The 57,205-nt window shown below is 59.6% G+C and carries 56 protein-coding genes and 1 pseudogene (1 of these 57 running past the window's edge); 23 read left to right on the top strand and 34 right to left on the bottom strand.

The genetic code is table 11. From position 1 onward, the window contains the following. On the bottom strand, positions 1-510 hold the 5' portion of the coding sequence (locus G5S35_RS37625; RefSeq protein ID WP_183040830.1) for an IS6 family transposase. 225 nt of this gene lie to the left of the window's left edge; the window shows 510 of its 735 coding nt (coding positions 1-510); it begins with the start codon at positions 508-510; its stop codon lies off the left edge, out of view. A gap of 78 nt (positions 511-588) precedes the next feature. Continuing rightward, entirely contained in the window at positions 589-1,485 is an 897-nt protein-coding gene (locus G5S35_RS37620; RefSeq protein WP_183040829.1) for a LysR family transcriptional regulator, read from the bottom strand. Positions 1,486-1,581: 96 nt separating this feature from the next. On the opposite strand from G5S35_RS37620, the gene G5S35_RS37615 reads away from it, so the two are divergent. The 4 genes from G5S35_RS37615 to G5S35_RS39870 all read left to right on the top strand — a co-directional run bounded on the left by G5S35_RS37615 (position 1,582) and on the right by G5S35_RS39870 (position 4,013). Continuing rightward, positions 1,582-2,028, top strand: a complete 447-nt coding sequence (locus tag G5S35_RS37615; RefSeq protein ID WP_074987105.1) for a cupin domain-containing protein — start codon at positions 1,582-1,584, stop codon at positions 2,026-2,028. A gap of 348 nt (positions 2,029-2,376) precedes the next feature. Then, positions 2,377-2,790 carry a helix-turn-helix domain-containing protein gene (locus tag G5S35_RS37610; protein WP_183040828.1) on the top strand — a complete coding sequence of 138 codons (414 nt, stop codon included), beginning with the start codon at positions 2,377-2,379 and terminating at the stop codon, positions 2,788-2,790. Further along, complete coding sequence (locus G5S35_RS37605) at positions 2,787-3,641, top strand: alpha/beta fold hydrolase (RefSeq protein WP_237182041.1); 855 nt, start codon at positions 2,787-2,789, stop codon at positions 3,639-3,641. The genes G5S35_RS37610 and G5S35_RS37605 overlap by 4 nt, the downstream gene beginning before the upstream one ends. A 6-nt stretch (positions 3,642-3,647) precedes the next feature. After that, positions 3,648-4,013, top strand: coding sequence for a DUF4180 domain-containing protein (locus G5S35_RS39870; protein WP_237182040.1), 366 nt, complete (start codon positions 3,648-3,650; stop codon positions 4,011-4,013). Between the two features lie 767 nt (positions 4,014-4,780). On the opposite strand, the gene G5S35_RS37600 is transcribed toward G5S35_RS39870, so the two are convergent. Continuing rightward, on the bottom strand, positions 4,781-5,605 hold the full coding sequence (locus G5S35_RS37600) for a hypothetical protein (RefSeq protein WP_183040778.1): 825 nt from the start codon (positions 5,603-5,605) through the stop codon (positions 4,781-4,783). Between the two features lie 208 nt (positions 5,606-5,813). Here G5S35_RS37600 and G5S35_RS37595 point away from each other — a divergent pair, with 208 nt between their 5' ends. The 7 genes from G5S35_RS37595 (at position 5,814) to G5S35_RS37565 (ending at position 12,537) form a co-directional block, all read left to right on the top strand. After that, on the top strand, positions 5,814-6,197 hold the full coding sequence (locus tag G5S35_RS37595) for a BlaI/MecI/CopY family transcriptional regulator (protein WP_074987102.1): 384 nt from the start codon (positions 5,814-5,816) through the stop codon (positions 6,195-6,197). Continuing rightward, complete coding sequence (locus G5S35_RS39865; protein WP_272904534.1) at positions 6,194-7,735, top strand: M56 family metallopeptidase; 1,542 nt, start codon at positions 6,194-6,196, stop codon at positions 7,733-7,735. The genes G5S35_RS37595 and G5S35_RS39865 overlap by 4 nt, the downstream gene beginning before the upstream one ends. Beyond that, on the top strand, positions 7,693-7,860 hold the full coding sequence (locus tag G5S35_RS40140) for a hypothetical protein (RefSeq protein WP_272904533.1): 168 nt from the start codon (positions 7,693-7,695) through the stop codon (positions 7,858-7,860). Before G5S35_RS39865 ends, G5S35_RS40140 begins: the two co-directional genes overlap by 43 nt. Before the next feature lie 50 nt (positions 7,861-7,910). Next, positions 7,911-8,783, top strand: a complete 873-nt coding sequence (bla, locus tag G5S35_RS37580) for a class A beta-lactamase (protein WP_237182022.1) — start codon at positions 7,911-7,913, stop codon at positions 8,781-8,783. Further along, complete coding sequence (locus tag G5S35_RS37575; RefSeq protein ID WP_183040777.1) at positions 8,780-9,907, top strand: acyltransferase family protein; 1,128 nt, start codon at positions 8,780-8,782, stop codon at positions 9,905-9,907. The genes bla and G5S35_RS37575 overlap by 4 nt, the downstream gene beginning before the upstream one ends. Positions 9,908-10,415: 508 nt before the next feature. Next, positions 10,416-11,711 carry an MFS transporter gene (gene tcuC, locus G5S35_RS37570; RefSeq protein ID WP_074987099.1) on the top strand — a complete coding sequence of 432 codons (1,296 nt, stop codon included), beginning with the start codon at positions 10,416-10,418 and terminating at the stop codon, positions 11,709-11,711. Positions 11,712-11,754: 43 nt separating this feature from the next. Further along, positions 11,755-12,537 carry a substrate-binding domain-containing protein gene (locus G5S35_RS37565; RefSeq protein ID WP_110329218.1) on the top strand — a complete coding sequence of 261 codons (783 nt, stop codon included), beginning with the start codon at positions 11,755-11,757 and terminating at the stop codon, positions 12,535-12,537. Positions 12,538-12,571: 34 nt separating this feature from the next. Here the strand turns inward: G5S35_RS37565 and G5S35_RS37560 are convergent, their stop codons facing one another. The 6 genes from G5S35_RS37560 to G5S35_RS37535 all read right to left on the bottom strand — a co-directional run bounded on the left by G5S35_RS37560 (position 12,572) and on the right by G5S35_RS37535 (position 22,065). After that, positions 12,572-13,540 (bottom strand): LysR family transcriptional regulator, encoded by a 969-nt coding sequence (locus G5S35_RS37560; protein ID WP_074987097.1) that lies wholly within the window; start codon positions 13,538-13,540, stop codon positions 12,572-12,574. Positions 13,541-13,880: 340 nt separating this feature from the next. Then, entirely contained in the window at positions 13,881-15,404 is a 1,524-nt protein-coding gene (gene metG / locus G5S35_RS37555; RefSeq protein ID WP_420874566.1) for a methionine--tRNA ligase, read from the bottom strand. Between the two features lie 473 nt (positions 15,405-15,877). Continuing rightward, a complete protein-coding gene (locus G5S35_RS37550; RefSeq protein ID WP_183040827.1) occupies positions 15,878-17,569 on the bottom strand; it encodes a TnsD family Tn7-like transposition protein in 1,692 nt (563 codons plus the stop codon). Continuing rightward, complete coding sequence (locus G5S35_RS37545) at positions 17,566-19,056, bottom strand: ATP-binding protein (RefSeq protein WP_074987094.1); 1,491 nt, start codon at positions 19,054-19,056, stop codon at positions 17,566-17,568. The genes G5S35_RS37550 and G5S35_RS37545 overlap by 4 nt, the downstream gene beginning before the upstream one ends. Then, positions 19,053-21,260 (bottom strand): Mu transposase C-terminal domain-containing protein, encoded by a 2,208-nt coding sequence (locus G5S35_RS37540; protein ID WP_183040826.1) that lies wholly within the window; start codon positions 21,258-21,260, stop codon positions 19,053-19,055. The genes G5S35_RS37545 and G5S35_RS37540 overlap by 4 nt, the downstream gene beginning before the upstream one ends. 1 nt (position 21,261) lies before the next feature. Next, positions 21,262-22,065, bottom strand: a complete 804-nt coding sequence (locus G5S35_RS37535; protein ID WP_237182039.1) for a TnsA endonuclease N-terminal domain-containing protein — start codon at positions 22,063-22,065, stop codon at positions 21,262-21,264. Between the two features lie 247 nt (positions 22,066-22,312). On the opposite strand from G5S35_RS37535, the gene G5S35_RS37530 reads away from it, so the two are divergent. From G5S35_RS37530 to G5S35_RS37515, 4 genes are all read left to right on the top strand, one after another. Continuing rightward, a complete protein-coding gene (locus G5S35_RS37530) occupies positions 22,313-22,603 on the top strand; it encodes a hypothetical protein (RefSeq protein WP_074987091.1) in 291 nt (96 codons plus the stop codon). Between the two features lie 217 nt (positions 22,604-22,820). Then, positions 22,821-23,762, top strand: a complete 942-nt coding sequence (locus G5S35_RS37525) for a tyrosine-type recombinase/integrase (protein ID WP_183040825.1) — start codon at positions 22,821-22,823, stop codon at positions 23,760-23,762. Between the two features lie 47 nt (positions 23,763-23,809). Further along, complete coding sequence (locus G5S35_RS37520; RefSeq protein WP_183040824.1) at positions 23,810-24,277, top strand: hypothetical protein; 468 nt, start codon at positions 23,810-23,812, stop codon at positions 24,275-24,277. Positions 24,278-24,426: 149 nt separating this feature from the next. Continuing rightward, positions 24,427-24,705: an H-NS histone family protein gene (locus G5S35_RS37515; RefSeq protein ID WP_074987089.1), complete on the top strand. Its 279-nt coding sequence runs from the start codon at positions 24,427-24,429 to the stop codon at positions 24,703-24,705. 73 nt (positions 24,706-24,778) lie between these two features. Here the strand turns inward: G5S35_RS37515 and G5S35_RS37510 are convergent, their stop codons facing one another. From G5S35_RS37510 to G5S35_RS37400, 23 genes and pseudogenes are all read right to left on the bottom strand, one after another. Next, positions 24,779-24,925, bottom strand: coding sequence for a hypothetical protein (locus tag G5S35_RS37510; protein ID WP_161495522.1), 147 nt, complete (start codon positions 24,923-24,925; stop codon positions 24,779-24,781). A gap of 12 nt (positions 24,926-24,937) precedes the next feature. Continuing rightward, positions 24,938-25,237 (bottom strand): hypothetical protein, encoded by a 300-nt coding sequence (locus G5S35_RS37505; RefSeq protein ID WP_074987088.1) that lies wholly within the window; start codon positions 25,235-25,237, stop codon positions 24,938-24,940. 435 nt (positions 25,238-25,672) lie between these two features. Next, positions 25,673-25,993: a hypothetical protein gene (locus G5S35_RS37500; protein WP_183040823.1), complete on the bottom strand. Its 321-nt coding sequence runs from the start codon at positions 25,991-25,993 to the stop codon at positions 25,673-25,675. A 25-nt stretch (positions 25,994-26,018) separates the two neighbouring features. Then, complete coding sequence (locus G5S35_RS37495) at positions 26,019-26,225, bottom strand: hypothetical protein (RefSeq protein ID WP_074987085.1); 207 nt, start codon at positions 26,223-26,225, stop codon at positions 26,019-26,021. Positions 26,226-26,363: 138 nt separating this feature from the next. Beyond that, positions 26,364-26,819 carry a hypothetical protein gene (locus G5S35_RS37490; RefSeq protein WP_161495523.1) on the bottom strand — a complete coding sequence of 152 codons (456 nt, stop codon included), beginning with the start codon at positions 26,817-26,819 and terminating at the stop codon, positions 26,364-26,366. A 33-nt stretch (positions 26,820-26,852) separates the two neighbouring features. Then, complete coding sequence (locus G5S35_RS37485; protein ID WP_124263228.1) at positions 26,853-27,287, bottom strand: hypothetical protein; 435 nt, start codon at positions 27,285-27,287, stop codon at positions 26,853-26,855. Positions 27,288-27,428: 141 nt separating this feature from the next. Then, positions 27,429-28,031 carry a hypothetical protein gene (locus G5S35_RS37480; protein WP_110329939.1) on the bottom strand — a complete coding sequence of 201 codons (603 nt, stop codon included), beginning with the start codon at positions 28,029-28,031 and terminating at the stop codon, positions 27,429-27,431. Positions 28,032-28,339: 308 nt separating this feature from the next. Then, on the bottom strand, positions 28,340-28,606 hold the full coding sequence (locus G5S35_RS37475; protein WP_074987082.1) for a Txe/YoeB family addiction module toxin: 267 nt from the start codon (positions 28,604-28,606) through the stop codon (positions 28,340-28,342). After that, positions 28,603-28,863 (bottom strand): type II toxin-antitoxin system Phd/YefM family antitoxin, encoded by a 261-nt coding sequence (locus tag G5S35_RS37470; RefSeq protein ID WP_074987081.1) that lies wholly within the window; start codon positions 28,861-28,863, stop codon positions 28,603-28,605. The genes G5S35_RS37475 and G5S35_RS37470 overlap by 4 nt, the downstream gene beginning before the upstream one ends. Positions 28,864-28,975: 112 nt before the next feature. Continuing rightward, positions 28,976-29,242 (bottom strand): hypothetical protein, encoded by a 267-nt coding sequence (locus G5S35_RS37465; RefSeq protein WP_074987080.1) that lies wholly within the window; start codon positions 29,240-29,242, stop codon positions 28,976-28,978. An 18-nt stretch (positions 29,243-29,260) separates the two neighbouring features. Then, the gene (locus G5S35_RS37460; protein WP_074987079.1) at positions 29,261-29,446 is read right to left on the bottom strand and encodes a hypothetical protein; all 186 of its coding nucleotides are present in this window, start codon (positions 29,444-29,446) and stop codon (positions 29,261-29,263) included. A gap of 131 nt (positions 29,447-29,577) precedes the next feature. Further along, positions 29,578-29,940 carry a hypothetical protein gene (locus G5S35_RS37455; RefSeq protein WP_183040822.1) on the bottom strand — a complete coding sequence of 121 codons (363 nt, stop codon included), beginning with the start codon at positions 29,938-29,940 and terminating at the stop codon, positions 29,578-29,580. A gap of 140 nt (positions 29,941-30,080) precedes the next feature. Then, a complete protein-coding gene (locus G5S35_RS39855; RefSeq protein WP_237182059.1) occupies positions 30,081-30,230 on the bottom strand; it encodes a GntR family transcriptional regulator in 150 nt (49 codons plus the stop codon). 183 nt (positions 30,231-30,413) lie between these two features. Further along, complete coding sequence (locus G5S35_RS37445; protein ID WP_110329938.1) at positions 30,414-30,770, bottom strand: hypothetical protein; 357 nt, start codon at positions 30,768-30,770, stop codon at positions 30,414-30,416. 249 nt (positions 30,771-31,019) lie between these two features. Beyond that, entirely contained in the window at positions 31,020-31,220 is a 201-nt protein-coding gene (locus G5S35_RS37440; RefSeq protein WP_110329937.1) for a hypothetical protein, read from the bottom strand. Between the two features lie 54 nt (positions 31,221-31,274). Continuing rightward, positions 31,275-31,457, bottom strand: coding sequence for a hypothetical protein (locus G5S35_RS37435; protein WP_110329936.1), 183 nt, complete (start codon positions 31,455-31,457; stop codon positions 31,275-31,277). A gap of 73 nt (positions 31,458-31,530) precedes the next feature. Next, entirely contained in the window at positions 31,531-33,852 is a 2,322-nt protein-coding gene (locus G5S35_RS37430) for an SMC family protein (protein ID WP_110329935.1), read from the bottom strand. Next, on the bottom strand, positions 33,840-34,397 hold the full coding sequence (locus G5S35_RS37425) for a hypothetical protein (RefSeq protein WP_183040821.1): 558 nt from the start codon (positions 34,395-34,397) through the stop codon (positions 33,840-33,842). Before G5S35_RS37425 ends, G5S35_RS37430 begins: the two co-directional genes overlap by 13 nt. A gap of 230 nt (positions 34,398-34,627) precedes the next feature. Continuing rightward, positions 34,628-35,989 (bottom strand): metallophosphoesterase family protein, encoded by a 1,362-nt coding sequence (locus tag G5S35_RS37420; RefSeq protein WP_183040820.1) that lies wholly within the window; start codon positions 35,987-35,989, stop codon positions 34,628-34,630. Positions 35,990-36,114: 125 nt separating this feature from the next. Continuing rightward, positions 36,115-36,831, bottom strand: a pseudogene (locus G5S35_RS37415) (recombination directionality factor); the annotation flags it as partial. A 72-nt stretch (positions 36,832-36,903) separates the two neighbouring features. Beyond that, positions 36,904-37,713: an IS21-like element helper ATPase IstB gene (gene istB / locus G5S35_RS37410; RefSeq protein ID WP_183039733.1), complete on the bottom strand. Its 810-nt coding sequence runs from the start codon at positions 37,711-37,713 to the stop codon at positions 36,904-36,906. Beyond that, positions 37,703-39,220 (bottom strand): IS21 family transposase, encoded by a 1,518-nt coding sequence (istA, locus tag G5S35_RS37405; protein WP_183039732.1) that lies wholly within the window; start codon positions 39,218-39,220, stop codon positions 37,703-37,705. Before istA ends, istB begins: the two co-directional genes overlap by 11 nt. Before the next feature lie 423 nt (positions 39,221-39,643). Next, complete coding sequence (locus G5S35_RS37400) at positions 39,644-41,026, bottom strand: replication initiation protein (protein ID WP_110329762.1); 1,383 nt, start codon at positions 41,024-41,026, stop codon at positions 39,644-39,646. Positions 41,027-41,823: 797 nt separating this feature from the next. On the opposite strand from G5S35_RS37400, the gene G5S35_RS37395 reads away from it, so the two are divergent. The 6 genes from G5S35_RS37395 to G5S35_RS37370 all read left to right on the top strand — a co-directional run bounded on the left by G5S35_RS37395 (position 41,824) and on the right by G5S35_RS37370 (position 51,557). Further along, positions 41,824-43,032: a ParA family protein gene (locus G5S35_RS37395; RefSeq protein ID WP_110329761.1), complete on the top strand. Its 1,209-nt coding sequence runs from the start codon at positions 41,824-41,826 to the stop codon at positions 43,030-43,032. Further along, positions 43,029-44,000, top strand: coding sequence for a ParB/RepB/Spo0J family partition protein (locus G5S35_RS37390; RefSeq protein ID WP_074986994.1), 972 nt, complete (start codon positions 43,029-43,031; stop codon positions 43,998-44,000). Before G5S35_RS37395 ends, G5S35_RS37390 begins: the two co-directional genes overlap by 4 nt. A 3,485-nt stretch (positions 44,001-47,485) precedes the next feature. Continuing rightward, entirely contained in the window at positions 47,486-47,803 is a 318-nt protein-coding gene (locus G5S35_RS37385; RefSeq protein ID WP_110329760.1) for an H-NS histone family protein, read from the top strand. A gap of 148 nt (positions 47,804-47,951) precedes the next feature. Beyond that, entirely contained in the window at positions 47,952-48,302 is a 351-nt protein-coding gene (locus tag G5S35_RS37380) for a hypothetical protein (protein WP_110329759.1), read from the top strand. Positions 48,303-49,567: 1,265 nt separating this feature from the next. Further along, on the top strand, positions 49,568-50,323 hold the full coding sequence (locus G5S35_RS37375) for a hypothetical protein (RefSeq protein WP_181441124.1): 756 nt from the start codon (positions 49,568-49,570) through the stop codon (positions 50,321-50,323). A gap of 82 nt (positions 50,324-50,405) precedes the next feature. Further along, a complete protein-coding gene (locus G5S35_RS37370) occupies positions 50,406-51,557 on the top strand; it encodes a PDDEXK nuclease domain-containing protein (protein WP_183040818.1) in 1,152 nt (383 codons plus the stop codon). A gap of 909 nt (positions 51,558-52,466) precedes the next feature. On the opposite strand, the gene G5S35_RS37365 is transcribed toward G5S35_RS37370, so the two are convergent. Next, positions 52,467-53,360 carry an H-NS family nucleoid-associated regulatory protein gene (locus tag G5S35_RS37365; RefSeq protein WP_110329757.1) on the bottom strand — a complete coding sequence of 298 codons (894 nt, stop codon included), beginning with the start codon at positions 53,358-53,360 and terminating at the stop codon, positions 52,467-52,469. A gap of 974 nt (positions 53,361-54,334) precedes the next feature. Between G5S35_RS37365 and G5S35_RS37360 the strand changes: the two genes are divergently transcribed. Beyond that, positions 54,335-54,655, top strand: a complete 321-nt coding sequence (locus G5S35_RS37360; protein ID WP_110329756.1) for a hypothetical protein — start codon at positions 54,335-54,337, stop codon at positions 54,653-54,655. Positions 54,656-55,158: 503 nt separating this feature from the next. Further along, a complete protein-coding gene (locus tag G5S35_RS37355) occupies positions 55,159-55,509 on the top strand; it encodes a hypothetical protein (RefSeq protein ID WP_183040817.1) in 351 nt (116 codons plus the stop codon). A 323-nt stretch (positions 55,510-55,832) separates the two neighbouring features. On the opposite strand, the gene G5S35_RS37350 is transcribed toward G5S35_RS37355, so the two are convergent. Next, entirely contained in the window at positions 55,833-56,807 is a 975-nt protein-coding gene (locus G5S35_RS37350) for a hypothetical protein (RefSeq protein ID WP_146230118.1), read from the bottom strand. Positions 56,808-57,205: the final 398 nt, after the last annotated feature.

Genomic DNA, 57,205 nt, shown 5'->3' with positions numbered 1-57,205 from the left:
GGCGCGGTTATTTACCCGTGCGGCCGCTTTGACGAACACGTGCTTCACCCGAGCAAGCTCAGGGATATCAGCCTTCGCCGCCGGATAGCTGCGCAACTGGTCGGTGACGATCTTGCGCGGCACCGGGTTTGAACGCAGCATCCTCAGGAAGAAGCGCTTTGCCGCAGCCTTGTCGCGCCGCTTTTGCACCAGCACGTCCAGTTCAGCACCATGCTCGTCAACCGCTCGCCACAACAGATACGGCTCGCCGCGTAGCGTCACGAACATCTCGTCTAAATGCCAGGTGTTGGCTGGCTTGCGCCGCGCCGCCTTGGCGCACTTAGCGAATCCAGCGCCGAACTTGTCGCACCAGCAACGGATGGTTTCGTATGTGACCACGACACCACGCTCGAGCAACAACTCTTCGATGTCGCGCAGGCTCAGGCTGAACCGGAAGTACCAGCGAACGGCGCAGCTGATGACGATAGCGGGGAAGCGATGGCCGTGATAAAGCGATTTCGTCTTCTTCATCGCTTCATTCTACTGCCACACCTCCAGCAACCTGACAGTGCCCGGGGTGCAAGTTCCGCGTTGTCGTCCCAACCGCCCCTAGCGGTTGCCTCGCCCTGCCACCGCGTTTCGTTCCAGCGTATCGCCAAGGTGTTGCGCGAAAGCGCGCGCTCGGGCGCTCATGTCACCCCGCGATGGGTAAACGAGGTAGAGACCCTGTTGCGTGGCGTCCTGCAAGGGTGGGTCAATCTCGACGAGAGTGCCGGCGGCAATCGCGTCCGCGCACAGATGCGCGGGCAAGGTCGCCACACCCCTGCCGCGTATCGCCATTTGCTTCAGCAAACCAAAGCTGTTCGCCACGACCCTCGCCTGCGCGCCTGCGGTACGATCGTCGCTGGGGGAAAAAGCGAGCAAGTCGAGTTGCGCGAATGAATCGGGCACTGAAATCGCGTGGTCAGCGCGATCACCAACGCCGCGTCTTGCGAGCCATGCCGGGCTGGCAAACGCGGCCATGCGGAAACTGGCGATGCGCCGGGCGACTGCATCGCTGCTCCCCGGCTTGCCTCCGCGTATCGCGAGATCAAACTTGTCACCGACGAAATCCACTACCTCGTTGGTGGCGTGTACCTCGACGCGCACTCGCGGGTGGCTGTCGAGGAAGGCGGAGATGGCATCGGCTAGCACGGTGTCGGGGAAGTCGAGCGGCACGCTCAGGCGGATCGTGCCAGACAGCTTCTCGCCTCGGGTGAGGCCGCGTTGCTCGGCGGCGCGCAATGTCGCAATGGCACTCGCAACGCTGGCGTGCCATGCCTCGCCTTCGTCTGTAAGTGCAATCCGGCGGGTCGAGCGTCGCAGCAGACGCACTCCGAGTCGCGCTTCCAATGCGGCAACGCGGGCACTGACGGTCGAGCGCGGCACACCTAGCTCGCGCGCGGCGGCGGCGAAAGAGCCGCAATCTACTACGGCTACGAAAGCCAGCGAGCCATTGATATCCATTGTCCATCCCGTTGGCGGAAGCCGCCATTCTAGCGGTCTTATCGAAGGCTCCGCGAGGGCGCAGACTGGCGCTTCTCACCACTCGTCACGACTTCCATGAAATCCGCCATCTTCACGCCCGCCGTAGTACTGTCCTTCGCCAACATGCAGACCCGAGTTATCGCCGGGAGGGTCGACACAGAGACGGGCGATATCGGCGCTCCATACACTGTGATGGAAATGCGAATTGGAACATGCGGCGGCGCACCTGCGCATCGCTCACTCGACGAGGAGAAGACCTTTGTGGTCCTGGAGGGCTCGCTCGAGTTCCAGATCGGCGAGACCGTCCAGACAATATCCGCGGGAGCAGTCGCTACGGTCGCGCGCGGCGACGTGCACGGCTTCGCCAATCGGGCGGACACCGACGCGCGCATGCTGCTGATATCCGCGCCGGCAGGTCATGACGCATTCTTTCGCGCGATGGCTGAGCTGCCGACGCCGCACGATATCGAGGCTGTGCGGCGCATCTGCGAACAAAATCGGCAGGTAATCATTGGCATATGAGTACCGATAGCCGACTAAGGTCATGTATGTCGTCGATTAGGACCGCACCGTCGAAGGTCCGCTCCTGGCCGGCTAGCGCCCCACGGCCGAGCGCGGTGATCGCCGCGGGCACGGCCTTTCATGCAAAGGGCATAAACGACCCGAAGCCGTCGGTCAAGGTCGCTGCTCGTATGTCTCGAGGCACCTAAAGAACAGTCGCTCAAGGTTCCGATGCGCACGGCGCGCTCCGCGAACTGACTTTAGCTCACACGTGACACGGCCTTTCGTTCGGGCTTCCCGCCCACATTATTCCCTGTTGTGACGTTAATCATGGAATAATAGGGAATATGAACGCTTCTTTGGGCCGCCATGTTCCATACCGTTGAAGACGTCGCTGCGTCCCTTCGAATACACCCGAAGACCGTCCTGCGATTCATTCGCGAAGGCAAGTTGCGCGCGACCCGGGTGGGTCGCGCTTATCGCATCCTCAATGCTGATTTGCTCGAATTCGTGCGAATACGACCCGTATCGGACGCGCCGCGTATAGTGCGCGTTACGAGCATCGTCGACATCCCTGAAGGGTCTCCATCGATGCAACAATACCTGTCGAAATCACTGCACGCGATGACATTGAGTCGAGGGTCATATCATGATCCTCTACGCGTCGATGTCGCTTTTGATCCCGTATCGAGCCAGATCAAGATCATCATCGCGGCCACACTTGGCGACACGGCGTCGTTGATGTCCGCGCTCGAAACTATCGTGGCCCAAGCTGAAACATGAATGCGATCTATCGGTCTGCGCGTCAAGCGCAATTGATCCAGACCGCGTATGAAGCAGCGCTTTCGCACTGGCCGGACTCACATTCGCGTATCAACATCCCGACGCGCCATGGCGTTACGCATGTCGTCGTCTGCGGCCCCGAATCGGCTCCGCCCGTTGTCCTAATCCACGGGTCTCAGACGACTGCGGCAAGTTGGCAACACTGTGCGGTCGATTGGTCCAGACATTTGCGTCTCTACGCGATAGACGTGATCGGAGAAGCGGGGCCAAGCGCGCCTTCGCGTCTCCCGCTTGCAGGCGGTTTGCATGCGCAATGGCTGAGCGACGTGCTCGACGGTCTGGGAGTCGAACAAGCCGCATTCGTCGGTATTTCTCTTGGCGCCTGGTTTGCGCTCGATTTCGCGTCCCGCCAGCCGGCCCGCGTGTCGCGCCTCGCGCTGCTTTGTCCGCCAGGCATTGGCAGGCAAAAGCGCTTCCTGTGGTGGGCGTTGCCACTTTTGCTTCTTGGCGGCATCGGGCGCGCGTATGTCCGAGAACGTGTACTCGGCCGTCTTCCGCCTGTATCCACGCCAGCAGAACGCGACGCCGCCTCGCTCATGGAGGCAATCGACCACGGTTTCCGTCCGCGCCTCGAAGTTATCCCCGTGTTTGGCGACGATGTGCTTCAAACGCTGTGTGTCCCTATGCTCGTCATTGTCGGCGGGCGCGACGTGATGCTCGACTCGAGCGACACGGTCCGACGTCTCAGGCAAGTCGCACCGAAGGTAGAGGTTCGATATCTTGCCGATCAATACCATTTCATCCGCGGGCAGCGCGAAAGCCTGCTTAGGTTTCTTCATCCGACGGGGTAATCAAACGTGGACTATCGTCTGACGCTGATCGGCAGCCACCGCGTACTCATCCAGAGCGAATGCGCGAGTCCCGTCAAGCAGGAGCACGACGCGTTGGACCTTATCATGTTGGCGCGACGGCATCGGGCGGACTATCTCGTTGTCCGCGCGCAATCCTTGCATCACGAATTCTACCGGCTCGACAGTGGTTTTGCCGGCGCTTTCCTGCAAAAGCTGATGAACTACGGTATCAGGATCGCTGTGGTTGGCAACATTGACGAATGGCTTGCACGCAGCAATGCGTTCCGCGAGTTCGTTCTCGAATCGAACAGTGGGAAGTCAGTATGGTTCATCGCAACGGAGCAAGACCTAATGTCTAAGCTCAGCGCGTAGATGAACCAAGGAGACTCGCAAAGCCGATCGCTCTCGTGTTTGGAAAGAGAGAGTGTCGAAATCGCCCAGGGCATGGCCCACTCCATGCCCGTGCGGCTCTGGCAGTAATGCTAACCCGCTTTTTATTCGCTCGGCGCCCAGGTAACTATGCCCGCCGCCTTTCACCACCAGACGCAGATTATGTCGGCGGACGAAATCGATGCCGGAAACCACGTCCGCCGTAGAACGGGCGGCCACTGCGTAGGCGCTCGCACGGGGCGTCCATCCGTCGAGCCAACCTGAGATCTGGGTGCCGCCAGGATCGTCGCCGAGCGCGATCGGATTTCGCGCCTCTTTGAGGCGAGCAAGACAATCGGGCGCGCCCGGCGTTTCGGCACAGATCTGCCAGATGGTTGTGGGACGCAACAAACTTCCTCCAACTGCGCGACTCAGCGCCTGCCACTGTTCTGCTTCTGGCCACGCAGGATCACAGGCCGGATGCGGTGTGTTCCAGCCACGACCGGAGCCACGTCCGCAAAGATAGTGGCGGTGGGAAGCAATGGCAGAGCGGCAACACCCTTTAGCAGGCAACGTCTCTTCACGTCGTCTCATTTCCTTATCGAGCGACAATCAGCTTCGAGAACCATCTTTTCTGGAACCAGGAGCGGGCCCGACAGGCTTCAATCGAGCGGGTAACCAAGGGCCGTTACCAAAAGGTCAAAGCGCCCCTCGGTTGTCCGTGCAACATCATAGATGAGATGCCTACCTCGATGCGTGGGCCGCGATGCTCAGGCCGTCTGTGAAAATCCCAATGACTTGGTCCCAGAAGGCGGAAAGAAATTCGGGATCACCGAAGTATTCTGAAAGACACTCATCCGGCCGCCGAAAAGCGTATTGCCCGATGTCGAAACGAAGGTCGACGTACCATTTTCAGCAGCCTGCGCACTCTTCGCGAACAGCAAAAAGCCCGCTGCGGTGGTCGGATCCTGGCCGAGATCCATCTTGCTCCCGTCGGCCAGCTTGTAATCGCCGTCCTTCATCTGATATTTTTGCGCATCCTGCCCAAGCGACTGGAAAAGCGACATAAACCCTCCGAGCGCGTCCGCTTTCTCGCTAACCGCGTCGGACTGGGATGCGGTGAGCGGCGTTCCATCCGCTTCAGACCACTTTGCATAGCCGCTAACCGCGTCACTATGAAAAGCGTTAACCGAAGCGACGAGTGAAGCGTTTCCGTTAAGCATGCCTTGAAGCCACGCTATATCGTTTGCGCCAAGGTCCTTGGACGTGACCTCGATCGAGCCGTTGCTCGAATGGAAATCAAAGTGGGCATTGGCGAGGTCCGGCCTCTGCGACAGGACTGACTGCATTGTGGACGTCAGGGCGTTAGCGATGTTCCGCGCGTCGTTTCCCATTTTCAACGGGGCGCCCAAAGCATCCAGATACTTTGCAACGCGAGCCGCTGTCACAGACGGGTCAACGACAGTCACAGCAACTTGCGTCGGCGACGCTTGCGTGGCTGGCGAAGACTGCATCAACCCGGGAGAACCCAGCGGGAGTTGGCTTTGGCCCAATGCCACCGGGTTCGAATTTGCCAACGTAATTGGCGCGCTCATTCGTTCCTCTCTCTTTGTCCTGTAAGCGGGTTTACGACGACTTTGCGGAAAACGTGAGGCTTGGATTGAAATCGCCGAACGAATGGCGAGGGTACAACGAATCGCCGATTGGGCAAAGATCTCCGTGAGGACACGACCACGTCTGCGTAGACAATTTGGTCTAGACAAGTTACTCTACGTCATCCCGTCTCTGCTCGAAGGTGTCGTCATGACCAAAGCTACTGCCGCGACCAGGCCGACTGCGGCTGAACTCGAACTCCTGCGGGTTCTATGGCCAATCGGCTCCGCCACCGTCAAGCAGGTCCATCAGGCCATGCATGAGGAACGTGCGGACGTTACCTATGCCAGCGTATTGCGCCAGATGCAGGTCATGCATGCGAAGGGGCTGCTGACGCGCGACGAAAGTGAGCGTTCCCACGTCTACGCGCCCGCGCAAAGCCAGAACATGCTGCAAACCAGCCTGCTGAAGGAACTGATCCACAAGGCGTTCTCGGGTTCGGGCAAGGCACTTGTCATGGCCGCTTTGCGCAAGCACGTTAGTCAGGAGGAACGAGAGGAAATTCGCAAATTTCTCCATGGAGATAAGCGATGAGCCCATTTGCCTGGACGCTTGTTCAGGCATTGGGCTGGGCGCTCATTTGCTTCGCATGGAAGGGTGCCTTGATCGGCGTGGCAACGGCGCTCTCGTTGCGGCTAATGCGTAACGCCAGTCCGCAACGTCGCTATGCGCTCCTCTGCCTTTCGCTTCTTTTGTGTCTCGCGATACCAGTGCTCGATGCGTACCGCGGTATCGAAGCGGCGTCGCGGCCATCTGGCTGGTTTCGCGCGACCGATTCTCTCATCGTGCCAACGAAGCACACACGCGATACATTCACGATTGAGAACGTCCTGCCCTGGCTGGTTGCGGCATGGCTGGTCGGTGTCGCCGCCATGTCGTGCCGGCTGACCGCCGGCTTGCTGTGGGTACGTCGGATCGGACACGCGTTTCCCGCTTGGCCAGATCCCCGGTGGCAGGACTACATGTCGGCGCTTGCCGTGCGTTGCGGGCTGTCGCGTCCGGTGACGCTGTGCGTGGCAACGCATCTCGCAAGCCCGCTGACGATCGGCTGGTGGCGACCGCTCGTGCTTGTTCCGGCTGCGTTGCTGACGCGCATGCCACCCGATCTGCTCGAAGCGGTGCTTGCCCACGAAATCGCGCATATCAAGCGCGCCGACTATCTGGTCAATCTGCTGCAAAGCGTGATCGAGGCGCTGCTGTTTTTTCATCCGGCAGTGTGGTGGCTGTCGCACCGGATTCGTATCGAGCGGGAATGCGTCGCCGATCAAATAGCCGGCACGCTCATTCAAAACCCTCGGCGTTTGGCGCTTGCGCTCGAGGAGCTCGACGCGCTTCAATCGTCGAGTGCCGGATACGCGCGAGTCGCGCAATCGGCGCGGGGCGGCCAGTTGCTGGACCGCATCAAACGCCTCTGCCACCCCGTCCCGCCCTCGCCGCACTGGGTCGCGTGCGTCCCGGCCATCACGGTTTGCTTCGTCGCGTTGTGCGTGACGGCGCAGACACTGTGGCAGGTGCCCGTGTCGCAACCCGCGGCGGGCATCGTGCCTGCCGGGTTGCTCGCATCGAGCCACGTCGTGGTGATCGACGACAAATCCGGTCATGTCCTGTTCCAGAAGCGCCCGGACGATATCGTGCCGATCGCATCGTTGACGAAGTTGATGACCGCCATGGTCGTGCTCGATGCCCGGCCCGATATGAACCGGACCATTCGCATCGACGCCAGCGACGCCGAAGCATTGCGGCCCAGCCGCACGGGATTGCCGGTCGGCGCAAGTCTGCCCCTTCATGTAGTGCTGCAACTCGCTCTGATGTCGTCGAATAACAGCGCGGCATATGCGCTGGCGCATGACTATCCCGGCGGCTACCCGGCGTTCCAGGCCGCGATGCGAGCCAAGATTGCTGCGCTCGGCCTGAAGCACACGACGATCGAAGAGCCAACCGGCCTCTCGCCGCTCAACACGTCGACGGCAAGCTCGTCGAGTACCAGAACACGAATCCGCTCGTCGGGCAAAAGGGCTGGGACATTGCCTTGTCGAAGACCGGCTATACCGACGCGGCCGGACGTTGCCTGATCATGCGGCTGCGCTCGGTTCGGGACAGCGTCACGATGGTGTTTCTGGACGCCGGGCCGGCTGCGTTCCCTGCGCGCGACGCGATCAACATCCGTCGCCTCCTGCTCGCCCACAAGCTGGCTTGACGTTCGGCGCGCTCACCGCGTTTCCTCACTCTGTCCAAGTGGACCTGACCTTGACTCACTCGATCACGCGTCGAAAGCTGTTGATTGGTTTACCGCTGCTCGCCGGCATGGGCGTGGCTCCCGCATTGCGTGCAGCCGATTCACCATTCTCCGATATCGAGCGGCGCAATGGAGGCCGCCTCGGTGTGTTTGCGATCGATACCGGCTCGGGCCGCACACTGAGCCACCGCGCCGAAGAACGCTTCCTGATGTGCAGCACGTTCAAGGGATTGCTCGCAGCGCAGATACTGGCCCGCGTCGATGGCGGCGCAGAGCGGCTCGATCGGCTCGTTCACTACACGGAGAAGGATCTTGTTTTCACGTCGCCTGTGACCAAGGCCAACGTCGCGCGGGGTGCGTTGTCGATCGACGCGCTCTGCCGGGCAGTCCTCGTGGAGAGCGACAACACGGCCGCTATCCTGTTGATGCGCAGCGCCGGTGGTCCCGCGGCGTTGACCCGGTTCGTGCGCGGACTCGGCGATACAGTCACGCGCTCGGACCGCTATGAGCCCGAGTCGAACCGCTATCGCGGCGTGCTCGACACCACGACGCCGAAGGCCATCGCCACCACGGCGCAGCGCCTTCTGCTTGGTGATGCCCTGAGCGCCAGTTCTCGCGCACAACTGGAGCGCGGCATGGCCGACTGCAAGCCGGGGCTCAACCGGATTCGCGCCGTGCTGCCCGCAGGTTGGCAGGCCGCCGACCGGCCCGGCACCAGCGTCGAAAGCGAGACCAACGACTACGCGCTCGTGCGCCCGCCCGGGCGCGCGCCGTTGCTCGTTGCTGCCTACTACGATGCGCCTGGCGTCAGCATGGAAGCGCGCGAGGCCGTTTTGCGCGCAGCGGGCACGGCGTTCGTGCAGTGGGCCACGAGCGCGGCATGACCGAGGCCCCCACGCGAAACCGGAAGATCGATTTACTCCGTGGCGTTTCCATCCTGCTCGTACTGTTTCACCACTTCAATATCGCCTATCGGCTCGACGACACTTTTCTGTCGCGCGTATTCGGCTGGGAAGCGGTCCGGGCTGTTGCACGAAACGGCAACTATGGCGTCACGATGTTTTTTGTGATCTCGGGATATCTGATAACGGCGAACGCAACTCGCCGCTGGTCCGAACTCGGTCATGTTGATGTCAGGGTGTTCTACGGCTTGCGCATCGCGCGCATCGTTCCGTGCCTGTTGCTGCTGCTGGCTGTGGTGAACGCGCTTGCAATGGCTGGCATTGCCATCTTCCAGAACCACTCGCCGGCCGGCACGCCGGTTTCATTCTGGCTTGTGAACCTGGCTTCGTTGACGTTCTGGATGAACATGCTCATAGGGACGCACGGATGGACCAACTATGCACTCGGCGTGTTGTGGTCGCTTTCCGTCGAGGAGGTGTTCTACCTCTCGTTTCCTCTGCTTTGTCTCGCGTTTCGCAGGGAGGCGCAGCTCGTTGCTTTCTGGCTCGCATGCATTTTCGTTGGTCCGGCTTACCGTTTCCTGCACCAAGGCGACGAGGGTGGCTATCTCTACGCGTATTTCGCATGCTTCGACGCAATCGCCACCGGATGTTGCGCGGCGCTGCTAGCAAGACGCGACGTGTGGCGTGGCCGCGCGTGGAGCGTGCTGGCGTGGCCGACGGCGCTGGCCATGACGTTTGTCTATCTGTACTGGCCGATCCGCGAAAGCAACGTGTTCGGTGTCACGGCAATGGCCTTCGGCACTGCGGTTTTGCTACTGGGCGCGAGTGATCGGCTGGACGAATCAAAAGTACGAGGCACGCGTGTGTCCACAGTGCTAGAAGGGTTCGGCAGGCTTAGCTATGAACTCTATCTGTTTCACCTTATCGTGCTGGGCCTGCTGCGCACGATTTTCCCGCCTTCCGGCGTGGCGGGTGACGAGAAACTGGTGGTTCTGGTCGGCTATCTGTTGCTTTCTACCTGTCTGAGCGTATTCATCGCGCGAATGTACGCTGAGCCGTCGAGTCGCATTGTGCGCCATTGGCTGATTCCGAGAAGATCTTGACCTAAAAGCGAATACTGCGAGCGGGATCAACCTGACATCGAACACCCCCCAGCTCGAATCGGGTGCAGAGGCTGAGCGACTGGTTCTGGTCGGGGTGCGGCCGGTCCCGTTACCGCCACCAATGTCCGAGTTTGGCCGAGTTCCGCCCGTTACCGACCTTCAGCGCTTTCCCTCGAGTGTCTCATGTGCGCTCCAAAGCCGACTCCCGGTAAAGCATTCGATCGTTTGTCAAGATACGAGCACTGCCACCGGAGCCGCGGACGCAGCATGGACACGCGCACGGCCGCTTCCTCATGCCACTTTGTGGCGTGACAAAAAGGGCCTCTGGCGGTCGCCGCCGCGTGCTCGCGCTGCGAGGCTTTGTGGTTTCGTCAGACTCGATTGATAACGACAGAACATCAATCGTTCCGAAATTTGCACTTATCGTTTCGCTGGCTCCGGACGAACATTGCCAAAACCGCGATCGACCGGAACGCCGCGCATATTCCGGAATTCAGGAGACACCTCGATGCACCCGTCGTCTAGCCCTTCGACCATTCATTCAAAGGCCGCCGCGGTTTTCCGTGTAACCGCCGGGAATTTCCTGGAACAGTTCGACTTCTTCCTGTTCGGCTTCTACGCCACGCAGATCGCCAACGTTTTCTTTCCCGCCAGGAGCGAGTTCGCCTCGTTGATGATGACGTTCGCGGTCTTCGGCGCCGGCTTCCTGATGCGGCCGCTGGGCGCGATCGTGCTTGGAGCCTATATCGACGACGTCGGCCGCCGCAAGGGCCTCATCGTCACGCTTTCCATCATGGCGAGCGGCACTATCCTGGTCGCGTTCGTACCGGGCTATGCGACGATCGGACTTCTCGCGCCCGCGCTCGTGCTGCTCGGGCGGCTGCTACAGGGCTTCTCGGCGGGCGCCGAACTGGGCGGCGTATCGGTGTATCTCGCCGAGTTGGCCACGCCCGGCCAAAAAGGCTTCTTCACGAGCTGGCAGTCCGCGAGCCAGCAGGTCGCGATTGTCGTCGCCGCGGGCCTCGGCTTCGCGCTCAACCAATGGCTGAGCGCACGGGCCATCGCCGCGTGGGGCTGGCGCGTACCGTTCTTCGTCGGCTGCATGATTGTGCCGTTTGTCTTCATGCTGCGTCGCAATCTGGAGGAAACACAGGAGTTCAAGGCGCGCCAGCATCGTCCGGGCATGAAGGAAGTATTCGACACGCTGGTCCAGAACTGGGCTGTCGTCGTCGCCGGCATGATGCTGGTGGCGATGACAACCACGAGCTTCTATCTCATCACGGTCTACGCGCCGACCTTCGGCAAGACAGTCCTGCACCTTAGCACCGCCGACAGTCTGCTCGTGACGCTGTGTGTCGGCGTGTCGAACTTTGTGTGGCTACCGATCGGCGGCGCGCTCTCCGACAGGATCGGCCGCCGGCCGCTCCTCGTCGGCATGACGGTGCTCGCCATCGCGACCGCCTACCCGGCGCTGTCGCTGCTCGCTCACGCGCCAAGCTTCGTGAACATGCTGCTCGTCCTCCTTTGGCTCTCGTTCATGTACGGAATCTATAATGGGGCGATGGTCGTCGCGCTCACGGAAGTGATGCCGGCGCAGGTACGCGTTGCCGGCTTCTCGCTCGCCTACAGCCTCGCTACGGCCGTGTTCGGAGGTTTCACGCCCGCGATCTCGACGGCGCTCATTCATATGACCGGCGACAAGGCCGCACCCGGCTACTGGATGAGCCTCGCCGCGACGTGCGCCCTTTTGGCGACGTTCGCACTCTATCGCCGCCGCGCAGTGACACTGACGCCAGCGCGCTGATGTGCTTCCCCCGGACCCATCGCAACCCTGTACGACCACAACCATGAGAAACCTGCTTCTGAAACTTTGCGCGGCAGCGCTCGTCGCAACCTCGGCCGCTGCGCCGAACGTACAGGCTGCCGACCTGCACGTCATGAGCTCGGGCGGCTTCACCGCCGCGTACAGGGTGCTCGGCCCGAGGTTCGCTTCCCAAACGGGCAACACGCTCGACACCGCGCTTGGCCCCTCGATGGGAAAATCGCCCGAAGCGATCCCCAACAGGCTTGATCGCGGCGAACCTGCGGACGTTGTCATCATGGTCGGCTACGCACTTGACGATCTGATCAAGCAAGGCAAGGTCATCCCCGGATCCCGGGTCGAGCTGGCCGATTCGCGCATCGGCATGGTCGTGCGTGAAGGTGCGGCGAAGCCTGACATCAGCTCGGCCGAAGGCCTCAGGCAGACCTTGCTGCATGCGAAGTCGATTGCCTATTCGGACAGCGCGAGCGGCGTCTATATCGAGCGAGAGTTGTTCAGCAAGCTCGGCATTGAGGATCAGGTCAGGTCGAAGGCGAAGATGATCCCGCGCATTCCCGTGGCGTCGGTGGTGGCGAACGGCGAATACGAAATCGGCTTCCAGCAGGTGAGCGAATTGCTGCCCGTCCATGGCACCACGTTCGTCGGCAAGATTCCCGAGTCTCTGCAATCCGTCACGCGTTTTGCCGGCGGCATTCCCGTGGGCGCGCAGCATCCGAAGGAAGCGAAGGCGCTACTCGACTATCTCGCATCGCCCGATGTGCAACCCGAAGTGAGAGCGACCGGGCTAGATTCCGTCTCCGCGCATTGAGGCAGAGGTATGGGAAGGCTTGTCTCAGCCAACTTCACGATGCGGTCTTCCTTCTGGCTTTCGCGGTCGTCGTCGCGCTGTTGTCCACGGCATCGTTGCGTGCGACGCCGGCGCGCTTCGTCTCGATGATCGTGCGGTGAAACTCCTGTGCGGCCGGTGTGAGCGGCCGTCCTCGCCGTCTTACGATTCCCACGCGTCGTTTCACCACCGGCTCGACGAGCGGCACGCTAGTGAGGATTGGGTGGTCATGTCCGGGCATGGCCATCGACGGCACGGCGGCGACGCCGAGCCCCGCCTCGATCAACCCGAGCATGGTCGTGACGTGCCGGGTCTCGCAAACGCTCGGTGCTCGCGGCGCCACGGCGGTGAGCGCCTGGTCGAGCAACAGGCGGTTACCGGACGTCTTGTCGACCGAGACGTAGTCGTGTTCGTAGAGCTCGTCCCAGGTCACGCGCTTCTTGCGTGCGAGCGGATGGTCACGGCGGCAGGCAGCAACAAACCGCTCCTGCAGCAGCAGTTTGAACTCGATCTCGGATTCCTGACTGCCCATGAAGCTCACGCCGAAATCGGCCTCGCCGCTGATGACGGCGCCAAGCACCTCGTTGGCGCTCGAATCGAGCAGCTTGACCCGGATGCGTGGAAAGCGGCGATGATAGCTCGCGATAACGCTCGGCAGAAAGTAATACGCCACCGAAGGCACGCACGCGATCGTCACATGGCCCAGGCGGCTCGATGAAACATCGCGAATGCCGAGCAGCGCGACGTCGAGATCATCGAGCAGTTGCTCCGCGCTTTGGGCGAACACGCGACCGACGGTGGTGAGGGTGACGCTGCGCGTGGTGCGCTCGAAGAGACGCACGCCGAGCGCTTCCTCGAGCTTGTCGATCCGGCGACTCAACGCTGGCTGGGATATGCTCACCGCCTCCGCGGCCTTTCGGAAGCTTCCCAGCTCCACCACCGCGCGAAACGCCTGCAAGTCATTCAAGTCAAAGTTCACGCCCACAACTGGCCCCCGCATCCCGGATGCCGACTATTTTGCATGATTCAGCAGAGATCCCCTCTACCCAAATGATGCACGTATCCTCAACCTTTGATGAGGCACCACTGACATGAGAGTGACGGACTGGTTTAGTACAATCAGCCGACGTTCGTGTTCGGGAAGCTATTGTCTCTTTATGGCCGCCTACCGCCTCATGCGCTTTGCATGAATCAAAACAACATCGATGCTGAGCGAACGGCTGAGTGCGACCCTTCTCGGACCTTCAAAGATCCCGTTAGCGGACGTTCACGTGACGATGCTCGGCCAACGTGTTCGAAGTTCGCCGTCATCGTCATACGGTTGTTCATGCTTTTACGGTATCTGTGCTCATCCGCTTTGGAAATAGAATGCCCTCCTTGATTTTGCTTCCCGGTTTCACGCCAATGCCCCAAGGCAAGTTCCAGCACGGTTCAGCGGAGGCTCCGAGTAACGATCGCAACTCAGACATCTTGCCAGGCATCACTGGAGAAAGCAGGTTGGAAACACTGTATAGCGCTTCCAACAGCGTATAGAGCACCGTATCCAGCCGGTCGGCCGCACCGGTCTTTTTCGCCAGCGCCCATGGCGCACTGCTCGCAACATAGCCGTTTAGTTCTGTAACGAACTCCATAACCCGCTCCGCAGCACGGCCCAGTTTCATCTCTTCGACCAGCGCCAGAACGGCGCTTGGCAACTCGCTCGCCCGCGCGATAATCGCATCTTCGGACGCCTCGTTACCCTTCGGTGCAGGCACTGATCCGCCGCGGTACCTCATCACCATGGCAAGCGTACGGGCAGCAAGGTTGCCCAAGTCGTCGGCGAGGTCTCGGTTTAGCCGCTGTTCAATCACGGGGTTACTAATTATCCCGTCAAAGCCGAAGCTGACCTCGCGGATCAGCGTGTAGCGCAGTGTATCGACGCCGTACGTGTCCGCCGCCTCTAGCGGATCGACACCGTTGCCGAGCGACTTGCTCATCTTACGACCATCAGAGCCGAGCAGGTGCCCGGAAACGTGCAGGCGTCGATACGGCGCGATTCCCAGCGCATGCGTCATGCTCAGCCAGAATAGTGTGTGCGTGCGCAGGATGTCTTTGCCGATTACGTGCCGCACCGACGGCCAGTAATCACCGAAGACGGATTGTTCGGGATAGCCGAGCGGCGAAACGTAGCTGAGCAGCGCGTCGAACCAGACGTAGGTAACATGTTCGGCATCCCACGGAATCGGGATGCCCCAGTCGAGCCGATCCACGGGGCGCGAGATACTCAGATCACCTATTGGCTCTTCCAGTAGCTTCAAAATCTCGTTGCGGTATTGCGCAGGCTGAATCAGATCCGGTGTGTCCAGCAATAATTGGCGCATCCAATCGCGGTGCGCCTCCATGCGGAAGAAATAGTTGGGTTCGCGCCGCACCACAGGCGGCTCCTTGTCCTCGGGAAGTTTGCCGTCCACCAGTTCCTTGTCCGTGACGAAGCGCTCCTGGCCGACCGAGTAAAGCCCTTCATAGTCGGCGAGATAGATCTCGCCCGCCTCGAAGAGCTGCGTCAGGCAATCAGAGACGACCTTGGCGTGTGCAGGCGCGGTGGTGCGAACGAACAGGTCCGGTTCTACGGCCAAGCGCCGCCACGCTTCTTCAAACGTCCGCGCATGGCGTTCTGCGAACGCGTGAGGCGCTTCGTTGGCCAACATCGCAGCCTTGGCGATTTTCTCTCCGTGCTCGTCCGCGCCGGTGAGCAGCAACACCTTATTCCCAGCGGCCCGAAGGTAGCGGGCCATGATGTCGGCATGTACGCTGGCGTAGGCGTGGCCTAGATGTGGCCGGTCGTTCACATAGTAAATCGGCGTTGTGATGTAACGGTGAATCTATTTGCCGCTCCAAAAAAGAAAAGGGACGCCCGCGGCGTCCCTTTTTTAGAAGCAAAAAGCCCTCAGCGCCCGGGGGAATATCCTTCCAGGTGCATACGCATCGAATGTACGAGAGCTTTACGAGCTTGAATTTTCATTGAGTTGAATTTCACGACGAATGAGTGCGGATTTGTCCGCAACGGCTTCATCCTGCCAGTTAACTGTACGCCTGTCCAGCTTCAACGCGATACAGCTCCGCAGTAACCTGGACTGGCGCATTCATGATGGTTGTTGGCAATTTTGGCGCTCTCGTCGAACGACCGCTCATGGCCGGCGAGTGCCCGTCGCCAGCCAACGCATCGATGCGATATACATATTTTTGTCGGCGCATATTCATTTGGCATCGGAACGTGCCGTTCCCCGCTTCGGGACCGGCGTAGCATGGCGAATAGCCCGACTGTCGAGCTTGAAGATCTGACTCATTTCCGGCGCTGATACGCACGCCCACCGATTGCCTGACCTCGCCACGCAGGGGGCCCCTCCCATTTGATCGAAATTCCCGCTCCGGACAGTTTTTCCAGCACATCGATATTTGCAGCCAGTGGTAACAAATTTTCCCATCCGCAGTATTCGATGATTGCCTGAGCGGCGTACAGCCCCACACCGGACAGAACGACAGCTTCGAACATCGGTGGTGCGTCTCCCCGTGCGCTCAGCACCGCATATGCCCACCACAGCCGCCTTGCCCTGAAGTGCCACGTCGACTCCCGGTTGTCGGTAACCCGCTTGAGTGTGCGTGGATAACGTTCGCGGTGCCGGGGGGTGTCCGCGACAGACACAGGGAGCGCTGCGAGCAGGCGCTCCTTCGTTACCTGTTGTGGTTTGCCGGACCGGGTGAGTAACTCGGTGGCGGCTGTGTCAACGTGCGCTGCAAAACGCTCGTCGTCCGGTGACGCAGTTTCCGCAGACGAACTTCGGCGCGCGCCGTCCGTTGCCGGCGCTGAGAGCGTTTCAACAAGCCATTTCCGGTCATGCTCGTAGAGCCACGACGTGATGCGATTCGCTCGGCGCCACAGGTCTTCGAGCGTCGTTTTCGGATTTCTTGATAGCTCTTCGCGTATGCGGCCCCGGTGCGCCGCGCGTGGTGTGGATGGAGGCGACACCACGGAACGCCCAGATTGGGACTCAGCGGCCCTCGTGCCGCGAACTGCATCCTCATCGGACACACGTTGCAGGGCCAGTGCAAACCTGTCTCGCGTATCAAAAAGATACTTCGCCAGCAGCAGGTGCCGGGTAATCGGCATATCCCAGGTGGAGTTATTGCCACCTGTCAGGCGTATCCAGAAGCTCATCCTCTTTGAGGCAAATGCCGGATCTACCGCGGAAAGAAACGCGTCACCCAATTCTCCGATCAGGTGTTCCTGGAACGCTTTCGCCTGTATCTGCGATCCCCATCCAAAACCCAATTCACGCATACGGTTCTGATACACCACACGCAGGCGAAGGCGACCTACCTGACCCAATGGGTAGTTAAGCAGATCGTGGGCGAAACGCGCGTAATCAAGCATGCCCCGCACGTCCGACGCACTCGTGTCTTCCGCGCCTGCCACGTCCCAGCCACAGTGGCAAGCGTGCCACGGTTGACGCAGCAGGCGTGCGCGAAACTGGAACGGGCGACGACATTGAGGGCAACTCGACAGCAGGCACCCGCCGTGTCGCCAGCACACGCCGACGCCTGGCACATGGTGGGCACGGTGCCAGTAACCCATGCCATACGCATTGACATCTTCTCTCACGCAGGCCGGACACAACCGCGCCTCCCCGTGATGCCCGACCACGCGGCGAGGTAGGCGACTCACCAAGGTGCCAATGTCTGTGGTAATGGGCTGTGGCCCATCGGCCAGAAATGGCTCGAACAGCGGCCAGAGGGTATTCTGTTCCAGAAGCTTTTGCCGCGCCGCAGGCGAACCGTCACCCATGCGATCCGCAAGATGCAGCATCGGCGGCGACGCGATTTGCTCCAACGCAAACGGGATGCTGTCGAACAGGTCCAGAAATGTCTCTGCCTCTATCCGGTTGCCCGACAGCACGTGATGTCGGGCAACGCGCGACTGGAGGGTCTCGTCAGGCAACGACGGAACAAAAAACAGGAGTGCCGGCGTCGAAGTCATGAGGCAGCATATGCCGTCGAGAATTCAAGAGCATCTTCCAGCAGCCATCCGGCGTCTTGTAATGCATCACGCGGCGCTTCATGCACGGCAATGGCGCGCGCTTCAGACTGAATCCACTCTCCAGCGTTCGTAATGCTGGTCGCTGGACTTCGTGTCACTTCGCACACGTCCGGCGAAGATCGCGCAGAGCTCGCAGCGACCGGTCGCCGCATATCGCGAAGCGTCGACAGCTGTGACGGCGCACGCGCGTCCCTGTCGATCACGCCCATCATCGCGGCGATCTGGCTGTCGGGTGGGAGCAGATCCTCGAATCTTGCCATGCGCTTCGTGTCGCCGCTACGCAATGCGTCGAGCGCGGGCTTTAGCAGCTGCATCCGTGTGTCGGCGATGGTGCGCAACAGCCTGACCGTCAGGCGTTCTTCGCCCGTATGGATCGCGTGCCGCTGGGCGAGCACGAGCAGCTTGATCAGGATGTCCGTCACACCTTGCGTCAGGTCGTACAGCACGTTGCGCAGTTCGGCGGTAAGTGGCTCCGCATGGCGAATCCACTGATACTGCCATGCAGCATCCACCAGGAGCGCCCATGCCGGATCGTCACTCGCTGGCTGTCTGAAGTCGCTCAGCCCGAGCCCCGTCGCACGCCTTGCGTTGCGCATCACATCCGAGAAGAGGTCGATCATTGAATTGGTGCCCACGAACACAACCGGTATGCCGATGCTGTTGATGAGGTTCACAAAGAAGTTCAGCATGTTTTCCTTGCCGCCTGTCTTCGCCACACGTAGATGCTGCAGTTCGTCGATGATCAGCACGCCGACAAAATGAGTACTCGCGATCTGTTCAATCTGGTGAACAAGCGGGACGATCCCACGTAATGACCGGTAGCGTTTGGCATAGCGCTCATCTCCAATCGCCCGGTCAATGGCGCGAAAGAAAGCGTGGCATAACCCTGTGAGCGAACCATCGAACGGACATTCGATTTTCAGCCAGGGGATCTGCACCTGAACAAGCTCGCGGCCTCTGTACTGCTGGTGACGGATAGCCTGCGGATAGAGTCGGAGAATCGACTCCAGTGCCGTGGATTTGCCGATCCCGCTCAGTCCCACGACGCTCAGTGTGGATGCTGTGGACCGGAAACCGCTTTCGGAGGTCTGGCCAAGGGCAAGCGCATACATGTGCCGCCACGTCGAGTGCGCAAGTGGATTGCGGCCGACGTATCCGCTACGGATCAGCGAAGACAGCGCAGATTCGAGTTCAAGGTGGATCTGCAGCGGTTGAACGAGTTGCAGCACCCGGTCGATGCAGTGCAGCCGGATTTCCTTCGACAGTCCGACCTCACTTCCCGGTTCTTCCGGGAACATTGCCAAGGCCGCTGCGGCATCCGCCTCTGCGCGGATTGATGGCAAGGCTTCGATGAGCGGATTACCCTGATACTGTGCGATGGGCGACTCGACATATCCGGCGGTAACGAGGCGAGCAGGTGTCGTCATGTCCGGTTGCTCCTGTTGCGCAGTCGCCCAAGCAGGTCCAGCACTTCGGCGCCGCGTTCGCCAGCATAGGTATCGACAACGCCTTGCGTAGCCACGGCAGGCGCGGGGCTGGCTACCGGACTCTTGCCACCCACCGGCGATCTGTCACTCGCGTGTTGACGCTCGGCCGCTTTTTCGAACGCCCGATGCATCCTGATATCGCCTACCTGGCGGCTATCCGGGAGGGGCGTGGCTGGTTTCGCCGCGAGTTTGTCGATACAAGCCTGTTCCACGGTGGCCTCGATATGTGCATCCAGGCGAACCCGATCATTGAGCGTGGCATACGCGTCTTCTGTTGCTGGCTTGCCGGTCATGCCAAGCATATCGAGAACCTCCTCAAGACGGCGCCGGGCGACCCGCTCCTCTGATGCGAGCAGGTCACAGCGCACGAAGTTGCGTTGCGGGTCCTGAAGCCACACATGGGTCGTGTCGTTCGGGTCGTACCAGACTGTTACACTGCGGCGTCCGCCCCGGCGTGCCGCGGCGAACCAGTTCTGCTCCATAGCGAGGGCGCACGAGTAATACATGCCCTTGAAGCAGATGCCACCACGCTGGACCGATGCATTGTCGCGGGGCAGCAGGTGCAGGTAGACGAGGTCCTGCGGCTGCGTATTCGGTGTGGAAAGTCCGTGGTCCATTCCCCATCGCCAGAGATTGACCGGTGACGGTTCCAGTGCCGCGCTGATCATGTCGGTCGTCAGCCTTTCAGGTCTGCGGCTGTGATGGTTGTAATGGAGCACACTGCGGATCATGATGCGGGTGAATTCTTCCAGATCGAGAATCGCGTCGAGGCGGTAGTCGCGCTCGCCGCGTTCGGCGATTCGCTGCCTGACCGCGCCTGGAATCCAGTGAATCTGGGCAGTCTTGTTCAGCAAACGGAACCGGCTTTCCACGATCGATTTCCAATCTGGCCGGAACGGAGGCGCAATCGCAATGTCGATCCCCAGCCCCGAGACGATGCCCTCGGCCGCCTGCCCGAGCATTTCGCCGCGGTCTGCCATCAATTCATGGGGAAGATGGTACGACGGCCACGCCGATGGCTCGATTTCAACGCCATATGTATCGCAGAACGCCACCTTGTCTGCAAACGCGTTGAACAGTGCGTGGCGTGCGCCGTTCCAGCTTGGCCCTTCCAGTCCGACAAAGATGCCCACGATCATAGTAGAGAAAACGTCGATCACAACGTAGACGACGGGACGGCCGATAACCCAGTTCCGGTTGTAGCGGCTTACCAGATAGATGTCCGCGATGGTCGCGTCGATCTCGAAGCGGTGCCCCGGCCCGTAGACGCCGTCGTTGGCCCGCCCGGTCAATCCGCGATGATCCTTCTGCCAGCGCCGCTCGCCCAGGCGAGACCGGTGAACCACCAGATCATCAAATGCCTTCTTCCCCCAGTAGCCGAACTGCCGAAGGCTCGGCAATTGGTGGAGGGGCTTGAGCGTCAGGTCGTCCGTCGACGCGCCCGGCATCACGTGCTCTTCAACGTAGAACCGTCGCAGGGTCCGGTGATACGCATCTACTACCGACGCGACTTCGTTGTTCCTGTAGAGGGAGTATCCGATCCGGATGAAACCTTTGTCGTCCTCACCAAGAATTTTCCCGCAGCGCTCGTCACTCGCAGCTACGTGTACAGGAGGCCGTCCGGGACGTTTGCCGGGCGCGAATACGCGATCTTTGCCGGGGCCACCGGCGTTCCCATAGTTCGGCAACAGCGCATTGCGGATCTGGCCGAACATCCAGTACCGGTAAAGCAAGCGGTAGAGGGTCTTGCGCTGTATTTCCGTTGCTGCAGCATGCCGGGCGACGAGCGCGCCCATCGCCCCATCGGCGAATATTTCTCCCGGGACGCCAGTCTCGACCAGACCGGCGATACGTTTCCAGTTGCGATCACGCGATTTCCTGTCGGATAGCGAGATTTCCTCTTCTACCCGCAGCATGTACGCAGGCAGTTTGAACTGGGTGCATCGCGCAGCGCCGCGCTCAAGCCATGCGAGGACCTCTTCGCCCACGACGACCCAGGGCTTGTGGGGTGTGGGCGAAATCGAGATCAGCGTGGCCGGAGTCGCAGGGTCGCCGATCCAGAGAATACGCGCTAGGCCATCGAACGGCAGTTCACTGGACAGGGCCTCGATGACCGTATTAAGCAACGCCGCAGTGTCGCTCATGTCAGGCCGCCTGCTTATATCGACCTGGACCGTCCGCTGCGACCTGTATCAGGGGGGCGCGCAACGTCGCTTTCATCGGTGTTTCGAGATCAACGAGAAGTACCTTGTGCCAGACCATATGCCTGAACAGCCGGACAGCGTCCGGGTAAGGCATGCGCAGCCGGTAACTCACGGTGCGAAGCAGCGACGAGAGCGTCCGGTCGTGCGTCCCTGCTTCTGCGATACCCTCGACAAAACTGGTCTGCAGGCTGTTGTCCCGCAATTCCCGCGCGATTTCCGCGCCGCCACGAAGCCAGATGAGATTGCTTGCCTTCGTGGCGCTCATGCTCGTTTCAGTGACGAGTTTCCAGTCCACGTCACGCTGAGCCCAGAACGCTCTTTCGAGTTCGAGTTTTTCGAGTGTGCGAGAGAGCCTGCTACCAGGCGTCAGTTCGTCCGCGTATTTGACCGTCCGCGCGATCTCACGAACCGAGCCGTCGCCTTCCTTCACGGTGACGACGAAATCGGACGTCATCACGAAAGGCACAGTTGTACCTGCATAGAGCGGATAGCGAATGCTGCGCAGCCGTGCGGCGTCCTGGATAGGCGCCACAGGAAGGAGCGGGAACTGCTCCCGGATATCAACGACGCGCTCAGAAAATTCGAGCGCTACAAGATAGCGATACTCAAGATCGGAAAGCACGTGATGGACGCGCCCCGTCTTGAGACCATGAACCTTTCGCGAGCGGCCACGTGATGGGACATCCTGCACGCGAAGCCACGGTTTGTAGTCGGCACCGACACCTTGTCCGTAGCCCTGCGCCACATACCGCTCGATGTCCTGCTGAGTCCTGAAACGCCGTGCCCGCATACCCGTCCCGTTGAATGAGAGGCAGCAGGATAACGGCAGCCAACCAGCTTGTGTCAAACTCTATTGTTTTGTGTCGAACTGTATTGTCTTGTGTCAATCTTTATTGTTCGTTCACAGCTCATCGAAATCCTCGATCGGCAAAGCGGTGAACTAACGCGAACGTAGTTTCGCTACCCGGCGTGTTGCCGGGACGGAGGTCGACATGGAAACGACGCAGGAGCAATTTGTCAGTGATCTGGCGATGTTGTTGCGCGATCAGCCACGCGGTACCGCGGCACGACTGGACGAATGCGTCATCGCCTGGCTAGACGCTCGGCAACTGGTCTTTGCATATCTGAGAGACGACGATCGACGTTTCGTCGAGGAAGAGTTTTACCTCGACGATGTTGTGTGGGACGAGTGGGAGGCTGGGTTCGCGGCGTGGTTGCGCGACCCCGCGTTCGAGTATCGGGAAGAAATCGCGGGTTGGCTCGGCGACACCCCACCCCGATGAACGGCACTGCGCCGCGAAGATGTTGCGGGAGGTACGCGAGCGGGGCCGTGGCCGATCGCAGGCTGAAAAGATAGCAAATTTGACCCATCTTTTGACACCGCAAGAACCCCGATTTAGTCGGAAAATAGTCGCGCCGACGCCCTCACGCTGCTCGCCCATGCGCGAATCGCAGATTCGCCCTAAAGTGGTCAGGACTCCAATTCAGTATATTTCAGCCATGAATCAGAACGACGACGACTGGCTTCACACGCCGGATAAGGCCTTTCGGCGCTGGCAGGAACTCGATGCGACGGGCGCGGCCGGCAGGCCTTTCTCCCCCCGCTCGATCGTCCAGCACATGGCGATGTTCGAACGCTTCCAGCGCTTCCTCGCGACGGTTGGGACGGATATTCGCCATTTCGGCGAGGGCCATTTAGCGGCCTTCCTCGATGACCTGGGCGACCACTGCCGCGCGGAAACGAGCACGGCGCTGCGCTATGCCAAGCTCGTTGACCGGCTGTGTCGTCATCTCGTCGACGTCGGACTGCGCGCAGATAACCCGGCCGCCGCACACGCGCGATTGAGCCCGTGGCCGGCGGGCGAGCCTGTACCCATCTATCTGGACGAAATCGCCGATCTTCGACTGCAGGACGCGTTACAGGAGTGGCCCGAAGGCGATGAGCGCGGACTCCGTAACCAGGCAGCGGTGGCGGTATTGCTGGCCACCGGCGTCACATCGGCCGAGATCAGGCGCGCGCGGTGCGCGCACGTGATCGCGGAGGGGACGCGATGGCGTTTCCTCGTCAGCGCGCACGGAGCGCGCGCCGAGCGTTTGATCCCGGTTGCGCCATTTGCACGCGCGGTACTCGAAGCATGGCTTCGAAGGCCCGCAGTTTGCGATGACGAGTTGCTGTTCCCATTGCTAGGTCCGGCCGGTTCGCTCTCCGATGAGACGTTATGGCGTGCTGTGAGGGCCGCGCTGGACGCGCAGGGCTTCGCGGGGGCCGACAGGAGTCCGCGTGTGTTGCGCAATACCTTCGGGCGACGTTTGTTGATCGCTGGCCGGACCAACGAAGAAGTCAGCCACCTGATGGGTCTCGCGAGTCAACGGACTGTGGTCCGTTTGCGCGCGACGTTAGTCGCCACGGACGAGCGCTTGACTTCGCAGCAGGCTCCGTAACCTGGTCTTGTCGCCCGCGGTGGGCGACAAGACCTAAGGAGCCCTTCATGCCGTTTCAAAGCCCATTACAACCCATCATCTACCGAGGCGAGCATGGCCGTCCCAGCGCGATGTACTACCGCATCGCGTTCACCGAGCACGAACCGTGGCTCGCGGTGATCGAGCTGAGTCAGGCCGCGGCCGACTTTCCAAGCCCTGTCGTATCCGTGGCCCCGCGCGACCATGTGCTGAACCGTGTGCTCGAACACGACCTGCGTGGCGTGCCGCTCAATTTGATTAAGCTCGTGGCCACCGATCCGACGGGTTCGTTCGGATTCGAATTCACGCCGGATTTCCACGAGTATGTGAGGCGCGACAATCGCTACGAGATCCACCCCGAAAAAGCACGGCGGGGCCGCGTCGTCGAGCGTATCGAAATCGACCCGGAGAACCTGACCGCTGGGAGCGTGCGGGTAGACACGGTCCACGCGACTGCGGCTGACGTCGCTCCCGAGGTCGCGGCCGCGCTTGCTTGACGCCGACACACCCCGCTGCGGGTAAGTGACCAGTGTCGCGCGATAGACCATTCGCAGCGAGCACCGCGCCCTTTAACGGGGCCGGTGCCTGAATGTCGAGTGTTCGCGCGCGGTAGAATGCGAATTCGCCCAGCCTACACTTCGATTCGATGTCAGACCTGAAAAAACTCCTCGCTCAACGGGAGCAGCTCGAAATCCAACTCGCGGCCGCATTCAAGGAGGAGCGAAGCGCGATGATGGAGCAGATCATCGAAAAGATGAAGCAGCATCGGATCACAATCGAAGAGATCCGCGGGCCGGTTCAGAAGGAAAAGCCCAGGCTTCCTGCGAAGTATCGCCACCCCACTACCGGCGCTGAGTGGTCGGGACGTGGGAAGCCGCCAAACTGGATCAAGGACGTGCCCGACCGGTCGATTTTTCTGATCTAAACGCGGACCTTGGCATGTCGTCATGCGTGCGTAATTTGGCGCACGCGCCGCGCGCCGCGTTGATTTTCTTTGCTTACTGCGCACGCTTGCGGCGCAACCAGCCTGCAATTACTTTCACCACCACGTAGGCGACGCACGGTGCGCCCACAAGTGCACCGATAAGAGTTAGCCAGGCCGACATGCCGCGCCAGAAAACGTCGAATGTGATGTAGGGGTCCATTGCTAAATTTTCCTATGCCTCGGGAACGGCCACCAATTGGAGGTTCCCTGCCGCGTCACAGTCACGTCGGTAAATTCTGACCTCTCCGAGTTTCGACGTAGTCCGCTGGTTGTCGAGATCAAACACATAGGCAATCGAATTTTTGATCGCAACGTGCTTGTAGACAGCAAAAGGTTCGCCGTTATTCTCCAACACGATGGCTTCCCGCTCAGAGGCGAGTTCGTAGACCGCATAGCCCTCAATGCGGAGGACTGGATCGTCTTTAGTGGTAAGTGCGCCAACGCGCCATTCCAGCAGTTGGATTTCCTTCATCTTTACTCCAAGTCACACGTGAACATTGGTTGGTATTTTCCGGTCCCGCGCGTGACGGCGAACTCTTCTGTGTACTCAGCCCACGCTCAGGGTGTCACGACCGCCCAGCCATCGTCGATCACTTTTCTTAGCAATGTGAACTCAGGCAGCAATGTCCACGACTCTCCTCGGCTGTGAGCCGCGTTCCACGTTCGCTCGACCTCGGCTAGCGCGACCTGCCAAAGAAAGGCATCGGGCTCCATCTTCTCTCGCTGGTTCGCCAGGTGATCGCACGCTTCACATAGGTCTGAGAATGTGTCGCCAAACGCGCACTCGCTATTACGCTGAGCGTAAGTCAGCGCGTACCGCGCCTCCCATACTCTATCGCAGAGCGGGCCGACATCATCTGGCCATCTGTATCTTGCGGTCATGGACGGAAACCGAATATTTTCCGACTCAATGAAGCCTGCCACCGTGTCGACGGCGGGCGGTCGCAAGCAAGGGATTGTCTTGCACGTCGCCCCTCGCAGGCTCCGACTCCGCTATTGTCACGATCACACGGACATCTAAAGCGAAAGCGTCGTCCAACCTCTGGCGAGCAATCGCGACGCAATCTTCGTTGGCTTTGCCGCCCGAACTCTCTGCGGCTTGCGCCGCGGCCTTTGCGGCAAGACCGAATGCGGCGACAGCCTCATCCCAGGTAAGTCCCAACTCCATTGCTTGCTGAACGAACTGACCTGCCACCGAACCGATCTTTGCGCGGGTTTCGTTATCCATAACTCTGTGCCTCGGGCTGCCGTGCTTAAAGAGACTCGCCATCAACCGTAACAACCGCCTTGGTGCCGTCGCGGCTGATAGACACATTACCGATATCGTGGTCGTGCATCAGCAAGAACAGCGGCTTGATCGCCGCGTGCAGCTGCGCCGTCTTGATGCCGAAGCGTGTGGCCAACCGGCGTTCGAGTTCGCTTGCTTCGTCTTCTGTCCGAAGCGGAATGACGTTCGACATGTATTGATTCTTCTATGCGGGTTGCACGTTGAAGTTCGCCGCAGCGTAGACGGCATTACAGCTCCACACCCCCTTGCCGTCACGGTAAAAAGTAGCCCAACCGTTCGCCACCACAACCGCGCCTGCGGGAACACCTGGCTATGGCCGTTTGCAGCGGCAGACAGCGGGTTCCGCTCCCGGCACGTCGCGCAGGACCATCGACGCAAGGGCAGCGACAGCCTCCGGACAAGATTCCCGTTGAACATCCGCTCTCCCACGATCATCGAGAAACCACCCATTGATGTATCCAGCCGCATCCCACAGCACCATATCGATTCGGGACGGAGTCCCCTGAAGCATGTAACCGTTAAGCGCCTCAAAGTCGGTGAACAGCCTTTCGAGCGTAACGTCACTTTCACGACCAGAACTGGCATCCACCTGGGGGCCGACTACTCGCAGGCAGATGCGTTGAGTTGCCGCCTCGGCCGCCATCAACGCAGAGCCGACTTCGCAGCGGATAGGATGACTCCCCCTGAATGGCGCGAACATCGCTGATAGCTCTTCATCTAGCTCACGAGCTGAGAGTTCGAACAGTGGTTTCTTGCCGGTCGTCATGATCAGAACCTCGTGGGCCAATTTTCCGTTGCGTCACGGCGCGATGCACTGGCCGGTCAACAGCCAATTGCTGGTCCTATCGTCTGGGAAGTAGGTTGCACCATGCCGCAATATTGATGGGCTATCCCAAAGCTCGCAACCGGCAACCTTCACTCGTCCGTCTATTGATCCGCGCGTAAAAATTCGGATGGCCGTATCACCAGCCTTCAAGTGAAGTCGAGGCGTCCAGTCAGCGACGTCTTCGTGGGTTAGCTTGGTGACGTTTAGTTGAGTCGGTATTAAGCGCGCAGCAGTAAGTCGATCGGCCAGCGAACCTTGGATAGCAGGGATCGCGTGCAGGATTTTGCCAATCCTTACAGGGTCAGTGATCTCCGTTGTACGGTCTGCGACTGTTCCCTGATCTTCTGCTCTGGCGGCAGCAACCACCGCGATCAAGCAAAGCACACTCAGTTTTACGTTGACGTTCAACTTCGCTCCCCGACTGAAATAGTGTTCCAGCGCCGCTCGCGGCAGTGAATTTTGTAAGGCCGCGCGTGGCGACGAATTTCCCTACCTGTTTATGAAAGGTCCGCCCTGTGGTATGTCCAACGCTCTTATGGGTATCGGGGTTTAATTGATCTCATCCGCATGTTGAGGTTGCAGCATCCAGCGTTTCCCATCTGCCTCCCAAGGCAGCGCTGGCTGCGAGCGGATCAACCGCTCCACTCCGTCCCTGACCATGTAGGTCTCCAGGTAACCGAACCTTCGCGCCCCTTCCTCAAGGTCAAATCGCACAAGAAACAGCAACAAGGGCTGATCAGACCCGCGCCATTCCTTTCGTATGCGCGCAATGTTCTCCTCGTGATGGTCGTTCCTCGAGTATGTGACGAGCACCGAAAAGGGTACAGCCGATGAGAATTCTCGCAGCTTTTTTAGTTCGTTGAACTCCGCCCGGAAGGGTTGAAACCACTCCCACTCGATATTCGCGATCGCGCGGCCGAACGCGTCCCTGATGACCGCGTCCACCTTTCCCTCCTCGAAGTGAGTGAAGTATCCCATCAGGTCGGCTGATGTACGCACACAGATCCCAATGTGCGTCGTCCACTCCGCTCGGCGGCCCACTTCTTTCACGACGAATGCCACCGGGAAGTCGCGATACCAGTGGACATTGAAGAGAGTCGCGAAATCCCGAATGGCCTGTTCGCGCTCTCGCCGGGTCATATTTCCTGCCATGTTTTCCAGTGCCGCGCGTGGCGGCGAATTTTCCTAGTCCTGCGCTCGCGACGAGTTGCGGGCGCCCGTTATAGCTTTGGCGGCCAGCTCGTGGTACGAGTGGTCGTCAAGATCGGGATTCGTGTCGATGGCTCGTGCGACCCACAACTCATAACGCGCCGTCGCGTCGCATTCCGTCCAACCGTGCCTCACATGCTGGCGAATGAAATCGGCTTTCGCCCGCTCTTCGGTCCGAGGTAACGAGCCGCCAGATGAAGAATAGACCGTAGGGATGAAGCGCATCGTCCTATTTTCCGTGCTGTTGACCGTCAGTAGTGGTAGCGGCACGAAACGATATTGATTTGCGTGTTTGCTACTTCGTAGACCAAACGATTCGTTTCATCAATACGACGCGACCAAAAACCAGTCAGGTTTTCCTTCAGCGGCTCGGGCTTGCCGATTCCTTCGAAGGGCGAGCGCTGCACGTCCTTGATGAGTTGATTGATGCGCCTCAACGTCTTTTTGTCTTGCCCCTGCCAGTAGACGTAATCGTCCCAAGCCTCGGCAGTCCACATGATGTTCAAAGCGCCGCTCATTCGGCGTCGTCAACCAGCGCGCGGGGTTTTACTTTACCCGCGCGTGCCTGCGCAATGGAGCGCTCAAGATGGGCTACGTTTGCCGGGGAACGCAGAAGATGGACCGTTTCCATCAAGCTATCGTAATGCTCTTGGGACATGACAACCGCATTCGGTGCGTCACGGCGGGTAATGAGGGTCACGTCCACGTCATCAACAACCTGGTCGATGACGCGCTTCAGATTGGCGCGAGCGTCGGTGAACGGGATGGTACGCATATGTCCTCCTTCGTGATTGACCTGTACCGATACAGGTACAACTCTATCATGCTTGGATGGACGTGTACAGATAATTGTACGTGTATGCCGCGCGCGCGATTTTCCGGTCTTGTTACGCGGGCAGCTTCGACGGCACCGCAGACATGCCGTGCATCGTCTTGCCGATTATGAAGTGATGCCCGTTGCGCGCAAGGACGGCGCTTTCAGCGGCTTCCGTGGCGGCGATGGATGCAACGAGGCCATCGCGCAGCTTCACCGCGTCAGAGAGCGTCAATTCCGTGGCGACGCCGTCGAGCGTTACCACTACCGGATGCTGGACGATGCCACCGGCAACCGTCCGAGCCTGCACGCCACCTTCAAACGTCTGTTCGTTGTACATGATGAGTTTCCGTTTCACTTAGTCGTCGCAACGCCGGAAGTAAAGTGAAGCAATGAGCAAGGCATTAATCGCCACGACCACAAATCCTACGATCGTGATGATCTGCATGCCGCCGCTGTTTCCAGTACGCTCAAAATAGATATCGATGAACGTCAATGGCAGCGCAACAATTAGGTCGATTAATAGAGTCATCCAGCCGTTCATTTGGTATTCGTCCTGGTTTGTGGATCAAATCGTTTCGTCGCCCCGAAATTTCGTGCATTCAGAGGCGATCGCATACGATGGGACACGGCGCACGATGAGCTGCGCGGCTACCGGTCTGGGCCTGAGTCTTTCTATAACGGCTTGCGCTCTCTCCACTTTAGTTGGAGTTCCCGACGAAACTGGGTGTAGCCGACCAGGGCGATGCGTGCTCCCGCCATGCCCGCCAGCAGAACACAACTCGTCGCCAACACGTAGCCGCACATCCCATAAGCGTAGTGAAGAAAGACGCCCAGCAGGCTCGAGTCCGGATCGCCGAGCGACGCAGCCAGTCGCATGTTGCCGTGGCGGTTCAGCGCCAGAACGAGCCAGGAGGACGCATCGCCGCGCAGGAACAGTATCCCTTTCCACAGAACGGCGAGTCCGGCCGACAGCGCGGCCAGGTTAGCGAGCCATGCCGCGAAAGCGCGCGCGCGGTGAACTTGGTCTGATCTCATTCCGACATTGTGGGGCTCTTCGGCACGGCCGTGCGCGCAAAAGGTTATGGTTTTTGTATAGCTTTCTGCCGAATTTGAGCACAGACGGAAAAAAGCCCGCGTCCACCGTAGGGTGGCGCGGGCTTCTTGATGAGCGGAAATCAACCTGAATGCGCCATTGTCGAGACGACAGAACCTCGGCGCGTGCGGCTCTCGATGAGGCCGCGGCGTGCCGCTTCGCGAAACGCCGCATTAATGGTGTTGACGTGGAAGCCGAGATCGTCTGCCACGTCGCGTTGCGTGGGGAGCAGGTCTCCCGGACGAAAGATTCCGGCGAAGATCGCGTGCTCGATCTGGTCAGCGATGGCCAGTTAGACTTTCCCCGAATCCGGGCGAAGTCCGGCCGCCAGCGCTGCGGGTCGGACATGCGATGCGTACTGCCGGTACACGGGCGAGCGCGCGAGGCGGTTTGCGAGTGCGTCATGCCGTGCATCCTACACCGGCTGCAACACGACATGTTTTGACCACTCCCGTCCACCGGGCAGACCTCTCACGAAGTCAGTGAAGGCTTTGCCCGTCGATGGAAGCACCAACCTGCATTGACCCGCGATCGCATCCGCAAGGCGCAGGGCGTTAGCGAGCGTTTTATCGTCCCGCGCGTACGGCGACGCGAGCACGGCCGAGATGAAGCGCGCAGCGCGCGCGGCGTGGCTCGCACCGATAATCCCGGCAATGGCAAGGTCGGCCTGTGCTCCGATATCAGCGTCGGAGAACACCGCCGCTTCGACTACATCGGCGTCGATGAGGCACCGGCCGATATCGTCCGAAAAGTCGTTACTCGAGTAGGTCATGATTACTTCCTGAAAGGGGCGACCCAGGGCCGCAGGGGCGCTAGAAAAGAGTGGGCGCGGTGTACGAAGACAGCGCGCAGATGAACGCGGCGGCGAGAAGCGATGCCGTCACTGTTGCGATGACGATCTGTCGCTGCATGGCAGCTCCTGTTTCGAATCGGAAAGGATGAAGGCCCTGCTCCCGAGGGAGACAGGGCCTTCGTTGCGGTTGGGCGGTTGTGCCGCCGGCCAGTTACGCAGTTGCGCGCGTCAGGCGCACGACTTCGGATGGCCCGCCGGGAAGACGAGCACGCGGCCGTCGTCGCAGATACGGAAATCGCCCTGCTCTCGTTTGGGCGAGTGCACAACGATCACGGTGCGGTCCGCCTTAGGCATCGCCGGAGCGTTGCCACATGCCGTAAGCGAAGACGTGCCAGCGGCTGCCACGAGCAGCATCAGAAAATTCATCATGGTGAAGTTCGGAAAAGAGACTCGCGCCGCCCCGTGTGGGGCGGCCAGGGAAGATCACGCAGCGGCTCGCTGTGCGACGGGTTCGCTGACGGTCACGGTGATCCAGTGGCCATCAACGAGGACGTCGCGCAGACGCGAGCCGTTGAGCGTGTAGACGTGCTCTGCGCCACGGCGCGGAGCGGCAGCACGCACGGCGATCGTGGTGTTGCACACAGCGGAAAGATGCTTCTTGAACATGGTTGCTCCTCGGGTGTGAAGACGAGGAGCGCCCCTTGCGGGGAGTCGCTCCCCACAAGGGTTAAAAAACTGATCACGCAGCCATCGCCTCGACGTCGATGACGGCGTCCGCCTCGAGGACGAGGTCCGGTGTCTGCGAAATGAAGAATTCGCGCGCGTAGCCCCCCTGACGGAGAACCTCGCGCTTCATCTTCATGAACTGCACCTTGCGTGCAGGGTCAAGCGGCCCGTCCGACTCGTCGCTGAACAGCGACTCGTACGGCTCCCCCGCATTGCGCGCGAGATAAAGGGCGATGCCGCGCGTGAGACATTCGTTGATCCAGACCTTCTGCCCGCCCGACATCACCGATACCGGCTTGGTGCTGTCGTGGTCGGCGTCGTGGACAAGGATCTCGAAGCCTTCGCGCATATCGCCGCTGGCAAGCGCACGTTGCGTGCGGATCTCGACGGTGAATCGCGGGCCGTAGCACGCCATCAGCAGGTCATTGACCGTCTGCGTGAGCGCCGGGCCAGCGTCGTCAATGGTCAGTGCGACCAGACCATCGTTGCCGAGGCCTTTGGCGAGCAGCTTCCAGTGCGCGATCTCGTCGGACAGTCGATCCGCCCGCGAACGGGTGGCGTCGAATCCGGCAAGCTCCGTCGTCATGGCGTCGCGCTGTGTTTCGCGCGTCGCCTGCTGACGGATCAGCGCCTCGATACGCGCGTCGAGAGCCGCACAGGCCTCCCGACTCGCAACGAGCTGGCGATCAAGACCGGCGATCGCCGCAGTGACATCGGATGCCGCGAGCCGCGAAGCTTCGGCAGCGATGTCCTGCAGCGACGTCTGCAGGCGCTTCGTCTCGCGGTCGCGATGCTCGGTGACCTGACGATGCTGCTCCTGCGCGCTGGCCAGCTCCGAACGGGCTTCAGTCAGCGCATTCGCGGATGCTTCGAGGAGCGGCTTGCGCGCGGCAAGGGCCGTCGCCTGCTGCAACTCGTTGCGAGCCTTTGTCAGCGCGTCGCTCGCCTGTTGAAGCGCGTCGCGTTTGGGCGCGAGCGCGGCAACAACCGGCGCAAGCCTGTCGACGACCTGCTTGCGCTGGCGATAGCTCGTACGCAGCTGCTCGACGGACACGCGCTGCTCCGCGGCCTTCGAGGATGCGTCGCGCGCCTGGGCAAGCAACGGACAGGTGGTGTGCATGGCATGCCCCGCACACGGCACCTGGTCGATCACCGCGGCCTGCTGCTGCAGTGTCTTGAGCAAGGCGGTTTTCGACTGGCCCTGACCTTCCAGCCTGTTCAGGTCAGCATTTGCCTCGGCCAGCGCAGTCTGCTGTTGCGCCAGATCGACGATCTCGGTCTGGAGCGCCTTGATGCGCGCCTCTTCCCGACTGATGACGATGCGGGCCTGATCGCACTGCGCCTGCGCACCTTCGATCTGTGCACGTTGAGATAGCGTCGCTTCGTGAGAAGCGATGCTTTTCTCAAGCGCACTGCGTCGATCGCGCAGCCGGCGGACGATTTCGTCTGCCTGCGACGCGATGCTCGCCAGCGACGCGTTGACTTCGCCACGCTGCTTCTCCAGTTCTCGCAGGCGCGCTTCGGCGGTTGCCGATTCAGCCTGTTTCGCGGCCAGCGTCGCGCGTTGCTGTGCGAGCGTCTGTGCCTTGCCCTGGAGATCCTCGCGGTCGCGTCGAGCGACGGCGATCGCCTCGGTGTCCGCCGCAATCCCGCGCGCCGTTGCCGCGAGCGTTTCGCGCTTCTGGCTCAGGGTCGCGAGTTCACGCTGGATGCCGTCGAGCCTGGCGCCGATCACCTTTGCAACGTCGGCGGCTTTCGTCGCCAGCGCACGCAGGTGGTCGATGTGCAGCAGCTCCGCCAGCAGCGACTTGATCTCGCCCGCGTTGTAGGACGCGAGCGGCCGCCGGTTTTGCGCGGAAAAGACGCTCGTGAAGAACGATTCGAGCGAGCCGCACACCGATTCGACGCAACGGTCGTATGTGTCCGCCTTGCCATCGGACTTCGTGCCATCGGGTGCCGTGAACGGTTGCCACAGGCCTGCCTTGTCACGCCAGGCGAGGAAGTACTCCGCCTTGTTCGTCTTCCCGGGCTTGCGGAATGAGAAGGTCGACCGGTAGCGCACGTTGGCGTGGTCCCATTCGAGGATCTTCATCGCCTGCGGCCCACGAACGTGGTCCCAGTACGAGAAGGCGTCGACCGAGAGCTTCGCGGCGTGCGAGGGCATGATCCGGTACGGATGCAGGTTGTCCATCAGCGTGGACTTGCCCGCGCCGTTCGGTCCCTTCAGGGCGATCAGCCCCACCGGCAACGTTTCGAGATCGAGTGTGACGCTTTCGCGCCGCATCCCGTCGCGCACGCCGTGGAAGCCTTCGAGGGTGAGGATCAGCGGTCGCATGACAGCCCGTCCACAAACGGCACGTCCTGAAGGTAGTCGGACGGCAGCCACGGAACATCGTCATCGTCGGGAAGCGACGAAGAAACGATCCGGTCGACGGCCTCCACAGGTGCGGCACCAACCGGTTCCGGTGCCGGCTGCACGATGGTGCCGTCGATGGCACGTTCCAGCGCCGTGCAGGCCGCCTTGAAACGCGTTCCGGCCACGTTGAGGAGCTTCTCCCAACTGTCGCATGCCGTGAGCGCCTTCAGCTCGCGTGCGGACCACTGGCTCGCATAGCCGTTGCTGTACGACCAGAGCAGATTCGTCATCTCGACGTCGGGCGCGACAACGAGCTGGAGCTCGGACGCGTCACGTTCATGGACCATCACGACGAAGCCGTGGCGGACCGCAATGACGGCACCGCGCGCGGCACCGTAGGGTTGATGGAAAAGCGCCGCGGTGAACCCGGCATGCTTCACGAGAAGCTGCTGGATATCGGTTGCGGACAGCGTGGCATCGAAATGCCGGACCCAGTCGGGACCAGCGGGATACAGACCAAACATGGGAACACTCCGGAGAAATGGACGGAGTGCGCCCCCATCGGGAGATCGCTCCCCGTCAGGGTCAAAAGAAAATGGATACAGCGGGTGCTGCGATCGATGCGCCAGTAGCGCGGGTTGAACCTTGTTCCGGCAGAGCATTCGGGGAAATCCGAACGCGCTCCCGGAACACGGCAGTGTTCCGCGCGTGAGCCGGCCATACAGGCCCCGCTCACGTGTTGGCGGCGAGTGATTTACGCCGCGAAAAGATCGCCTTCGAGCCAGTCGGGACTGGACCCGTCGACCGACGGTGAGACCGACGGCTGTGCCTCGACGACATCAGCGTCCGCGGCCGCGCCAACGACCAGCGACAGCGGCGCAGCCCCGGACGGGCTCTCCAGACCGGCCAGCACAGCTTCGGCTATCTCAGACGCGTCAGCCGTTTCGAGCATCTGCAGGCGTTCGAGCAGCGGCGATGACGCGACATCCGTCAACTCGCACCAGCGCGCGAGCTTCGCATCGACCGACGTCTCCAGGCTGATGCCCTGTGCGCGGCTGCGCACGATCGGGAGAATGCGCGGCTCGATCTTGACGCCGGGCGCATGCGCGAACATCGCTTCGATTGCAGCGCGATCGACGGACTGCCGATGCTCCTCGTCGATCTGCCAGCGGATGCGCACGAATGCATCGCCCGAGTCCGCCGCGAGCGCGGCAAGCCGTTCCATGTCGGGCGGCCCGTCGAAGTCCACGCACAGCATGCGGCGCGAAGGTGTGGGCATCAGGTCGGCCGAGGCCGCATCGGTATCCACTTCCCATAACAGGTAACCCTTCTCGCCCTGCTCGCCGTAGTGGAAGCGCCCGATCGACCCGGGATAGGCGATGCGCCGCCCGCCGCTCTCCCACGACTGATGCTTGTGGATGTGGCCCAGCAGAAACGCCGAGCACTGCGCGTCGAAGAGCGCCGAGAGAGAGAATTCGTGATCGAATCCCGCCATCGTGACACCGTGCTCCGTCTCGCAGCCCACCACCGTGCCGTGTGAAATGCCGACGGTTGCGATGGCCGCCTCGCGCAACTGCGCGTTCACCGAGCCAGACGCTGCCAGATACGTCCCCAGCACGTCCCCCAGATCGGTGGCGGCCGCGAGTGCGCCAACACTCGCCGCGAACTGCCCCTTGTTGATCGTGGGCAGGCAGGTGAACACCGCGTCGGGATGCATCTCGATCACGTGCGCGAGTTCGTCGGCGCTGAACACCGCACCCGCAGACGCGATGAAGCGGCCGTGCCCGAACGCTACCTGCTGGATGCGATCGGCCACGAACACTTCGTTGGTCGAGCCCATCAGCGCGAAGATATCGAGCGTGCCGGGCGGTTCGTGCGAGAACGTGCCTTGCAGCATGATCACGGGCATGGCCGCCGCGAGCCGGTGAATCTGGCGCGCGAGTGCGCCGAGCGCCGGCGAATGCGCGTCGAGCCGGTGATCGGTCGAATCGCCGGAGACAACGGCCACGCGCGCATTGCGAGCGATGGCATCGTCGACGGCAAAACCGAAGCAACGATCCGCTTCGTCGAGCCGCTCCGGCGAGTAATGCAGGTCAGAAAAATGGGCGATCTTCAAGACACACCTCCGTAAACGAAAAATGGCCACCCGAAGGCAGCCTCATTTATTGGACCCGCGCGAAGCGGTTCTAACAGCTTGGATCGAGCAAAAGAATCGCCGACCCCAACAGGGTCGGCTCAGGGTTACTGGAACACGGCGTCGCGCACCGCTGCCTCGATTTCCCGCTCCAGGGGAGCGCGGTCTTCGAGCGCGGCGACGAGTCGCGCGTTCATGCCGTCAACGTCTTCGACACGTTTCGTCCAGCCGTTCCCGTACTTCACATAGGCGAAGCGACGGAAATCACGCTGTCGTGCTTCGACGCTCAGACCCAGCCGCTTGAGCAGGTCCGACATGCGCTCGAGCTTGTCATCGAGCGATTCGGGTTCGCCGGGCATCGGATCACCGTCGTGATCGCTGTCACCAGCCGCCATCGCGTCTTGACCGTCCGGCGACACACCGTCATCTGCAGCTGGCCGCAACGCATGCACGTTATTGGGAACAGGGCTCCCCGCTCCCTCCAGCAACATCGCCGCACCGCCCGCAACCGCGAGCGCGGGCGGGTGATCGTCCGCGCCGTCGAGCAACGCGCTGATGTCGATATCCGCATCGAGCACCGTGAGCAACTGCGATTGACGAACCGCTTCGCCAACCTCGTTGATACGCGTGATCTCGAATTCCCGCTTCGAAATCCAGAAGCGCGTGCCGGTGAGCCTGCCGCGTGCCAGCGCAACGGTCTGCATCGCCGAATATGCCTTCTGCAACACGTAGATCGAGTTGGTGGGCAACTCCATCAGGCCCAGCCCCTTGATCTCCGGCACCGCGAAGATGAAACGCGCCGAGAGATTGCACTGACGTGCCTGATTGTTGATTTGCAGTAGAAACTGACCCACTTTTTGCATCTAAAACTGACCCACCCTTTTGGCGCAGAATCGTCATTCCTGCGCGTCAGCTTCTTCGTCTTTTACAGTCTTAGGTGAGGTTTTGCGGGACACCGTCCGCTTCGTGGGTTGCGCTGCTGTGCTGTTCTTGAAGCGCCACGAATCATTCCCTGTTTCCACGATATGGCAGTGATGCGTGAAGCGGTCAAGCAGAGCAGTAGTCATCTTCGCATCGCCGAACACGCTCGACCACTCGGTGAAGCTAAGGTTCGTTGTCACAACGATGCTTGTATGTTCGTAAAGCTTTGAGAACAGGTGGAACAGTAGTGCGCCGCCGGTCTGGGTGAACGGGAGGTAGCCGAGTTCGTCAAGGATGACGACGTCTGCATACATCAGCCTGTTGGCGATTTGCCCCGGTTTTCCAGCGGCTTTCTCTGCTTCGAGCTGGTTCACCAGTTCAACGGTAGTGTAGAAGCGCACGCGCTTTGCGTGGTGCTGTACGGCTTCGATGCCAAGCGACGTAGCCAGATGGGTTTTGCCCGTACCTGGCCCGCCAATGAACACGACGTTCTGCGCCGATTCGCAGAACTCTAACGTGTGGAGTTCACGCACGAGCGGCTCGTCCGTGCTGGCCTGTTCGAAGTCGAAGCCAGCGAGGTCACGATGCGCTGGGAACCGCGCGGCGGTCATCTGGTAGTTGATGGACCGAACCAGTCGCTCGGCCGTCTCGGCTTTTAGCAGCATCTGCATAAACTTCTCCGGTTCAAACTCGTTGTGCCGCGCCTGGGCGACCAGCTCTGGCCACGCCTGCGCCATTCCATGGAGCTTGAGCGATTTGAGTTGCGCTGCGGTTTCATTCGACATGACCATCCTCCTTGCGCGGAGTGCGAAGCTTTTCGTACCGGTGAACGTCGGCGAGCGGCTCTATCTTCAGCCGTAGTGATGTCTGTACGCCGTCGGAACTGCGGGACGCGGGGCTTTTCAGGCGAGCAAGGATATTCAGTACATGCTCGGCACTTGGCCTGCCAGATTCGAGAGCCAGCTCCACGGCAACCAGCACCGCTTCCAGACCATGCACAGGCGTTGCCGATAGCACCTGCACCATTACGCGGTCGCCTCCAACCTGTCGGAGCAGGTGACGCTGAAGCCGCTGCATTGGCTCGGGCATTGTGAGGAACGGGGCTCCGTTTCGTAGGGAGCCCGGCTTGCGGGCTACAAGACTGATGTAGTGCGTCCAGTCGTAGAAGGTCAGGTATCGGTCGAAGCTACGTGCATGACGTGCAATCTCGTTGCCATCGGCGACGACGCTGATATACGCCGGATACGTTCGCAAACTCACAACATGATTTGCGAACTCCGCTGGCACGCTATAGCGGTTGCGCTGGAAGTGGATGAGGCTGGTTGACGACACGCGAACGGGCTGCTCGATGTAGCCATCGAACGGCTTGGGGCACTGCATCAGACGCGGGCGTTCGTCCTGTAGCGCATCTGCTACTGTCAGCTCGGGCCATTGAGGATGACGAAGCTCCTGCCAGGCATGCCGACAGCGCTCGGCCAGCCAGACGTTCAGAACATCAAGCGACTCCCACCGGGTTCGGATTGCTTCGTGCCAGATGTGACGACGGCGGTCCTGAACGTTCTTCTCGACGATGCCTTTTTCCCAGCCCGCAGCGCGGTTGCAGAACTCGGGTTCGAACAGATAGTGGTTGCACATCGAATGGAAGCGAGCGTTTATGGCGCGCTCCTTTCCCGGCCCCACCTTGTCCACGGCGGTTTTCATGTTGTCGTAGATGCCGCGCCGGGGTATGCCGCCGAACGCGGCGAACGCACGTGCGTGCGCGTCGAACAACATTTCGTGACTCTGCGTGTGATAGGCGACGAGCCAGAATGCGCGACTTGCGGCGAGCTTCGTGTGTGCGACTTCTATCCGGCGTCGCAGGCCACCGATGAAGACGTATTCGCAGCTCCAGTCGAACTGGAATGCCTCACCATATTCGAAGGCGAGCGGTACGAAGGCTCCGCGTAGACCACCTTCATCGCGGTTCTGCTTCCAGTTGCGGATGAACGCACAAACACGGTCGTAGCTGCCATCGTATCCAGCAGCCCGCAAATCGGCGTGCATCTGCTTTGCCGAGCGCCGCTCGCGCTTCGGCCTTCGCGTATCAGCCAGTAGCCAAAGACGCAACTGCTCCGACCATGGGTCGACAACGCTGCTGCTGTCTCGTTTCGGATACTTCGGCTCACCGGTTGATGAAGGCTCACGCAACCATCGCCGTATGGTGTTACGGGACAGGCCAGTACGCCGGGATATGTCCCTGAGCGGGACGCCATCGCGGAAATGCATCCGCCGAATCTTTGCCAACATGCTCACCGTAATCACTCCGGTTCTCCTGCTTGGCGTCCAAGCAGGCATTGAACATGTGGGTCAGTTTTCGATGCAAATTTCTAGTGGAAGTGGGTCAGTTTTGCACGCACCTCAACACCCAACAAAACGTCGGGGGAATTCGAGTTCGACTTGCGCGGGATAAGCAGAGCTTGCGAGTGGAAATACCTCAGCTCTTGCGCTTGATGCCGCATCTTTCAGCCCTTGAAGAGTGGCTATCCAATTCGATTACTTTCTTTGAAGCGTCGGTACTCAGCAAAGTGGCCGTCGCGGCCCACGATGCACACGGGGCACGGCGGTCACCCCTCGATCGACCGGTCTCAACGGGGCAACAGAAATCGGGCACTGAGAGGGTTAGACTTTAGCGTTCGGCCTGCGGATCACAAAACAAGAGCCGACGTGCTGCCACAGCTAGCGCGCCCTACCCTTTGCTGCACGCGCTTTGTTATACACAAAGCCAGCAAAACCATCGCGGAGGTCCGGGTAGCGCTCAAACATCGTCTCGGAAAAATCTCCTGAGACGTCAATGCCCAGTCGACGCAATGTGAGCTTGCCTGCCGCACTAGCCTTGAACGTTCGACGCAAATCATCCCGCTGCTTTGACGTTGCTTCTTGGTAGATTTCCCAACCGCGGCGCACCTCATCGACGATGCGATTTTGCGCATGTACATCCTGAGCCGCGATTTGCAGAGCCACACGTGTTTCCACATGCTCTCTTGCATCGGCTTCACGTCGTTCCGCAAGTGCGAGCGTCTCCTGCTGCTCTACCATCAGGCGTTCAGCGTCCGACACAATCCAGCGCTCCTTCAGGGCCTTCATGAAAAAGCCCGCAGGGCTTTTCGATACCTTGCCGAGCTTTAGACTGAAGCGAGTGCGCTCAATGGCCTGCTCTAAGCGTTCGTCCGTGTACGTGTCGCGATCCGATGCAATCTGACCAAATTGAACGCTGGAGAGCCCGAACTCTTGCTTGAGCGTTTCGTACAGCACTTTCGCTTGCTCGTGCGTATGTAACAAGCGCTCCTCGACGGCTTTACGTTCGATGCGGAAACGGAGGCGGCCGATCTTTCGCGACCCCTGCTCATTGCGAGTTTCGAAGGACAGGTGGAGGTCGGAAACGGCATTGATCTGCTCGACAGCTGGTCCGAGCCAGTCGCGCTTGAAATATTTGAACTCCTTCGCCTTTGCACCGATCGCTCCCTGCCAAGACCGTAGTTCATCGAGAGTGAACCATTCGGTTACGCCCTCATCTGCATACGGCAGTAGGTGGTCGTACATCACTCGCGCATAGCTAAGCGTGAACAGTGAAGTGATGCGAAGACTCAACCAGTGCGATTTCCCGGGACCACGAATTATGCCGATGAGGTCGGGCGGAACTCGAAACTGGAAGCGACCGCCGGCGTAGGAAATGCGACCGATCAACTGTACAGAGCCGAACGGCTTTGTACCGTCGGCCTCGGCTTCCGCTGTAGCCTGGATTAGAGCTCTCTGCGCTTCAGTGATGACCTGCTCGAGGTGAGCGTTGTTGCGGCTTGAGTACCGCATGAGCCACTTAAAGTAGTCGAGTTCGACGTCATAGAGATCGTGAACGCCAGACTCCTGAGCCACCACAAAATAAGCCGCATCGATCAACCGCCGCGCGGCAACACCAAGATCCACGATCCGAATGAGGACGTTTTTTCGGGCGAAGCCGATATCTTTTCGGGCGGCTTCGACCGGTAGGTCTTCCCCCCGCGCATCGTCGAAAAGCGCCAACGCCAACTGCCTGGACGTGGCTACCTGCCCTCCTGCCGTCATTCGACTCCCCTCGCCATCGTGGCCGCATATTTGTGTCGTACGGTACCGACGGCAAGGTGCGCTGTCAACACAGATCACCTCACCTTACCCAGCACAGCCGCTCAAATCACCTCACCTTTTGCTGATCGGATCACAACTTACCTCACCATTGCCGCCCAAACACCTCACTTTACGGGCCTAAATACCTCACTTTTGCAGGGTAAACGCCTCACTCTTGCGCTCAATCAACAGCACCTTGGACATAAAATCCCTCACCTTGCGACGCTAACCCATTGTTTATATTGATAGACACTGTCGCTGTTTGTGGTTGGTAGGTTTTATGTTTACAAAAACAAACTAACCCGTGTTTTGCAATATCAGAAATGTGTGCGCTCCTTTCCGTGCCTTGGAGCTGCCAACCCGCGGAGAAAACGAAGATAAGTCGTAAAAATCCGCGACCACAAGGTGAGGCGAATTGTGATCCATCGAGAAAGTTGCACAGGATCGCGCGACTTTTGCAGCCCTAAGGTGAGGTGTTTTGTGTTGCTCTAACCGGCGACGCACCGTGGATTGAGGTGGTGCTTCGTAGCTCGGACGGCCGAAGCCCGTCCGTTGGACCGAAACCCTCCCGCTAAGCGGTTGAAATTCAAACCTTTTCGAACAATTTGCCCCAGTGGGCCTCGAAAGGGTCGAATGTAATGGCAATTCTTCGGCACGACGAGTATTCTACGGTTCGACGGGCGAATGCTGCCAAACCGTAGAAATGGAAGGTGGGCGTTCGGAAATCGCCTCACCTTTGATGAAAGGGAATTTCCAATATGAATTTAAGCGAGCTTCCAAGTATCGATCGACGGGTGAAACTCACGGATTTCAGTGAGTTTGCTGATCGTTTGAAAGTGATGACGGACGAGCTTCGCGATCAAATCTTGGCACCGCGTCCGCGGAAGAATGCTCCGGTCTTCACGATCGGAGAACTGTCGGAGCTTTGTGGCCTTGATCGACAGAAGATCAATTACCTTGCGACCAAGGACGGCAGTGACCTGCCCGCGGGCGAAACGCACGGAACTGGTCGAGCACGGATCTTTTCTTTGAAAGACGCCCGGCAATGGGTGCAGAAGGTTTCGACGATTTATCAGACACCGCTTGTGACCGGGACGCGGGAGCAGCGCGGCCGTGTGCTGACAACGGCGAACTTCAAAGGAGGGTCGTGCAAGACTACGACTTCGATGTGCCTCGGTCAAGGTCTCAGCCTGCGCGGCCGCAAGGTGCTCATGATCGACCTGGATCCGCAAGCGTCGCTGTCGGAACTCTGTGGGCTATACGCGGAGAAGGATATTAATTGGGACGATACCGTTCTCCCCTACATCTACGATCCGAACATCGAAGGTGGCCTTGGGTCGAAAGTCCAGAGTACCTATTGGGACGGACTGGACATTATCCCCGCGCATAACTATCTGCATGATGCGGAATTTCACCTCCCCGCTGAGCAGAAGACGAATCCAGGATTCAAGTTCTGGTCGATTTTGCGTAACGGCATCGAGCCGCTCCGGACGCAGTACGACTACATCATTATCGACACGGCACCATCACTGTCCTACATGACGTTGAATGGACTGATGGCGGCCGATTCAATGGTGATGCCTTTGGTCCCAGAGAGTCTCGACTTTATTTCTTCCTCGTCGTTTTGGTCGTTGTTCGCCGAGGTTGCGAATGGCTTTGCCGAGCACGACGTCGATAAGACCTATGACTTCGTTTCCGTGCTCCTCTCGAAGGTTGACTACGGAACGACGTCGTCCGCACCGGTCGTTCGCTCGTGGACACAACGAGCCTACGGCGATTGGCTCCACGCGATTGAGATCCCAGCTAGTTCGGTCATGAGTAATGGTGCGCTCGCATTCTCCACCGTGTTCGATTTGTCACGTGCCGACACTGTGGCGAAGACGTTGGCGCGGGTAAAGCAGCCACTAATGGATTACTGCAAGTGGATTGACGATCAATATGTTGCACAGTGGAGGGCCGGCCAATGAGCAGCCTGCGTGACCGCATGATGGCCAAAACGGCCGACGTTCGAGCAACGAAAGATATCAAGCTCGCTGAACAATCAGAGAAGAATAAGACGCCTCTTACTGCGCCTGGAATGGCAGGAGCGTTAGCGCAAGCACAGCAGCGGATCTCTGAGCTGGAGAAGGCAGGCTTGCCATCAGAGGTGAGAGTCGCCGATATCGTTCCGAATCCGTGGCAGCCACGTCAGGTGTTTTCCGAAAGCAAGCTGACTCAACTCGCAGAGTCGATTCGAGAGTCGGGCCTCGTTCAACCCATTGTTGTCCGGCGGAAGGACGCGGGCTATCAACTTGTGGCGGGCGAACGACGTTGGCGCGCACACAAGATGATCGAGAGGGAGATCATCAAGGTCTTCGTGGTCGACCTTTCAGACGAAGAGATGGCGTTGCTTGCGCTCGTCGAAAACGTCGCGCGGGAAGATTTGTCGGACTACGAGATTTCGCGTTCGATTCGTCGAACGGAGAAGGAGTTTCCGAGCCGTAAGCGGGTCGCTGAAGCTTTGGGGATTTCGCGTTCGGAGCTGTATAGATTTCTCTCGTTTGCAGAGTTACCGGACTTTGTCATTCGAGACTTGGACGTGCAACCACGCTTGCTCGGCGCCCATGCCGCCCAGAACCTGGTTTCCGTGCTGCGCGATCAAGACGAGAAGGCATTCGAACTCGCCAAGCAAGCTTGGACGAGGGTCGTCGCTGGCGATCTCGATCAAACAAAACTCGCGAAGGCCATCAAGCAAGCAATCGAAGACGATGGGAAGACGGACCATAACGTTAGTGATCGAAAGATCGAGAAGATCTTTGCGGGCGGAAACCAGGCCGGATCTATCACCCGCGATTCTGTGGGCCTCACTGTGAAAATTAGAGCGGGACTTCTCACCGATGAAAAGGAAAGGCAAGTCCGTGAGCTAATTGCCCAACTATTCACTGGCACGGCGTAAGCTTTTTGTGCGGACCACGAAGCCCGATTTATCGGGCTTTTTTTACGTCTTTTGTGTGGCGGTTTATAGCGCTACAACGCGAGACGATCGTGACCCGCGAAAACCCGCGGTCAAGGTGATGCAGATCTAAGTTGCGCCGGTGGAGCGACTCGGCGGCGGCAGGGATGCTTTTGCGTTGTTGTTGGCGCTGCTTCCTGGATCTGGAGTGTCCCCATTGGAGACACGACATGAAACGCGTGACGGGTATTTCAACAATGCCGGCGGAGTGCCAAGGTGTCTCCATTGGAGACACTGGCGGTGAGTTTCGGGCGCTGAAACCGATATGAGCAGGCTGAACCGAAGCTGCTCCAGTGAAGACCTAGCGCAATCGCTAGCTTACGGGACGCCGCCGGTGGAGCGAGCCTCCGAGGCGCAATCATTGCGGGCACGCGGTGTGATATTAGAGATGAATACTCGTTACCAGGCTTCGTGTCTGTGTGTCTCCAATGGAGACACACGCGTTCTGGGGGTTGTTCCGACTTATGCCGAGAAGACGCCTTTGAGCCCTGTTGTAAGGCAGGTATGGAAGCTGTAGCGGTGCCGGTGTTTGTGTCGGATTATCTTAGTAGGTACTCTCGGGTGCAACTCGGCTCGTGAGGCCGAGACGCGAGCAACTCCAATCTATAGTGTCTCCATTGGAGACACGAGTTCGCGTTTCCTGGAAACAGCCAGTTACCGAAGTTAGAGCATAGTGCGCATATTGTCCGCGAGGGCGCGTGGAGATATGTTGCTGGCTTTTTCCGTCCTGTATGGCCGCACTGGCGTGGCGCTGGACGCGACTGATGCAGGCGCGTGGCTGAGAGTGTCTCCATTGGAGACACTCCTGTTGGCCTGTATGGCGGTCCTCCTCGAAAGTGACCTAAGTTGAGCCAATGCCCATCTGCGCAGCGACGCGCTGACAGCGCCAAGCGCGTTGATCTGACCTGAATGGTCAGAAGCAATAACAGCGTTCACTTGGATGAAGGTGTCTCCATTGGAGACACTTCGTACTGCGCCGAATCATCCGTACTGTCTTGCCGCGACGATTGGTTCGCGTTGATACGTCTGTGTCGTCGGGTGCGATGAGTATTTGAGCGCAAAGCCGGACATTCGCCCGGAGATTGCGGAGCGTTAGGCTTGAAACTCCGGTTTAATCCCGGACTTTGTTCGCGAACTCCGGGATTAAACCGGAGTTTCAATTGGTGAGCGTGGGCTATCACGAGGCGATTGCACACCGCATTCAGCTAAGACCTCTGTGCGACCACTGTATTGTCCCACCCATTTTTAATTTTCCCCTGCGTTAGTCAGCTGAAGCGAATGTGTGTCAGCGATCTAGCCCGTTACATGGCAAGCGATATGGCGGAGCGCGGCGGCGCGATCGAAGCTGGAGAGCTTTAAGCGAATCTCATAGTCTGGCGATCTTCAGAGGTTCCGAAGATAAGGGGGAGAGCGTGGAAATACGTGCACACAAGCAGATACACGAACGCCTGCGTGACCATGCGCCGAGAGTAGCGCCCGCTCTATTGGCGGCGAGTTGGACCGGTTTCCTCACCAGAGCGCGAGCAGCCACCGGCTTGCCTGTCGCGCACGCGCCTCGACTTCGTCGATGCTTGCCTTCGCCCAACGCAGCCACGTTGCAAGTTTCCACACTGCAGTGCGGACGCGCAGGCCCACTTCGTTATCGAATTTCAAACGCTGTACTGCGCCACGAGGACTCCGGGGCGTCCGGTGAAGATCGCTCCAGCCTAGGGAAAATCTAATAAAGCTGGAGCAACTGGGCGATTTCGTTGAATGGTAACCCGTGTGTCTTGGCCCCTTTGTCGCGAGTAGCGCGCCGTTGCCGAATGGCCGGTGGCGCGTCGGATAGTTCGTGCGGGCTCGGCACCCCCTACGCGATCACGACGTGTCACTGCTGGCAGACGATCAGGTGCGGACGGATTTCGTGCTTTCCACCGACGTGCTTGCGTGGCTTCCGACCGGGCGGCGATCGCTTCGCGCTGCAGCAGATTGTCAGCGAACAGTAATCACGCCGAGGTTGATGTAGATCAGCGAAGTGGCGATACACAGCAACTCTCTGCTGAGGCGTTGGATAGGCGGACGCTGGTCGGCAGAGCCAATGTGTACGGGACAAGTGTGCGGATCACGCACGGCGTCGGGGTTTGGCGAAGCGTGATTTAGGTTCAGAGATTGTCGAGCGCTTCTGCCTAGATTGGTGCGTTTGCCTGTCCCGTGCACCAGAAAATCCGTTCGGCCTCAGTGAGCGACCACAACGGAGTCCGAGCGGCCAGCGGGCGGACCGGAAGGGACTATAGAGCCCGATCGACGCCGTGCAGAGCGACGGCAACGCCGCGGGATGCTCAGCCTAGTACCGGAGTCATTCATGGTCGGCAGATTTGCGTTGCACGCGTCAGGAGTGCGACTAGCGGTAAGCTCGGCGCCCAGTACGACATGGGCCGGATGGGCTCCCTCGTCGGCAAACGTCCAATTTCCGCTGCTGCTCAGCAAGACGGCGTAGCGGATCGCATCGCCCGTTGCATTCCCGTTGAGCACCTTGCGGACAGCGGTATTCACTAGTGCCCGGCACTCGTGCGGATTCCGCATCGTCTTGGCTTAAGGTTCGGGCGTGCGGCCAGGACGCAGTTCAACAGCAGGCCGCAGGTGTGGATCCAACTACGCCACGCGAACGACTGTGCAGCAGTTCCACTCCCGAAACGGTTGCATCCTCGGCTTCTGCGCGACCGCCACGCCGGTATGGAAGCCGGGCAGTCCGACGTATTCGCCGTATGCCGTACGCGTTTCATCCTAGGCCCTCGCGTCTGGAGGGTCGCGCCTCGGGGGCAGTCGAGCCGCCGTCGCCCGTCTACCGGGACCGTCGCTGCCTCATCGCGGCGAAGGCCGTCGAAGTGAGGGGGCAACGGATCGCTGGCGCGCCGCCAGTCATTTACGAGTTGGATTCCGACTTCGATTCGCTTGCCCGCGATGTAGGGCGCGCGCAACTCTCACGGGTGTTGCAGAGAAGGAGGGGATGTCCTGTACGGGGCCGCAATGGAATAAGTCCCAGACTGGGCTACATTGTGGCGCTAAGGTTGCCTAGTTTTTGCCCGCCCTGATGCTGTCCGTGAAACAATGGGTGCGCATTGAATTCCGTTGTCTATATAATTGATTTTTAACGATAATCAAACGATTTCTGGGTGATGTTTCACGGAACTGGCTTGGCCCAACGCGGGCAGGACTGTACGTGAGTGCATCGAGGTTCGATGTGGACCGGCTGCGAACCGTCGATGTAGCGATTGATACGTATTCTGTAATTCTCAACTTCCTGTTCCTGGAAGCCGGCAGATGCGGCGTACTGACGCGTTCACGGACCGCGTCGGTAGCCGGTCATGCATCCGAGGCGGACGCACGGATCAGTGCGGTGGACGCTAAAATCGGGAGGTCGCCGCGGCGGCGGCTTTTTGACGAAATCCATGTCCAACCTGAAAGCACTGCACGCCGAACTCGGCCACGTCAACGAACTGCTGGCCGACGCGCGCTCGCGCGAAGTCACCGCTGTGCTGGCCCGGTTCCGGGATGAGGTTGAACTGCTGGGGATCACTGAGCAGGAAATCCGCCGGGCGCTGGGATATGACCGGCCTGCGCCTGCGCCTGCGAAATACTACGATCCTGCGACGGGCAGGAAATGGTCGGGCCGGGGGCGGCGTCCGGCGTGGCTTGCGGGTAAGCGCCTCGAGGACCACGCGATCGACGCGCCTCGGCCCCAGCCTTGGTGGCCCGGTGAAGAGTGAGCAACGGGGGGGCAAGGTGAGGGAAATTGTGTGTGTCCGGCATGGTGAAGGGCCAGACGCCCCTTTGCAGTTTTCACAAAGCCAGCACGTATCCCTGGCATCCTCCACTCACGCATCCCCAATACATATATAGAGAGTCTCGCCCACGATGGCCGACCGTTTTGAACTCGTTGCCCTGGCGCTGCCGCCTGCCTGCGCACCAGAATCCCTGCCGGCCGGTATTTCGCAGTTCATCGCCGCGTGCTGGCCGGGGATGAGCCGCGCCCAGTTGCTGGACCGCGCACGACGCCTGGCGTTGCGGGCGTCCTTGCGCGTGATGAAGGAGGCGGAGAGTGGCAACGCGGAAGGAGTGCGGCAGTATGCGCTCGTGCTCGTGGCATCAGACGGGTGGGCTGAGCTCGTGGCGCACGTGCGGCGGGTGGTGCGCCGCCGCGGCGCGCGCCGCGCGAAGGTGTCGCTGCCGCCTCCCAGAGATATACGGCAGGGCGGCCTTTTCTAGTCGCCCTCAGTGTGACTTTCTCAATCGTAGCTTCAGTGAGGGCCGGTTTAAGCGAGCGGGTACATTCCGCACCGTCTGGTGATCTCGGCATAGGCACAACGCCTGGGCTTGCGCTGGCGTCGTCTGCAGGTCGCATTGGGTCAAGTCTGCAAGATTTCCATGAATGTCCCTCGCGCATCTGCACGCGCTACCGCGCTTGCGGGCGCGGCCGCATAGTGAATCTGAGAGTTGGACATTCTCTAACCGGTCTGGCGTTACTTCAGCGTCAGCCTGGGGCTGTGTTGCATGTTGGGAGTCAACTTGCACGCATCGCTCGATTCCATGAAGATGGGTGCTTAGGATTTCGAATTAATGTGATTGCGGATCTATGTGATGCGGTTCCTTGCAGGTCGAAGCCTTGTATTTCCCAAGGGCCTGAGATGCAGATAGCCCCGACGTTTCGGGACGTTTTCGGGGGAGCATGGCTCACCACGGCGACCCCGTGGACCGTGCCGGGAAGTGTGTGAACGTGGTCTTGAGAATGTCATTGTTCGGTTGTTGGGCTGGCGTTGATATGACACAGGCAGTGGCACCAGTCATCCCCTACTTTGGTTCATGGTCTGCGTGACGGGTCGTGCCGGGTTCTTGCGCCACACAGTTTGACAAGTCGAGACGCGCAACTATCAGTACTGCACGGTGACATCACCGCTCTTGCTCTTCCGTATGCTCGAGGCCGTACTCTTGCACTTGTTGCGTTGTTCGGACATAGACGACGCTCTCGCTGCGATGTCCGGCGTGGATCAGCAAACCGCAAGTCGGACTTGCTGACTTGACTTTGCACCTGGCCCGATAGAATGAGGGGGCTGCAGTCAGCCCGGTCGCCCATGAGGATACCTGGTGAGCCGCGCGTTCTACCCTGCTGGGATTGCGGCGTGGTTGGTCCCAGCGATCGGACACGGCACTACTGATGGGCAGAGCTATTGCGAACGGGCTTGCGTGAACATCATCTTCCGGGGCCGCGGCAAAGCGGTCGGGAATCCAACGATTCGTAGGCCGGTTCAACTTCAGGCGGAAACGAGCCGAGTCTATATCCCGGCAATTTTCCAGCGCAAACAATACGGAGCAAAACATGCAGGCCATCGTGTCTCTGGGTGCAGCCAGGGGGGAGCTATCGGTGTGCGATTGACGCACGCGCCAGCGACGGCCAGTTCCAAGCGTAGTGGCGCGCTGTCGCCAATGAGGTGCGTGAAGTCGCGTCGGCTGACAGCGAACGTAAGGCGGCGAGCGTGATTGCGTGGTGGCACGGCGACTGGACCTGCGTATCCGGCACGCCACTGGCCGCGGCGCATCCGACGGGCGGCATGCTTTCTGGAAGGGAGAAAGGTTACCTGATGAGCAGATATTCAGCTGGCTTGGCAACTTCAGGTTATGTCATCGATGCAGCGGATACGCGAGATCGCACGATGGATTTCCTGAACGGGATCGGGATTGCCGCGCGTTATGAAAGTGGGGCGAACGGGTTTTCCGATGGATGCAGGATTGGTAGGGGTACGCTCGCTGTCGATCCGGCATGTCGAATCTCAACGCTACTCCATGAGGCGGGGCATCTCGCGATCACACCACGTTGCTTCCGGTCATGGATGGACGGGAATCTTTTTGCGGGCCAGCGCGCAATGCTAGATGCGGTCTGTGACGCTAGGCATGATCCGGATGATCCACTCTATCGCGCGGTGATCCAGTGCTCGGACCCGGAGGCGACCGCATGGGCGTGGGCAGCAGGCGCCGCGCTCGGGGTGCCCGGCGAAGAGATCGTCCGCAGTGACGAATATGGTGGCGAAGGCGATACGATCCGTCTGGCGTTAGAGATGCGCGCCTATATTGGTGTGCATGGACTTGCTCACGCAGGCTTCTGCTCGATTCGGGATCGCGGTAGCGTGGCTGGTTGGCCGCATCTGCACTTCTGGACGCAGGATGCAGGTAGTGTCGACGCGGCTGGCTCCCATGATGCCGGTCGTGGCGGAGGTGTAGCCGAACAGTCTTGATTGGGCCTGACGGGACGGCAGTACCGTCCCAACCGGAGAGCCTCGCGGCTAACTTCGTAGACAAGGATGAAGTGTACGTACCATGACGAAAGTGGATCTTGCGCAGGCGGACTACGTCGAGTTGCATCGCGAAATCGCGTTGGTGGTGGAGTCTGCCCGGTCGGCGGCGGCGCGCAGCGTCAATGCGCTGATGACGTCCACGTACTGGGAGATCGGCCGCCGGATTGTCGAATTTGAGCAGGGTGGTGAGGTGCGAGCGGGCTACGGAGAGGCGTTGATCAGGCGTCTGGGGACGGATCTGTCTGGCAAGTTCGGTAGAGGGTTCGGTGTGCGCAACCTCGCGCAGATGCGGGCGTTCTACCTTGCATGGCCCGCCGATCGAATTGTGCAGACGGTGTCTGCACAATCTACTGAATCCCGGATTTTGCAGACAGCGTCTGCAAAATCTCAAACACAGAAAACAACCGATACGGCCAAAGTCGGGGCACCGGAACTGACCGTCGTCGCCCAGGCCTTTTCACTTCCCTGGTCTGCCTATGTGCGGCTGCTTTCCGTCAAAACCGAGGCCGCGCGCGTCTTCTACGAAACCGAAGCGTTACGGGAGGGCTGGTCGGTACGTCAGCTTGACCGCCAGATCGGGAGCCAGCTATACGAACGTCTGGCACTCTCGCACAACAAGGCGGCGCTGCTCGGCAAAGCTGCGAAGGTGCAGCCCAGTGATCTGCTTACACCGGAGCAGGCCATACGTGATCCGTTTGTCCTCGAGTTTCTCGACATGAAGGACGAATATTCGGAGTCCGATCTTGAAGCTGCTCTCATCCAGCACCTCGCGGATTTCCTGCTTGAGCTGGGCGATGACTTTGCATTCCTTGGGCGCCAGCGCCGTCTAAGAATCGACGATACCTGGTTTCGGGTTGACCTCGTCTTTTTCCACCGGCGCCTGCGATGCCTCGTCATCATCGACCTGAAGGTGGGGCGCTTCAGCTATGCCGATGCAGGGCAGATGCATCTCTATCTGAACTATGCCCGTGAGCACTGGATGAAGCCTGGAGAAAACCCGCCTGTTGGCCTGATCCTGTGCGCAGAGAAGGGGGCGGCTGAAGCGCATTACGCGCTCGACAACCTGCCTAACAAGATTCTCGCGGCGGAATATCAGACAGTGCTGCCCGATGAGGAGACAATTGCGCAGGAACTCGAACGGACCCGAGCGGAACTCGAACGAAGGGGTAAATAGCGTGCTCCTACGTCTTTCGTAGGGCATTAAAAGCTGATCGACTTCGTAAATTGTCGTCACGCGCTACGAGGTAGGCTCCAGTGGAGAGGCCCAATTGAGCCCAGATATAAAATGAGCGTGCGGTCATTTGAATAGTGGGGGTTTGCGTACTCGTGAAGTACCTGGCTCTCTGGGTTCCAAAAAAATGAAAGAAGACGTGAGGCGAGTACTTCGTGAAGAACAGTCACTGAAAGGTAGGGACATCGCCAAGCGAATTGGCCGCTACCGCAGTGCTTCAACTCATTTCCGGAAAGAGTCCGAGACGTTTTACACAAAATAAGGAGTTCGAATGATACTTGGCCGAGGAGTAAGAGCTAGTCGTCTTTCTACCCGTCGACTGGCTCACAGGTGAGCAGCTCGATACTGCACTATGTGGCAGTGGTTCACCGCTTGTGACGCCGGCCACATTGTTTTTCGACTTACCTCGAATCTCCTAATTGATGCCCTTGCGTGCTATCAGCAATCAGGTCGTCGCCAGTGGCAAGATCTCCAGCATGTCGACGTCTATCATGCTGAGTTCGTTCAGACCACTGAACTGGCGATTGTCACTGATTCGAGTACAAAGGCGGTTCAAGCTTCTGTCGACTGACTGAGCGGCCGTTCAGAGGACATTGATTCTGGAATTGATAGTTTGTATCGCGCTTCAATGGAAGTTGTTCGCCTCAGACGATGACTGATGCGGTCCTTATAGTGTTGCTATGAAAAGTGAACGCCGCCGAGCCTGTTGGGGAGAGCTCCACGGCGCTCTGGATCGGCGGAATACAGGAACACATTCAATAGTCGCAGGCGGACTTGAGTGCGGCCATGTTCTGAAAGCTGCAGCAACAACGCGCGCCAGTGGTGTGACGGAGCAGCGTGACGCGGCATGTCTTATGCGGCTGCGTTCGCCAACGGCAGCTCAGTTGCCGGCACAGTATTCTCGATGGGCGCTGATGCTATCGCCTTGTCCTGCAGTTGAGCTTTCGCAGCGGTGGCTTTTTTCGCAGGCGCCTTGCGGGCAGTCGTCGCTTTCTTTGCCGGGACGGCCTTTTTGGTCACGGTCGCCTTCTTTGCTGCAGTCGCTTCTTTCTGAGTATTTGCGCCCTTAACTGCTTCGGCCTTCTTTGCCGTGGCTACTCGTTTTCCCGCAGTCCTGCTTAAGGCGGCCGCTTTTTTGGCAGGAGCCACGTTTTTTACCGCATTTGCTTGTTTGGCAGGTGTGGCCTTCTTCGCTGTCGCGCTCTTCTTCGCGGTTGCCGTTTTCTTGGCGGCCGGGGCCTTGACAGCCTTGTTATCGGCTTTTGCAATCAAGAAGCGCGTGCGGTCTTTTGCATTTGCAATCCAGGACGGAGCGCGGCCGCGACCGCTCCAGGTCGCACCTGACTTCGGATCGCGATAAAGCGCCGGTTGCGGGCCGCGTTTGTAGTTTCCAGCACGCTTCGCTTCGGCTTTCACAGGTGCAGGGGATTGGGACGCACCCTCAACCAGAAACTTACTCCGGTCTTTCGCGCTGGCGATCCATTGCGGGGCACGCCCATGTCCCGTCCACGTCGCGCCGCTCTTCGGATCGCGGTACTTCGCAACCGACGCTGTGCCGACTGCGCTTGCGGTTTTGCGACCGCGACGCTTGCCTACGTGAGCGTCGACGTCGGCAACGCTGATACCGTGCTTGTCCATCAAGTCGCGGATCTTGTTCAAGACGACTGTCGACTTGCTAACGACAATTGCTTCTGCCTGAGCCTGAAGCTTTGCAATCTTTGCCTGAATGGAATCGAGCGTTGCCATTGTTTTTTGTTTCCCTGAGGTTGGTTTGACGCACTATGCCACAACGCGCATTTGAATTGTTGAAGTGCGGGTATTCGCCATGTGAAATGATCACTCTGTGGATTTCCGACTGTTTCAGTCCGATCCGTCACATGCCAATGTTTAGAAAAGCTATCGGTTCATGAGTAGCTTTTGAAGGGTGGGTCTTTCACGCATTAGCAGTGACATCCGATGAATGAAAAGGTTGTTTAATTCTAACTATTTGTGAGCAGATTTCTCCACGACTGTGTTGGACACGAATCGTGAAGGTCAAAGTCTATGCGGTCCCGAGCGGATCTCAGTCGCTATGCGTTGTTCTCGTTGGGTGCAGCAAGCACGTCGCGGCTACGGCAAATCGTCGTTGGGTCTAGTGGAGGGGGCCAACACAACAAAGAACATCGACGAAGTCGCGGGATCGTTGCGACAGCGTCGCGCGCCGACTTGGCACAGGAGGCAGTCGCCAGCAAGAAATGCATCTAACAGTCTGTTGCCTCTACCTTACATCAGCGCCTCTCGGCGGAATCAGTGATCGAAGTTGATCTGATTTTGGTCCTATTAAGCAGATGTCACCATGCAAGATCGCTTGTGCCGGATGCCGTGTACAAATTGAGGACCGCGGCACGTCGTTAAAGGGTGTCGATTACCTAGGGTAACGATGGCTTGCTTACGAGATTTGGTGCGGCTGTACGCCGCGTTTCATTCTTCTCACGCGATCGCAGGTGCAGGTACAGATAGAACGCGTCGACGTCGTGATGCGAACGGAGCATTGCGTCGTCTCTATCGCCGTCTGTATGATCAGCGCCGCGAGCAACAGCTGTCTGGAAATCGGGCGGCGAGCAAGTTCCGCGTCAGTCTCTATCGGATGTTGAGGCTCATCAGCAGGAAGGCTATGGCAAACCGAACTCGCGTTGCTTGATTGATGAGCCAGAAAAACCTGAATATGCGAAAGGTAGAACATGGATGATGAAACCGGAGAGGAGGTCGCTGCGATAGCCGGTAAGCTCCTACAGCAGGCCATCGAGCTCGGGCTCGCCTGGGACGAAGCCGTGGCCGCCTTCGGCCTGGCGGCTAAGGCGGCCGCGCTGGCTGCCGCGAATGCCGGTGCGGACCCCGGTGGAGACTGTGTTTCGATTGCGCGCCAACAATTGATGGCGGCGTTTGAGCTTGATGTGAGGGTCATCGTCGCGACGAACCTTCCGGATCGCGCCGAAGCGGAGGCGGACGACAATCCCCTGCTTGCGACAGCACTACGCCGGCACGGTAGCAAGTTGCACTGAGCTGGCGTTGCACAACGCGGTGAAGCTGAATTGCCATCCGCGAGGCATATCGTTACGAAGGTTGCCCCGCATCATGCCAATGCCGAAGGAGATTGCAGGACGGCGCGAGTCGGAAAAGTGCTGTGTGTCGATAAACGCGCCGAATGTGGCCATCGAGGCTAGCGGCGGCTCAAAAGGGATTGGCACGACGGAGATGCCTCGCCCCGCTCATTCTGCGGCGCGCCAGTTGCGCTCTAACGGGATGGTGGCGTCACGTTCGATACGTCGAAGTAGGTTGCGGATGAAGTAATTGCACGAGCCCGTGCGCGAAAGTAGCGAACTGGACACAGCAACCCCCGACTTTTGCAGACGATTCAAGCCCTCGGGAATTTCAACCGATAACCATATTGTCAGCGGTCTGCTGTGACAGCAAGGCACTGAAGGAGTAGCGCGGTGTGTTCTGAACCTTCGCGATCTACAGGCCACCGAAAAATCACAACGAGGCCTAAAGCGGGAGGTCAGGCATGAAAGTCTACACAGATGCACTCGCGTTGCTCGGGTGGTTGGCGCAACGTGAAAGTGCGTCGGTTAGCGAAATCACAGCCTCAGGATTGATGGGTTCCCGCGAGGCATCGGACGTCATTCGTTACGCGCTACGCAATGGCGTCGTCGAGCGGGCAAATGGAGAGGCAGCTCGACGCGGCTCCGCTCGCTACCGATCAACAGGCGTTCCATTGCCCGAGCCACGCTCCAGGAACGTCGAGGCTTCTTTTGACGGCCTGTTGCACGCATGGGGAATCACCACGGAGCCTTTGCAGCGTCGCGTGCTGGATGCTCGGGTCCACCAGATCTCCGACGCGCCGCGGGAAATCTGAAAGCACCTGTCGCCAGGCTGTCGGTTCTGAGGCGAGTCGTGTCAACGATCTTCTCGTTTCTCGGTGTGGCGCATCTCGCACCGCTTCCACTCAGTATGGGGCACTGTCTAGGCTGCCGCTTCTAGCGCTCATTAGGAGCCTTGACTAACCGATGCCGGTTGCATTTCTGCCGTATCTCATCGTCGGGCGAGCGATGTCTTACAGCTGATTGTGTCTTCGCGATTCGAGAAATGGACACTGGTAACTGCGCTCTTCGGCGCGTATAAGCCAGCAGACTAGCTTCGTATTAAGCTTTAGACTTTTGGATTCGCTCCAGACTCCCTCTAATTTTCCGTCGCCGGAAGTGTTACCAATTGCTCGACGCGCATCGACAATGAAGATTCTGTATTTGTGCTGTGCCATGCAGGTATGCTGTGTTCGGCATGATTTCCTCCTGAGTTCAGAAAGCCGAGCGCGTCGAAAGTGCCAAGAAACTGATCGTATCGTTTGACGTGAGTATTCTCCGCGATCACGCAGCCAAAGGTCATGATGTGAAGACGCTCAAGGCACTCATCAGGAAGGTCGGCGATTGCATTTCCGATGACCAGTGCACCTTTGCTATGACCGACCAATGTCGTGAAGTTGTTCGCTAGTCGCAGCAGGGCGTGGAGGACATCCGAGGAGCCACTTCCGCGGCGAAAGACCGGCACGCCTGTGCCTGGCGCCACGGCGTGTCCTGGTGTGGTCGCGAGAAGTTGGCGTCCTATTGTTGCGGCATCCGGTGCAACGCGAGCGAGTATGTCCTGGACCGGCTGTTTGATCCAGTAGCTGTACATCTCGAATCCAAACCATCCGCCGAGAGCTTGCTGCACGACATCCGCGAGTCCGTATCCAGGCACGATCGCAGCAACGGGCTGTTGAAAAGCGGTGGAGACATTCCACGCAAGGGCAGCTGAGCCGAGTGCAGAGCTTCCGACGCCGCTGACCGAGACGGCCTCAACACGATGGACACCACTCGCGAGCGCATCGACGAACGTCTGGAAATCGGTGAAGCGCAGGACGTGAGGTGCGTTGGCCGCGTTGACGATGAGAATTGAGCCTTCGGGGTTCAGCATTGCGCTGAGATTTGCTTGTTCTTGCACAGGTTGGTCGGCGGCTGCATCGGTCCAGTCAAGCTCTACACCGTCGCGCGCAAGCGTGCGGCTAAACGCTTGTACGTCATAGAAAGCAAAATCGAGCGCAGCATTTGCAAATCGCAATGCAGTAAGGGCCGGCACCATTTGTGCGCGCTGAACTTCGAAGTTGGCAAGCGGGGGCATGAAGTAATCCGCAATGCTGAGCATAGAATCGGGACCTCACGAAAAGGGTGCGTCTGCAGACCGCCTGCTGGGAACAGTCCGAGGGGATGAGCACTGTGTGCTCGAGTCGATTTAAGGCGAAGAGTCGGCCCACTTCCAGATGTCGCACATCCGGCTGTGTGCAGTAAGCCACATACTCGTGCAGTTGGTATGGGCGACGTAAAGAATCGTTCGTGGAGCCGAAGGAGTGCGACGGCCATGCGCCTCGCCAGAGGGCATTGCTTCACAACGCGAAACCCAGGTTGGAAAATTCACGCAAGATCCGCTTTCAGTCGTTTTTGCAGCACACGGTTCGCAGTGAGTCCCGAGCCTCGCTCGGACCTCGCCGGATGAGCGCTACTCTTGTCGACGAAGGTCCA

Source organism: Paraburkholderia tropica, assembly GCF_014171495.1.
Taxonomy (GTDB): Bacteria; Pseudomonadota; Gammaproteobacteria; order Burkholderiales; family Burkholderiaceae; genus Paraburkholderia; species Paraburkholderia tropica.
The sequence above is the reverse complement of the archived record's forward strand: the minus strand, read 5'-3'. Positions and strand labels throughout refer to the sequence as shown.

What these genes read in the sequence shown, in the direction of transcription:
- G5S35_RS37425 (WP_183040821.1), bottom strand. Translation starts at nt 34,397, where the DNA reads ATGTTTGGTCTGTATCCCGCTGGTCCCGACTGGGTCCGGCATTTCGAT.
- G5S35_RS37530 (WP_074987091.1), top strand. Translation starts at nt 22,313, where the DNA reads ATGGAAACGACGCAGGAGCAATTTGTCAGTGATCTGGCGATGTTGTTG.
- G5S35_RS37500 (WP_183040823.1), bottom strand. Translation starts at nt 25,993, where the DNA reads ATGGATAACGAAACCCGCGCAAAGATCGGTTCGGTGGCAGGTCAGTTC.
- G5S35_RS37495 (WP_074987085.1), bottom strand. Translation starts at nt 26,225, where the DNA reads ATGTCGAACGTCATTCCGCTTCGGACAGAAGACGAAGCAAGCGAACTC.
- G5S35_RS37395 (WP_110329761.1), top strand. Translation starts at nt 41,824, where the DNA reads ATGAATTTAAGCGAGCTTCCAAGTATCGATCGACGGGTGAAACTCACG.
- G5S35_RS37565 (WP_110329218.1), top strand. Translation starts at nt 11,755, where the DNA reads ATGAGAAACCTGCTTCTGAAACTTTGCGCGGCAGCGCTCGTCGCAACC.
- G5S35_RS37365 (WP_110329757.1), bottom strand. Translation starts at nt 53,360, where the DNA reads ATGGCAACGCTCGATTCCATTCAGGCAAAGATTGCAAAGCTTCAGGCT.
- G5S35_RS37510 (WP_161495522.1), bottom strand. Translation starts at nt 24,925, where the DNA reads ATGGACCCCTACATCACATTCGACGTTTTCTGGCGCGGCATGTCGGCC.
- G5S35_RS37475 (WP_074987082.1), bottom strand. Translation starts at nt 28,606, where the DNA reads ATGAGCGGCGCTTTGAACATCATGTGGACTGCCGAGGCTTGGGACGAT.
- G5S35_RS37380 (WP_110329759.1), top strand. Translation starts at nt 47,952, where the DNA reads ATGGCCGACCGTTTTGAACTCGTTGCCCTGGCGCTGCCGCCTGCCTGC.
- G5S35_RS37540 (WP_183040826.1), bottom strand. Translation starts at nt 21,260, where the DNA reads ATGAGCGACACTGCGGCGTTGCTTAATACGGTCATCGAGGCCCTGTCC.
- G5S35_RS37385 (WP_110329760.1), top strand. Translation starts at nt 47,486, where the DNA reads ATGTCCAACCTGAAAGCACTGCACGCCGAACTCGGCCACGTCAACGAA.
- G5S35_RS37480 (WP_110329939.1), bottom strand. Translation starts at nt 28,031, where the DNA reads ATGGCAGGAAATATGACCCGGCGAGAGCGCGAACAGGCCATTCGGGAT.
- G5S35_RS37470 (WP_074987081.1), bottom strand. Translation starts at nt 28,863, where the DNA reads ATGCGTACCATCCCGTTCACCGACGCTCGCGCCAATCTGAAGCGCGTC.
- G5S35_RS37520 (WP_183040824.1), top strand. Translation starts at nt 23,810, where the DNA reads ATGCCGTTTCAAAGCCCATTACAACCCATCATCTACCGAGGCGAGCAT.
- G5S35_RS37360 (WP_110329756.1), top strand. Translation starts at nt 54,335, where the DNA reads ATGGATGATGAAACCGGAGAGGAGGTCGCTGCGATAGCCGGTAAGCTC.
- G5S35_RS37620 (WP_183040829.1), bottom strand. Translation starts at nt 1,485, where the DNA reads ATGGATATCAATGGCTCGCTGGCTTTCGTAGCCGTAGTAGATTGCGGC.
- G5S35_RS37440 (WP_110329937.1), bottom strand. Translation starts at nt 31,220, where the DNA reads ATGATGAATTTTCTGATGCTGCTCGTGGCAGCCGCTGGCACGTCTTCG.
- G5S35_RS37455 (WP_183040822.1), bottom strand. Translation starts at nt 29,940, where the DNA reads ATGAGATCAGACCAAGTTCACCGCGCGCGCGCTTTCGCGGCATGGCTC.
- G5S35_RS37545 (WP_074987094.1), bottom strand. Translation starts at nt 19,056, where the DNA reads ATGACGACACCTGCTCGCCTCGTTACCGCCGGATATGTCGAGTCGCCC.
- tcuC (WP_074987099.1), top strand. Translation starts at nt 10,416, where the DNA reads ATGCACCCGTCGTCTAGCCCTTCGACCATTCATTCAAAGGCCGCCGCG.
- G5S35_RS37390 (WP_074986994.1), top strand. Translation starts at nt 43,029, where the DNA reads ATGAGCAGCCTGCGTGACCGCATGATGGCCAAAACGGCCGACGTTCGA.
- G5S35_RS37400 (WP_110329762.1), bottom strand. Translation starts at nt 41,026, where the DNA reads ATGACGGCAGGAGGGCAGGTAGCCACGTCCAGGCAGTTGGCGTTGGCG.
- istB (WP_183039733.1), bottom strand. Translation starts at nt 37,713, where the DNA reads ATGTCGAATGAAACCGCAGCGCAACTCAAATCGCTCAAGCTCCATGGA.
- G5S35_RS37505 (WP_074987088.1), bottom strand. Translation starts at nt 25,237, where the DNA reads ATGAAGGAAATCCAACTGCTGGAATGGCGCGTTGGCGCACTTACCACT.
- G5S35_RS37595 (WP_074987102.1), top strand. Translation starts at nt 5,814, where the DNA reads ATGACCAAAGCTACTGCCGCGACCAGGCCGACTGCGGCTGAACTCGAA.
- G5S35_RS37445 (WP_110329938.1), bottom strand. Translation starts at nt 30,770, where the DNA reads ATGACCTACTCGAGTAACGACTTTTCGGACGATATCGGCCGGTGCCTC.
- G5S35_RS37350 (WP_146230118.1), bottom strand. Translation starts at nt 56,807, where the DNA reads ATGCCCCCGCTTGCCAACTTCGAAGTTCAGCGCGCACAAATGGTGCCG.
- G5S35_RS37465 (WP_074987080.1), bottom strand. Translation starts at nt 29,242, where the DNA reads ATGTACAACGAACAGACGTTTGAAGGTGGCGTGCAGGCTCGGACGGTT.
- G5S35_RS39865 (WP_272904534.1), top strand. Translation starts at nt 6,194, where the DNA reads ATGAGCCCATTTGCCTGGACGCTTGTTCAGGCATTGGGCTGGGCGCTC.
- G5S35_RS37525 (WP_183040825.1), top strand. Translation starts at nt 22,821, where the DNA reads ATGAATCAGAACGACGACGACTGGCTTCACACGCCGGATAAGGCCTTT.
- G5S35_RS37600 (WP_183040778.1), bottom strand. Translation starts at nt 5,605, where the DNA reads ATGAGCGCGCCAATTACGTTGGCAAATTCGAACCCGGTGGCATTGGGC.
- G5S35_RS37355 (WP_183040817.1), top strand. Translation starts at nt 55,159, where the DNA reads ATGAAAGTCTACACAGATGCACTCGCGTTGCTCGGGTGGTTGGCGCAA.
- G5S35_RS37610 (WP_183040828.1), top strand. Translation starts at nt 2,377, where the DNA reads ATGTTCCATACCGTTGAAGACGTCGCTGCGTCCCTTCGAATACACCCG.
- G5S35_RS37575 (WP_183040777.1), top strand. Translation starts at nt 8,780, where the DNA reads ATGACCGAGGCCCCCACGCGAAACCGGAAGATCGATTTACTCCGTGGC.
- G5S35_RS37490 (WP_161495523.1), bottom strand. Translation starts at nt 26,819, where the DNA reads ATGACGACCGGCAAGAAACCACTGTTCGAACTCTCAGCTCGTGAGCTA.
- G5S35_RS37515 (WP_074987089.1), top strand. Translation starts at nt 24,427, where the DNA reads ATGTCAGACCTGAAAAAACTCCTCGCTCAACGGGAGCAGCTCGAAATC.
- G5S35_RS37370 (WP_183040818.1), top strand. Translation starts at nt 50,406, where the DNA reads ATGACGAAAGTGGATCTTGCGCAGGCGGACTACGTCGAGTTGCATCGC.
- G5S35_RS37550 (WP_183040827.1), bottom strand. Translation starts at nt 17,569, where the DNA reads ATGACTTCGACGCCGGCACTCCTGTTTTTTGTTCCGTCGTTGCCTGAC.
- G5S35_RS37605 (WP_237182041.1), top strand. Translation starts at nt 2,787, where the DNA reads ATGAATGCGATCTATCGGTCTGCGCGTCAAGCGCAATTGATCCAGACC.
- G5S35_RS37435 (WP_110329936.1), bottom strand. Translation starts at nt 31,457, where the DNA reads ATGTTCAAGAAGCATCTTTCCGCTGTGTGCAACACCACGATCGCCGTG.
- G5S35_RS37430 (WP_110329935.1), bottom strand. Translation starts at nt 33,852, where the DNA reads ATGCGACCGCTGATCCTCACCCTCGAAGGCTTCCACGGCGTGCGCGAC.
- G5S35_RS37615 (WP_074987105.1), top strand. Translation starts at nt 1,582, where the DNA reads ATGAAATCCGCCATCTTCACGCCCGCCGTAGTACTGTCCTTCGCCAAC.
- G5S35_RS37460 (WP_074987079.1), bottom strand. Translation starts at nt 29,446, where the DNA reads ATGAACGGCTGGATGACTCTATTAATCGACCTAATTGTTGCGCTGCCA.